Here is a 57,671-nt window from a genome sequence, read left to right as displayed (position 1 = left end):
CCAATAAAGAAGATGTTCAAACAGCATCAAATTTAGCACTACAACTCTGGCCAAATCATACGTTAGATGAATTTAACGAGGAAATGGCGCAACTAATAAATGCTGAAAACGCTACGATTTTCCTTGCATATGTGGATGATGAAGCAGTCGGTTTTGCACAATGTCAACTCCGAACAGATTATGTTGAAGGTACCCACTCAAGCCCAGTCGGCTATTTAGAAGGACTTTTCGTAAAAGAACAATATCGGCAGAAAGGCTTTGCAAAGCTTCTGATCGAGAGTTGTGAGCATTGGGCTAAACATAAAGGATGTCTACAATTCGCGAGTGATTGTGAAATACAAAATCTCGAAAGTCTAGCGGTCCATCTTAAATTAGGTTTCACCGAAGCAAACCGCATTATTTGTTTTACGAAGGAATTATAAAAATGAGGTGATTCAAGTATATAGTCAGTTAATAATGCAAAAAAGAAAAAAATCACAAGTGCTTTTTTACACACTTGTGATTAATATTTGTTCGATATATAAAGGAATTATAACAGGAACACAAACGTTAAAGTCCTTTTATTTTGGCTATTAAACGATATGTACTATTTATTAATTTAAATATGTATTGGCTGAAATGTTTCTTTCGCGCTCGTCCATTACTAGGTGGATAATAAATGCAAGTTGTTGCTCTATTCGCTCATTGTTAAGATACATAATGTTTGCAATTGCTTTTTTTTGTTTTTCTTCTAATCCTACCTTCTCAAGCAATAACATAATTTCTTCTTTCGAAAGCCCAAACATACTATTTTCACCTCCAATTAATGATTTATTATTTCATAATCATTATTCACTTTTTTCAAACGGCGAACTTACACAACCATTCCATGACCTATTTTCACTGATTATAGGATAACACATAGACTTAATTAATCCAAATTTTACTTTATTTTAATAAAATTCCAACCTCTATAAAAAATCATTATTATTCGATAATAACTTTCAGTGTAATGATTTTTAAAATTAATTAATTCTATTATAAAAATAACAACCCCATTTGTCGAATTTTAGTATTCTTCAGTACGGCTTATAAGTCTATATACGAAGGCATGTTTGAATGAATAAGGACAACAAATAAATTGCTCATTTTTTTAATACATTTTTATCTTTATTATACACCATCTGTCGTTTTATATTACTTTTAGCTCATAAAAAAAGTAATTTCAAAATAATTGAAACTACTTACCCTTCTATTGTATTAGGTTAATTTACACTGTTTTGTTACTATTATTATCCGGGGCATTTATGTTAAATTTTTGTAAATTTTCAGCTGATATTTGTAATTTTACATCCAATTTTTGGATACTTACTATTTCTGTTTGATTTAATATAACATTCTTTGTCTTGTCACTAGTATTGACTGGTAAATTAACTATTCTCGACGTTGTATCAGTCTTCCATATTGTCTTGTTAGTATACCCTTCGATGAATAATTGGCTCTTCCCCTGTACAATAGCTGGTATTTTTACAGCCGTTAGATCTGTATACACCATCTCAAGTAAAGATTGATTAGACATCGCTAAAAATGGTCGATCTGCTTTATCAATCGTACAATGGTCAATACGCCCGATTGATTTATCAGACCAAACTATGGCATATTGACCTTCATAACAGTTGTTAAATTTACTATTGGTAACTTCAAAAATAGCATCAATACAAGTAATCGCATTTCCGCTAATGTGTTCAAACGTACAATTATCTGTAAAGAGTCGAGCATTATTTATATAGATATGATGACTTTCTAGCTTTTGAATACTTGTATTGTGCAGCGTAATTTTGGCGTGATCATTGCCATAAATACCACCTGCCTGCCCAAATTGGATCTTACACTGATTGAGCTTTAACCCGCTTGAGTCAATAATAAAGTGAAATTGTGGGTGTTCTTGGAGATCACACTCTGTCATCGATACATCGGCTTCGTTGACAATCGTAACGCCTGTCGCCTTTCCCTTATTTATCCGACATGTACGAAACTCCGCTTTACTATTTTCAATTAACAACTGAGACTTCACATGACGCTGGATCTTACAATCATACATGATCGCCCTAGATTTCTCACCAACATATAGTCCGTTTCCTACTCCATCAGAAAAGATAGAATTTGTCACCATCAATTCACTTTGATGAACAACTAGTTGCGTGTCTTGATGATGCTTGATTTCACAGCCATCCATCGCTAGTTTCGAGCTATCAAATACTTGTACCCCTATATCTTTCCCTTGGTGAATAAGTGTATTGGTCATTGAAATTGAACTGCAGGCTGCTACAATTTGTGCCTTTTTATGTCCATGAATTTCACAATCCACTAGCTCCATTTTTACATCACGCATTGCATAAATGCCATTCATTTGCCCTTCTAACAGCATACAATTAGTTAAAGCGATTTCACTATTTTGCACATTAATTTGAGCTTTAACATGATGCTGGATCGTTGAATCCACTAGAATAACGCTTGAGCCATTATCAATACTTAAACCAATATGATTGATTGGACTTGCAAAAATATCGACATTTTTCATCATTAAACTACCGAAGCTTACGGTCACTTGTGTTTGCACCATTTGTTGCTCAATGACACAGTTTTCTAACTGTAAATCTCCCTTTACATAAATACCCTGCCCTTGAGTAAAACGCAAGTTTCGCATATTTACAAGTGTCTGATAGCGGATAAACACGCCACCTTTAATGGTCACATTCCCCACTCCATAAAGTGTCAGCCTTTTGGAAATTTCGAAGCTTTCTTCATATATCCCATCCCGGATTTCAATGAAATCCCCCGGCTCTGCCTCTTGAATCGCCTGCCCAATACTTTGGTATCGGTGCATAATACTTCTCTTTACAACAAGTGTCGCCATCTCTACACTCCTATGCCGCTTTTCTTTTATTTATATCCCCATTGAACTTCCTATTATTCAATTTTGTACAAATAATTTACAATCGATTCTGTTATAGAGCGTAGACTTTTTTCTATTTAATCCGCTAAAGCACACAATAAAAAACCAGCAATTAAACGATTTTCTCGTCATTGCTGGTTTAACGGATTTTAAATTTTCGATGCAGCTACTTGATTCTGTATTAAATGCAAGTCCACAATTAAACAGACATAATTACAATTTAAATTTCCTAACAAGGTCGTTTAAACTCTCTGCCATTTGTGCTAAATTGGCTGAACTATTATTGATTTCATCCATAGAGCTGGCTGCTTGTTCGATTGTTGCAGAAGTTTGCTGTATGCCTGCAGCGGATTGCTCCGAGACAGCGGCAATTTCGTCCACCGATTTATTAATATTGACAGTGCTTTGTACTACGTCTTCTAGCTTTGTCGTCATGCTGTCAATGTTTGCTGACATTGAGTAAACAGCTTCTGCAATGTGGCTGAATGTTTCATTTGTGGAAGCAATTTGAGTTGTGCCTTTTTCAACCTCTTCATAGCCATTTTCCAGTGAAGATGTCACCCTGTTTGAATCTTGTTGAATTTTTTGTACGATGCCTGTGATATCGTCAACCGAGACGGCTACTTGTTCGGCAAGTTTACGAACCTCATCTGCAACGACCGCAAATCCTTTACCATTTTCTCCAGCTCGAGCCGCTTCAATCGCGGCATTAAGTGCCAGTAAATTCGTTTGTGCAGCAATACCCTGTATCACTGCCACGATTTTGGAAATGTCCTGAGTTTGTTTACTTAGTTCGTCCACCTTATGAACTGCATCCTTCACAATATGATGAATGGATGTCATTTGTTCAGTAGATGCGTCCATTAAATTTTGGCCCTCTTTCGTTAAAGCCATAACATTTTGGGAATATTGCTGAACATCCGTACTGCTATTATTGACATCTGTTATCTTTAAGGTGAATTCTGTCATTGTTGTAGCTACATCTGATGCATTACTTGCCTGCACTTCTGTACCACTCGCGATTTCAGTGACTGTGTCAACAATTTGTGCCGTACCCGTTTTCACCTCTGTCGCTGATTGCATAAGCTCCTCACTATGTGCAGCAACATCATTAGACACAGTTTGAATTTGTTTTAATAAACGGTTCAAAATATCAGACATCGTATTCGTTGCTTCTGTAAGCCTTCCTACTTCATCTTTGGAATTCACCACAAGTGCAGGCTCACTTAAATCACCTTCCGTAATTCGTTGCATACGATTTGTCACAGCGATGATTGGTCTAGAAATGATTCGAGCACTTAATAATGCAATCACCATGGATACGATAACAATGACAATACCGACGATTATACCTGTAAGCTGCTTAGTCTCACCTGCACTGACAATGTCTGCACCAGTCGCATTAATCGATTGCTTACGATGCTCTGCTAACCCCTCAAAGCCTTCCCGTATTTCCGTTGCCTTATTACTCATAGTTGCTAAATTTTTCGTCGCTTGTTCAATTTGGCCTTGATCATAAACAGTAAATACTTCTTTTTCAACATAACGGCTCCATTCTTTTGCCATTTCCGCAAATTCGTTGAAATCACCTGTCTCTGATATTACTAAACGTTGCTTCTCATTCTCATCCGCACGCTTCACATTATCTTCAAAAATTTTCTTATACTTTTCATCACCAGAAAGTATATAGCCTCTAGCTGCGGCAATTCTTAGCCCTATCGTCTGAGCTTCCTCATAATCTGTAATTAGTAATTGCATTTCTTCATCAATAATTCGTTCTGTTGCGCTGTTGCTTTGGTGGACTGCGTAAAAATTGTAACCAATGTATAAAATTACTACCGCTACTACAATGCTGAAGGAAAAAACGATTCTTTTACTAATTGACTTAAAATTCATTTCAAATTCTCCTTACTTTCCAAATGCAATCTAATGTGCATTGTTATAATTTGCACATCATTAGTAATTTAACACTATTGATCCAGGTTTGGATTGATTTGGAATTTTACCTAGATTAAATGAAATAACTAGTGGAATTTCATGTAATTTTCAGCGGATAATAATTCCCATAATTTTCAGACATATAGACTATCTAAAAATCTACACAACAGGACTTTTGACACACAAAAGGAACAGCCTCAAAAGTAGACTGTTCCTTCTATTTAAATATTAATCCCAATAATTAAACATAACATCTCCGATTGTTTTACTATCAAACTGTGAAATGTATTTCCATTCCACCTCCGATAAACTGTGCAACTCCTTATCCTGCATCAACAATGTGTTTAGTGTATCAGCAGTAAGGCATTTACGCATCGGAAAATATTTGTGTAATTCAGCTTTTGTTAAAAATTGAAAGCTTAGCTCTTCATCAAATTTAGCAAATGCAATATAAGGCATTAGCCTATGATGAATTATCGTCAAACGCTCATCTCCCAGTTGAATTACCGCTTGCATATAAACAACATGAGGATGATCAATAAATTGTAAAGCTTTTGCTCGTTGTTCACTTGTAACTAAATGATAAACCATCGACTGGAAAGATCGCATATCCTGTTCAATAAGATGGTCTGCATCAAAACCTGAAATCCCTTTCGTTAATCGCAACGAATCACCCCTTTATAATTATGTCTATATGACCTTCTAGTAAAGATAGGGAGATTCCTTCAATAAAAATCTATTTTCTTGTTATTTGATAGTTAATTTCTAAAAAAGGTAGACCGAAAATACGCATCTTGTGCACAGCCGTTAGCGTTGTTTCATCTTGTGCCTTTATCTTAAAATGCTCCTGTAAAGGTAGTTGAAATAAAAAACGGTTAATGGCTAAATAAATCCCAGCATCTCCATCGTGATTACTCGTTAAATATAAAGCACCATTATCTTCATATACATATAACACCCCTATCATTGTTGAAAAAGGCAGTGGAAGTGCAATATTCATATAGGTGGTTTGTCCTGTTGTATGCTTTGAATAGATTGCGACAAAGGTTGTTTGTTTTTCTATTTTACGAATCCATGCGCGTGGAGCTGGACGTCCATCGTGCAGCTCATCTACTTTAACAACCTTTCCTGTCATCTCAATTTGCTTACTGGAGAAGGGTAAATTCAGCTGTTGCATGAAGCGACTTAAGCTTTGATAAATTAAAGCAAACGGTTTAAACCAGGTTTTCCACTTTATAGATGCCATTAAACGATACTGATTTGTTTCTTCATAAAAATGTGGAATGATGTGTGGCAGCTTTGTCGAATCCACAAAGTCACTTAGCGCATCGACTAAACCTGGGTGCGGGTCTTTTCGTTCTCGCAATTTCCCCCTAATTTGGCTTACTGGAAAATGGAATGGTTGAAATTTAGTTTCGGGAATAGCTATAGCCCAAGCTAGCACCCCTACACTACCGAAGAAAATACCATTTATAAATCCATGAAATGTGAGCATTTCTGGTATCCCTACATAGCCAAATGCATACATAAATGACCATATTATCGTGATACATAGTGCCCCATAGGAAATGCGTAACAGTAAACCTTGTCCACGAGGAAGTTTCGTTTTTAAAGCAAGGAAAAATAAACTGTAAATCGCAGCGATATAAAGGATCACTGAAATAATTTCAATTATTGTAGAGAACGTTATACCAATTGCTACAAGAAGTGGGCCTGTCAATAATATAACAACGACTGCATTGTACCATCTACTCTTATGTATTCGCCCAAAAAGACCTATAGAAATAGCTAATAAACAAGCTGAATAATGAAAATGGATGGCTGTTAACCACGTTATTAACGATGAAAAACCTGTATCAATGTTTGCGATAAAAGCAAAAAACAATAGTCCACCAACCAATATATAAATAAGCCCTACGTCAATTGATATCTCCGCCATGTTTGTAAAGCCTCGCTGTAAAAATCGCTTCACACCTTGTATAGCTAGAAACGCCGTATAAAAAACATAAATAAGTACGAGAACGATCGCTATCCAACCTTCAGACCACCAATGTAACAACGTAATAGCAAACATCATCGCGACAATAATAGCATCGCCGGCTTTGTTAAAGGACATGACCATTTTCACCATCGCTGGTACAAAAATCAGCTGTGCAACTGTGAGTAGCAACATATATTCAGGCTGCGGGCTAAACAAAAAACAAACGACCGACAGCATAAGCCCTAATAGTAGGACAGGACTACTTAGATTGTTGCGTAAATTCACCAGCATACATCATCAGCCTCCCTATTATTGGATTATGAATGGACACATGAATCGTAAACACATTCCTTTTGTCATCAAATCCTTCTTCGACGATCACACGCCCCTCTAATATTTTGGGTATTGAACATTCTATTTTGGAAACGACAAATCGTTGGACTCCGGAGCGAATGACCAATTTCCCCTCACCTGTCACTGCAAAATGTAAATCTGAATAAAAAAGAGCTGGTAATCCTAAGTAATCCTTGACTATTTTTCGGATTGGATCAATCGTCATTCTCGCATCAAAATGTCTAGTACTGTTTAAAAAATGGAAAGTACGCTCCCATAACACCTCGAGTTCCCCATTTGGTAATACACGACAAGTATTACAAATTGAGAACGGAACATCGTCGCCTGATTCAGGAAACAGGAATCTAGTTTTGGTTGCTATCGCATAAAAAGGACGCAGCCACTTTGCACCAGATTCAATTTTATGCATCACACCAGTAGCATAAAAAGGCTGATCTACAGGTAACATATAACGCTTCTGTAGCATTGGATGGAGTCGAGTGAAGTCCTCACCTAATAAAGTTTGATAAATCGTCATGCTATTCCTCCTCGCTTTCGTTTACAGCTTTTTGCACTCGGCATATCTTTACTTAAAATCAACCCGATAATGGACAATACCCACAATGCTACATTAAGTGTTACAGGATTAAATGGAGCAAAAGCAATCGTTTTATCTACTAGAACGGCACCCAATGTTAAAAATGGAAATAGCAATATTTGCACGCCAAACAATAAACGCTTTCCTCGAGGCAATAACCAACAAAGTGCAAAGATGATCTCTGCAAGTCCAACCCAGTTTACGATTTGGCTAATGTTCCTCTTAGGTGATCCTGCTAGTTTTTGAATATTTGTAGATTTGTTCGCTCCAACAGATCCGCTCGGCTCAACGCCCGATCCATTCAACTGACTATAATCCCCGTCTAGTAATTCCTCAATCATCATCACCTCAATAGGATGTTGTACGATAATTTTCGGTACAAGACCGTGGTACAACCACACAAAACAAAAAAGCACACTGATAAGCATTGTTAAAAAGAAGCGACGATACTGAGAAAAAGGATTTTCTCCTTTTTCAAGCCATCTTTTTAACACATCGAAACTAAGAGCTGTTGCCCAGCCCATTACGGGACGAAACACAGCATCAAATAATTTCCCTAGTTTCCCGTAGCGAACTTCATAATCATACTGAGTTAAAAATGTGAGCCCCTTGTCGTTAGGGATATATTTCCAGTACCCTTTCCCCTCTGCAATTGGAGATATTTTTTGGGGTGTGCCAAAATGTAACGAGGATGTTTTCGTGCCATCTTTTTTATGATGCTCTCCTTTACTCTCACCCCAGCCACTAACTGATATGCCCGGCATCACCTTCGTTTCATAGGTAAAACGCTGAGCTTCTTCAGGAGATTTTTTATCGATATATGTAATAGCAGTAAAACGTAAATCCCATTGCTCATGCAGCTTAGGGTTTTGGGTATAATTCCAAGCCTCATTGATGGGTGCTCGTATATCCACCTCCACATAAATAGGCTTTTTCTTCATCTTTATATCCTCCTTCAAACAAGCTTATTAGTTATTTTAGTTTACTTTCTATAATCCTCCATAACCACTACTCTATTAATGGTATTATAGCAATAAATTAATTTTTACCCATAAATTGGACTTTATCCATTTAATCGGAACAATACCATAACATAGGGTTGATTTGCGTTCCTCCTGGGTGCTTTTGCACAGATAAAACTTTGTTGCTGCTGCTACGTTAGCACTACACCTTTTGCACAGAAAACATCCGCTTCGCTCCAGGGTCTTGGGCTAACACAATGTTGGTTACTAAAGCGTTAGCACAGGTTTAGCCTTCGTTCCCCTATCGCTAATCGCCAAGGAGGCACCAAGTCGGAACGAAGATCAACTGATATGCATTGTATAGTCTTTAACAAAAGTAATATCCTGTTTTCGGAAATGGACCATTAAATTCCTATAAAATAAAAAAAGTTGAATCGAAATGATCGTTTGCCAAGTCTAATAGTCGGAAGGAGGCGTTTTTCATTACTACAAAGCAAGAATCATTAGTACAGTTAGCACAAAACGGAGATGAGCAAGCTTTTTATCAGCTTATTGAGCAGGAGCAACATAAGTTATATCGAATGGCTTATGTTTATGTCCAAAATGAAAATGACGCCGTAGAAGTTTTTCAACAGACAATTATCCGTGCATATGAGGGCTTACCTAAATTAAACGACCCTCAATATTTTTCTACCTGGTTAACGCGCATTATTATAAATTGCTGTAAAACCTATCTTGCCAAGAAAAACTCGGTACAGCTTGTTGAACCACATACATTAGAGGATCTCAATAGTACTTCACCTACATATATCGAAGAAGAACTTGATCTATGGCATTCTCTCTGCGAGCTAGAGGAAAAATACAAAACGGTTTTACTATTACGTTTTTATCAAGACTACTCGGTAAAAGATATTGCAGCGATTTTACAATGTCCTGAGGGCACTGTGAAAACGCATATTCGCCGAGGCTTACAAGCTTTACGACAACAATTAAAGGGGGCATATATAGATGAATGGGTTCAATCCGTTGAAAGGAGTTATTAATGCGATTCCGATCCCCGAAGGACGTTTAACCGAAGTGTTACGCATCGAAGGGATGTCAAAAATCTTTCAACAAAAGTATCATACGGTCAATGCTTTGAAAAATATCCATTGTACGGTTTATCAAGGTGAAATGGTGGCCATTATGGGGACGAGCGGTTCTGGTAAAAGTACACTGCTCAATATGATTAGCGCCATCGATGAACCGACTGAAGGAGCGTTATTCTTATTTGGAAAGGAAGCACATGATATTTATCAAGAGCCAAAAGCATCGAAATTCCGCAAAGAGAATATCGGCTTTATCTTCCAATCATTCCATCTGTTGAAGGATTTATCAGTTGAAGATAATATTGCGCTCCCTCTTATCCTCAATGATGTACCAAGTAAAGACATTAAAGGACGCGTACAGCAAATGATGGAAAAGCTAAATATTGCTGCCTGGGCAAAGCATCGACCAAATGAGCTTTCTGGTGGTCAAAAGCAACGTGTGGCCATAGCCCGCGCTATTATCGCAAACCCACCAATATTGCTGGCAGATGAGCCGACTGGTGCATTGGATGTGAATACGACTGATGAAATTTTAGGGCTGTTAGTAGACTTGCAAAAAACTATGAATCAAACCATATTACTCGTGACACATGACCCTTATGTTGCGACTTATGCAAATCGTGTATTATTTTTCCATGATGGTGCCATTGTGGATTCCTATCAAAATACGCAAACAGCGGAGGATTTAGATTGTATTTTAGCGAAGTTCAAGCTGATTACTAGAGGTGATGTGTAATGTTTACGATGCGTACCATTGCTCTGAAGCTATTTCGTGCAGCATGGGCCAATGTATTAACGAGTATTAGTATTATTACCATTTCCATTTGCCTTGTCATGACAATGAGTGTTTACATATGGAATGCCCATAGTCAAATGAAAGAAGACATACAAGCATTATATGGCGAAATGGATTTAATGGTCGGCTATAACCCCGATCAAAATAGGCTGTTAACTTCACAGCAAATCGAAAATTTCGAAGCAATACCTGGTGTTACAAAAGTTTCGAGTGTGTCACTAGCTCAAACTAATGTTGAAAATGAGAAAAATACATCATTTTATACAGTTGGTGTGGAAAACGACGACTTAGTGAAAAGCCGCTATCATTTTAATGCCGATCTTAGCCCGAACGAAGTTGTGATTACTGAAAATGTGGCACGTCTTTTCCAAAAAGAGGTCGGCGATACGCTAAACGTTACTTTCAATAAAACGATTGGAGATTCTGTTGAAGCAAATACAGGTAGCTTTACGATACAAGAAATCCTTTCACCCCTTAAAGGCACAGATAGTCCTAATTTTATCCTTATGCAAAATGATGAGTTGAAAACTTGGATGAATAATAGTAATGCACAAACGGCCGGTATGTTTGCACTCATTAAAACGGAAGATAATATGGCTACCTCAGTTGGTACAGATTTGAAACAACTTGATGAAACATTACGTGTAGATGTCATGAGTGACTATAATGAATTTAAGAGAAATTTACAAGCATTAATCATTTTTATGGTTGTACTTTCATTCTTTATATTACTTATTTCAAGTGTTTTACTGCTATCAACGTTCCAGCTATTATTTTACAAAATTAAAGAACAGCTTATGGTATTTCGTGCACTTGGCGCCTCTAACAAGCAAGTAGGACGTATTGTACAATTGCAATTATCTACAATCATTGGCGTAGGCGTATTGCTTGGGACAGCGGTCAGTTTATTGATAATAAAAAGTTGGTTACCACAGCTCATTAGTTTGATGAAAATGCCAGATGCAAAAACTGATTTACCGATGATCTTTGTATTGGCGATTGCTATTGTAAGTTTTTTATTGCTCCAGCTAATCACACAGTGGCAAGTTCATAAAAGCTCAAGTCTATTACCTTTACAAATCGCAACAGAGAATGAAAATTTAAGTTTACGATGGACAAAATGGAAAACGATTATTGTGAGTGGCGTTGCGTTCATGTCCCTATTCTTGTTTTTAAATGCTTATAAAGTCGGAAAAAATAGTGGACAAGGTGCACTTATGATTTTAATAGGCACATTACTCGTCAGTGGAATCTTCCTTTATCTGATGCCATACCTCTTTACAGCATTATTTAAATTTTCATTGAAGCCTATTCGTACTGTGCTCGGCAAAGAAGCATACTTAGCGTGTCAGCAGCTTATGCCACAAGTACGAAAAAATATGCCGATTATACTTAGCATTATCGGCTTAATGGTCATTTTAATTTTCGGCAGCTCTTTATTTAAATCAGTTCAGCAAAGCTCCTATGAGTATATTAACTCTCAATATGAAACATCGATTAAAATTGATAATGAATTAAATGACCCAACCATTACACCGGATCTAATAAAAGAAATTGAGGCATTGCCGAGTGTAGCCTATGCCTATGCACGAAGTGAAGCACCTTGGATCACGATTGAAGGCGAAAATGGCTGGGAAGAAGGTAGTAACTTCGAGGCCATTGATGTTGAAAAATACGTCCAATTAAAAAAGCTTGATGCTGTTAAAGGAGATTTGAAAAATGGAGTGATCATTACAGAAAGATTTGCTAGAAAACATCAATTAGCAGTTGGTGATCGTATAATGGCAGGGACGTTTGATGAAACACTTCAACAAAATGTGCCAATTGGTGAATTACTAGTAATTGATGTAGCACTTGATTCTTATAATAAATATATAGATTTATTTGTGGATTGGTCCTCTTTTATAGTATCTTCTGATTCAACTATCATTACAAACATAATGGTGGAAGCAGATAATACAGAGCAGGCATTAGCCGATCTCTCATACTTACAAGAACGTTGGCCAGCTTTAAAAATTACTGATAAAGAGACATTTATCAAGCAATACGATGAAATGACCTTCCAGCGCTGGAGCCTTTTTGTTGGAGTCTTTGTTATCTTAATTTCCGCAACTTGTCTCGGCGTATTGCAAACACTGCTTTACTCCATTTACTCAAAACGTGCCGATTATGCAATTCAGCGGCTTATAGGTCTTTCACCGCGAGGATTAATTAAGCTGATTTTGACGCAAGTGTTATCCTTTGTACTTTATGGACTGGCTGTTGGGTCATTTCTCGGACTTCTAGTTACAGAATTACTGTTCACGATTGACGGAGGATCTTTTGACTTCGTTACATTAGGTGTTACGAGTATTGTCTTTTTAGGCGCGACACTTATTGTCTTTACGCTACAAGGTTACTGGATGAGTCGTAGAAAATTAGCGAATGAAATGCTAGATATTTAAATGAAAGTAGCCCCTCTTAAGTAGCAGAGGGGCTGTTTTCATTTATCGAGCTATTTTATCGTTTTATCGCTTAATTTTTTCAGTTTATCGCCCAACTTTTTCATTTTATCGAACATTTTTTCAAATTTATCGACATCTTACGCTCCTACAAACAACACTGCTTGTCCGATTGCAATAAAAAATGCTTCATGCTGTATCGGGCTGTTGTCTTCAATTTGCAACGTAATCTCGAAATGAGTTTCGCAAAAGACAGCCTGCCAGCGTGCAATTGGTTGATCATCAAGAGAAAATACGGACCAGTCCTCCATTTCCTTGTTGAGTTTTATTGTTTGGATGCCGTCTGTGATGATTAAATCAGGGATCATAATTTGCCAGCCATCATAGGCAATCATATACTCTTTGCCAGTGACGAAATCCTTCCCAATAAAATGCACTCGACCACGACGCGACATCTTTTTACATGTGAAAAGAGGCTGTCCAGTGACATCACTAACATCAAAACGTACAAAATAGCGATAGTCCATCGTGCGGTCAAATGCCTTTTTCAGTCCATTCGAATAAACACGTTGAACAGTCGTCGATACTTCCCCCGCTTCATTTAAAATGGCTACTGATTCTGTTGACTCAATGGCCGCTGGTTGTTTGTATGTATAAATCTTCAATCCGTTCGCTCCTTCATTCAGTTGCTTTCTATAAACTAACATAAAATAAGCGCCAAATACAAAGGTTGTATTTGACGCCTTTAATGTTTATTTAGTTTGCTTAGGTACTTCGACTGTGAATGGTTGGAACTTCACTTCTTTTAGTGATGACTTATCGAATGGTATTTTTGTTTCTATGCCATCCTTATCCATTTGTACACCGCCCCCGTCTGAAGGAAGCATTAAATATGGAGTAATCGTTAATTTTTGAACATCGTTTGAAATCGGGTCAAAAGACTTGATGCTGCTAAAGTTCCATACACCATTTTCGAAATGACCTTCTCCTCCACCAGAATGCGAAGTAATCTCCTTGCCATTCTGATCGGTAATACGGAATTCTATAAACGATGCACCTACTTGTGAATTATCAATTGTCCCCTTTTCAGAGGCTTTATAGTCAAGTGCTATACCTGATGGGCTTAATGAAATTTTGCTCACATCAAGTTGAATGCCCTCTGCTTGTTGCTGATGATTAACTGGCACATCAATAATATTCGTAATCTTTTTAACAGGAACTGTAAATTCCCATTTCTCCCCTTCTTTCCCTTCTAACATTAAGCCCATTTCAAAGGAATCCGGCATCTTTCCCATCACAGCAAATCTTGCAAGACCTGTATGAACCGTTGGGCTTATTACCTTTTCATTAAAGCTTCCAGATGCCACTTCAGGATTTTTACCATTAATAGTAAAGTCCAGTCCTGCCCCAAAGTAATCCTTACTTAATGCCTTTTCAGAATCAGCTGTAAATCCTACTGTAATATTAGAATCATCATAAAGAACTTCATTTATCGTTACAGAAATACCATTAATTGTATGGTTTTCTCCAATAGTGCTTGTTAATCCTTGTTCACTAGCTTGTTTAAGCCCAGGTAAGCCTGAGTTACTGAATACCGACCCGACAATTGGTAGCTGTGATAATGTGCTCGCGAAAGTTGGCGATACATACGCGGCAGAACCTACCATAATACTAAATGCGGCTGCCGCACTTGCTACATACAATAATGGTTTTCGTTTGCTTTTTCTTCTAATTTGTACAGGTGTTTGAGTCATATTTTTTTGCTCCTCTGCTTGTTTTATGCCATTGGCAATCGCTGCTCGTACCTCATCTCTTGGGAATTCCGGAAGGGTACTGTTTTCATTAAATGGCTTTTTCATTAAACGTTGCACTCCTTTCTAATTCTCGTTTTAATTGTTTTTTTCCACGATGCAAATACGTTTTAATAGTGCTAACTGGCTTTTCCATTACCTCTGAAATTTCTTTAATCGGCAAATCATGATAATAAAATAAAATGATGGCCATTTGCTGAGAATGATTCAAAAGCTGTATAGCATCCGATAAATCAATTGGATTCGCCATAACATTTTCTTGCTCCTGTAAACGATGTAATAATTCACTTTCTTCATAAGGAATGATTTTCTGCCTTTTTTTTAGCAAACGATAGCATTCATGTATTAAAATCCGAAACAGCCATGTGGAGAAAAATTCCGGATGCTTTAGTTGGTGGACGGTTAGATAAGCTTTACAGGCTGCTTCTTGAATAGCGTCCAGTGCATCCTCTTTTTGGCCAACATAAGAAAGCGCAGTATAAAATAATTTTTCTTCCTCTAAAATGAGTAACTGCTCAAACGCTTCCTTATTTCCTGTTATAGCCTGTTTAACGATCGATAAGTCATGTTCCATGCTGTTTCCTCCTTTCAATACTTAGAGTAATTAACCCAATCAAAAGGTTTCACTTTGAAAAAATTCTTTTTATAAACTACTATCCAAGAGAGCGAGAATCACTGATTGAACGCGAAACATCGCTGATAACAGAGTCATAATCGCTGATAGAAAATTGAACATCGCTGATAAAAGAGCCATCATCGCTGATTGAACGCGGAACATCGCTGATAAGAGAGCCAATACCGCTGATAGAAATCGAACATCGCTGATAAAAGAGCCATCATCGCTGATTGAACGCGGAACATCGCTGATAAGAGAGCCATCATCGCTGATAGAAAACGGAACACCGCTGATAAGAGAGCCATCATCGCTGATAGAAAACGGAACATCGTTGGTTTTGGCTCTTCTTTCCATAACTTTCGCTCTTCTATTCACGATTCTGATTGTTCTATCCACGGTTTTGGCTCTTCTTTCCACGACTTTTACTCTTCTATCTATGACTTTGATTCTTCCATCCACGATTCTAACTCTTCTATCCACGACTTTGATTCTTCTATCCACGATTCTAGTTGTTCTATCCACGATTTTGGCTCTTCTATCCACGATTCTGATTGTTCTATCCATGACTTTAGCTCTTCTATCTATGACTTTGATTCTTCCATCCACGATTCTAACTCTTCTATCCACGACTTTGATTTTTCTATCCACGATTCTAGTTGTTCTATCCACGATTTTGATTCTTCCATCGTACACTTTACCGTTCTATCCATTACTTTTGTCATCTAGCCGTCACCTATGTTTCTACAAAAAAAGTAGACTACTCACTTAAAGTAGCCTACTAAACTTTTCTTTATTTCTCCAATTTGAAAGTAATGTCGCCTAATCCGATTTCTGAATTGACTTCGATTTTTACATCTGATTTGTCATATGCTTCATTTACATAAACCCCTTCTCCTTTTGAAATGAGGCCTTCAATATTTGATGTGCCGATGCCTTTTTCTGTCGTAAGCTTTACCCCAACTTTTGACGGTAAAGTGACAGTAGTGCTCCCAACACCTGTTTCAATATTCGTTTCGAAGCTTTTTTTCCAATCGCCGCCTAAATTTACTTTAAGATCGCCAACACCCGTGTTAATATCTAATTTTTCAAGCTGCAACCCTTGTAGATCTATTTCTGCATCCGATGCTCCCGTTTCGATTGAGAGATCCATTGGAATATCTTCATTTAGTTTAATATCCCATATATTTTTTATTTTCCCTAAACGCACGTTAGTCGAGCCCTTATGATCAATCGATATTTTTCCTGTCTTGCCACGTAGGTCATATTTTACTTTTGGAGCCAGTTTATCAATATTGTATTGAGCAGTACCTTCAATCCAATCCTTAGCACCTTTTTCTACTGTTATTTCTCCAATTCCAAGCTCTAATTCTACATCTAACTTTTCTGCTTTATCCTTTTCAACTAAGATCGTTTCATCTTTGGTTTTACCTGGTACGACTGAGTTGCACCCCGATAGCGCAATTAATGAGGCGCCTATTACCAAACCAAGTCCCATAAATTTTTTCAATGTAATTTCCTCCCGCTATATGATATTCCAATAAATTCATTATATAGGAATTTTCATTTATAAAAACGACCCTCCGCTTTAAAATCTTCTAAGACCTAAGACGTAGTGTGCACCCCTTCCATGGATCTCAAAAACCCCGTATGAAAACATCATATTCATACGGGGTAGCTGTTAATAGGTGAAAATACGTGAATCATTATAAAGAATAGAAGTATTTCCTTCGTGATCCAATGCATGTATCACCAATTGAGAAGTAGCTATTTCTGAATTTAGAGGCACTGATATTAATTGCGCATCATTGGAATCAACTGCTTTCTCAATGCGCTCGGTCCCAGTGTCTATTATTACTTTTTCAATGTTATGATCGTTAAGTAATGGAATAACAAGATAGTGAATGTCTTTCAAATAAATAGAATCCATAGTATCTTCTTCGCTCTGTATATAATGATCCAATGCATAGCCTTTGCCATCATGCTTGAAAATTGCAATACCTTGAAAGCGATTCTCTGAAAAATAACCCATTCTATACTGTTGTATCGTTATTGTACCATTCATTTTAACAGTATCCGGATGAAAAGGTCCAATTTTTACAGTATTTCGAATTTCTTCTTCATTTTGTACGTAAACGCGATAGCCAATTCGTTCAGACATATTCCCCAAAATGGCAATTATAATGATGATACTTAGTAGTGCTCGCCAAAACCATTTTTTCACGAGAGCAAATAATGTAAAAATAAACAAGAAGACTGTACTAACTAACCCTACTACCATCCATGGTCGTGTTAAGGCGCTATAGTCTTTCACCTTTCCAGACTTTTCTGGATAAAGATGTGAATCGATAATTGCCGACGTCGTGGATTGGATATCATGTTGAAAAAGCATCATCTTTAAGCCAATGATCAGACAAGCTGATACGACTGCTGTTACGATAATTGGCATTAACGGTGTTCGTTTCTTCGTTTTTTGATTGATTTTTTGAAATGTTTTTTCATGATTTTCATGCGAGAAGTTACCTTCTTTATACATTTCGTTGATGGCATTACGAATCCGATCCATATTCAAACCCCTCCTCTAATAGCGTGATGCCCACCATTTGACGCGCTCGCCTTAATCGTGTTTTGACCGTATTTTCTGGTAGCTTTAGCAATTCTGCAACGTCTTTTAAGGAAAACTCTGCAAAGTGAAATAGTAGTAGTACATCTTTGTATTTCGTCGGAAGTTTCTCAATCGATGCCACTAGCAATGCATCCGTCTCTCCCATCAATACTTCCTTTTCAGGATTATTGGAAAGGCTCTTGAATTTGCTCCAATAATCAATAACTTGTATTTTTTTATAACGCCAGCTTGAAAGATAACTGTGACAATTGTTAATCGCAATTCGATATAAATATGTTTTGATGGATGCTTCTTCACGAAATTGCTCCATTTTTTCATAGTATTTAACAAATGTGTCTTGTACCAAATCTTCAGCTACTGTCCAATCTTTAACATATGTAAAGCATACACGTAATAAATAATCCCCGTACATTGTCATGGCTCTAGATAAGTGAGCGTCCTTTTGTTCTTTTAACATCTGCTCGCCCCCTTTACTTTTACAAAAACATTTACAGTTAGACTGATGAACAATGAAAAAGTTTCATGGAAAAATCAAATTTCTCCATGAAACTTATATGTTAAAAGTTATCATTTCCTTCCACTAAAGCTTGTAAGTTAGCGAGAGAAGCCTCGTAGCCCTTCGTATTAAAAGTGACCTTGGTGCCATTTTTTTCTTCCTCTAAGACAATAGCGATCAGCGTTTCTTCTATACCTAAGTAAAACGAAAACTCTCGATTTGGCGTTACATGTTTAATCGTTAACACCATCGGTAATTTTTCCGCAAGCTGATTTTGTTCATTCGGCATAATCGTGAATATTATCTCTTCTCCTACCGCTAATTTTGGGATTTCCCAAGTTGAATCAGGAGCGTACCATTGCGTCAGCAGCTGTTCTTCTGTGACAGCCCGCCAAACTGTTGCAATACTTGCATCAATCCAAATCGAGCTTTTTTCTTGATCCATCATCGCATTCCTCCATTTGCTAAAATAGGCTTTTTCTATAACTTTATCCTATTATAGGAATAAATAACAGTTGCAATTTTAATTCTTTGTTTGCTACGCTTTTCTGAATTAACCCAAAATAAAAAGCGTGTTTGACAATTGCTTGTTGAAAACACACTCTTTAAGGACATTTCTTATGTTCTACGCATATAAGCACGAACGGTTAGTGGTGCAAAAATGATGACAACAATTGCAGCACCAATAAGTGAAGCTGATAAATCCCAGCCTATAGCTCCCGAATTTGTAAGTTCTCTGACGGCTGTGACGAGATGTGAAATCGGATTAATTTTCACAAACCACTGTAGGAAATTTGGCAAAGTCTCTGCCGGAACAAAAGCATTAGAAAGAAATGTCAGTGGAAATAGCACTAGCATGGAAATTCCTTGTACACTCGAAGCTGTACGTGCAATGACACCAAAGAAGGCAAAGATCCAGCTAATAGCCCAGGCACAGACAATAACTAAAAGTCCCGCAAGTACAACGTGACCCAATCCCCCTTCTGGTCGATACCCCATGATATATCCCATAGTAAAAGTAAGGACAGTTGCAATTGTATAACGAATCGTATCTGCCAATAGGGCTCCTGCCAGTGGAGCAATACGTGCAATAGGTAATGATTTAAATCGATCAAACACCCCTTTATCCATATCTTCCCGTAATTGGACTCCTGTAACGATTGAGGTAGTGATGACCGTTTGCACGAGAATTCCTGGAATGATGACTGGCAAATAGTTTTGCACATTGCCCGAAATGGCTCCCCCAAAAATATAGGTGAACATGAGGGTGAAAATAATCGGTTGAAGCGTTACATCAAATAATTGCTCTGGTGTACGTCGAATTTTTAATACGCCTCGATAGGCCATCGTTAACGAATTTTTTAAAGATTGATTGAAGCTCGGCTTCTTTAGCAATTGACTTTTCATACTCTTTCCCCCTCTACTTGCTCAGAGCATTTGATTTCTTGGGGAACATTTTCATCAGTAATGGTCAAAAACACTTCATCTAAGGTCGGTTTTTGTACACTAAACTCGTCAAGCTGAATTCCTTTTTGACGAAGTGCGATTAGTAAATCAGTAACAGCGTCAACATTTGCCATCGGGGCCGTAATCTTCCCAATGTCCTGTGTAACTGTTGTTTTTACTTTGAGTATTTGTTCGATGGTTTCACAGGCAACTATAGTTTCCTGATGATTTCGAATATTCAAATGTAAAGATGATGTACCTACAGATGCTTTTAGCTCATCGACTGTGCCCTCCGCAACAACCCGGCCATGATCAATAACGGCAAGTCGATCTGCCAGTTCATCAACCTCTTGCAAATACTGTGTCGTTAATAGGACGGTTGAACCTGTATCTACTAAACGGCGGATCGTATCCCACATTTGATTACGTGTTCGTGGGTCTAAGCCTGTAGTCGGCTCATCTAAGAAAATCAATGGTGGCTGTGCGATCAAACTAGCAGCCAAGTCCAAGCGACGGCGCATACCGCCAGAGAAATTTTTCAATGGACGTTTAGCGGCTTCAGATAAACCGAACTCTTCCAGTAATTCAGCTGCTTTATTCCGGGCCTCTTTACGTCCCAATCCTAACAAACGAGAGAAGATAATCAAATTTTCCGTTGCACTAAGTGACTCATCAACCGAAGCATACTGACCAGTGACCCCAATTAATTGACGTACAATGTGAGGCTCTTTCACTATGTCATAACCGAATATTCGCGCCGTCCCAGCATCTGCTCGTAGTAGGGTTGCTAGCATTCTGATAGTGGTAGTCTTCCCTGCTCCGTTAGGACCAAGTACACCATAGATAGTGCCAGCACGTACGTTTAGATCGACACCATCAACAGCACGATTTTCTCCAAAATGTTTCATAAGACCATGTGCTTCAATGGCCCACTCACTATTCGCTAGCGAGCTTTTCGTTCTACTCATTATATTTCCTCCTTCGCTTATTTCCATCGTTTCATTTTTCTTGAAACAGATGAAAATCACTTTTCTAAGTTTTTATAGATGTTGTCTATAAACGGATGATACAACAAATATATGAACTGAATGTGAACCGAATTTGGGTTTATTATTTTTACAATTCTACAACGTTTTTGAACTAATCTTCGTATTTTGGGTCACCCTATATAAGTTCATTGCACCGAGAGCAACAAATATCGCTACAATGTCCAATGCCAATTGATAGCTTGAAAAAAAAGTGACGATGAATCCAAATAACGAAGGGGCAATTACAATAAAAAACTGATTCAACGTCAATGCTGCACTTACAGTGAGACCAACATAATGTGGATTCGATTGCTCTGTTACACAAGCGATAAACAATGAATACCAGCCAAGTGCTACGAAGCCCAATAAGAAACAACCTAAGGGCATCAACATTTTCGCATGTAGCATAAGTGGCAATAGGACGATAAGAATAACTGCACTAGCCATTACGATCATTAATAACAATTCCCGCTTCTGCGCAAAAAATTGATCACTCATCCACGCAATGGCTACCCTTCCTATCATTCCACCGATTAATACAAGGCTTAAATATTGCCCCGCCGCTGTTAAGGAATAACCGCCTTCTTCATGTAAATAGCTCATAAAATGAGCAACGAGTATCATTTGTAAGGTCATCATCACAATTCCAACAATATAGATTGGATATAAATTTTTATTATTTTTAATAGCTTCGAGCTTTTCTTTAAAAGTGACAGAGGTTGCAGCTACTGCTACTCGATTTTTAGGCTCCTGATAAATCAATAAAAAAAGTAGTCCCCCAGCAATAGCTACTATGCCTTGCACAAGATGTACCGATGTTAGGCTATGGTGATAGTACATATATGTGAGAATGGCTGATGCTAAAGCTCCACCGATTGGAATGCCTGTTTGTCGAATGCCAATAGCTAGACCACGATGTTTGTCTGGAAACCATTTCACAATTGCAGTGCTGCCTCCTGTTTGTGCACTTCCATACCATATGCCCACAATTAATAATAAAAATAACAACACTGCATAATTATTGACCAACATAAGAAGTAGCGCTGAAAATCCTAGTAAAATGGAGCCCCACCCTATAATTTGTTTTTCCCCTCGTTTATCCATTAAATAACCGAACAAAATCATCGAAAAAATTGGCCCAATATTAACAGCAGAAACGATAAAACCAGTTTGAAGCGAGGATAATCCCCATTCAATTTGATAAAATGTGGCAATTGGCCCCATGCCGTAAGTTACAAAAGTTGCCGCAGTTTGAGACAGTGTAGCTACTAATACAATGATCCATTTATAATATGTATTCATAAAATTCCCTCCAATGCTGTTTCACTAATTCATTGACTTTACGTATTTGAGTTTACGCTTCCTCAATGAATGCGTAAAATGGAGGAAAATGATAGTAGCTATCAAAAAATTTTATAGGTGTGTGACTTCCAACATGAACATAGAAGAAATAGCATTAAAGATCGAAATTTTAGAGAGGCAAAATCTAAGTAAATCCGCTGAAATGACAAATTATACGCAATCTGCCTTAACCTCTAAAGTAAAGAAAATGGAGGCGGAAATTGGTCAGGAGGTGTTTAAACGTACACCGCAGGGGCTGAAGATTACAAATGTAGGGACACAATATTTAAAATTTCTAAAGCTTATGACACAGGAGTACGATGACTTTTTACAAGAGATTGGTTCTGGGCAAATGAAGTCCAAAATTATCCTTGGTACTTCCCATACAACGATTAAAATTTATGGCGCATCCATAATGAATGCATTGCAGACAAATAATATTCCTTTAGATGTAGATTTCACTGTGGAATCTAGCACTTCCTTGAATGAAAAAATACATAATGCCGAAATGGATTGTGCACTGACGAGTAATCCTATAAAACACTACCCTGATGTAAATTATGACATGATTGCATCAGAAACATTTGAAGTCATTTCGAACGATTCACATATTATTGATTTTGTGAAACGTTCGCCTGTCACACTTCTTGTGTTAAGTAGAGGCTGTATGTATACACGGGCGATGGCAGAGTGGTTAAAAATAAATCAAGTTCCATTTACGATGAAGGAAATAAAATCGGTCAGTAGTATCCTTGATTTCCTCCAAATAGACAATACAATTGCTGTATTAAATACAAAACTAATTGACCTTTATAACTATTCCAACATTCACTATTATGATTTGCCGAAGTTAAATAAAGTGATCGAGACTGTCTTTATTTACAAGAAGAGCGAGCGTCAACAATCTGCTATTTTTCAATTAAAACATGTGATTGAATCATTGTTGTTGGAAGACCCGATCGAACGAAGCTAGTTCGATAGGGTCTAAATTAATTTATCGGAATGATTTTATGAATTGTCGGAACAATTTTAGGATTTATCGGAACAATTCAAAGATTTGTCGCTCTAATTTTTAGGTTTATCGCCCACTTCCTAACAAAATCAAAGAACAGCTAATCCTTGTGATCCAAAATAATGAATCGTAAATACGGAGACCGTTCCCTGATTTCCGTTAAGGGTGTAAAAATGCTGTCCATCTTTACTCAAACCAACATCCATTGGCAGTCCTGGAGTTGTTCCTATCGGTGTACTAGTAAGCTGTCCAATTGTTGCAGTAACACCTAGCTTTTTTCGATGTAATAAAAAAACGCGGCAAGTGAAAAAGCCGCTATTTTTAGGTTGAAATAGAAAAACAAAATGATGTCCCTTCTTCGTTTGAATGGTGTGAATAGCTTACTTGAAGAATTCTAGCGATATCATCAATGATCTGCAAACCTAGACCCCCACTAACACGATTTTGTTCAAAGCCAATACCGTTATCCATTATGAAAATCTGATTATCTTTCATTGTTATCTCAAGCTTTGTAGCTTTTGAATGCTTCAAAGTGTTTTGGAACACATTATCGAACATTCGTTGTAACCATAGTTCATTACTTGTCCATGTTACATGGCTATCTTCTGGATGATAGATTAGTTCGATGTTGTGCATTCTATACAAATAGCTCCACTTTTTTAGCATCGTTTCTAACAATGTTGTGAGTTGCACTTCTTCCGTTACGATATACGAATTTTCAAGTGTGTCTAACGACTGCAAATTAAATTCATTCGTTAAGCTAGAGATATATTGAATTTGCTCATTCAAGGATTCGACCAATTTAGGTTGTTCCTTATAGTATTCTTCTAGATAAAATAATTGTAAGCGGATCGCTGTTAACGGTGTATTTATGTCGTGCCTTAGCTTTTGCAGTAGCTCTTTTTGTAGTTCCTGCTGTTGTTTAAGCTCTAATTCCCGATAAGTAGTTCGCTCAATTAGTATATTCACCGCTTGAATTAACTCTCCTATTTCATCCTCACTGCCAACCTCTAATGTACTCGGTGTGCTTTCATGACTCGCTAAGTCACGAATTGTTTTGTTTAGCATATTAATTTTCGTCAGCAATGAATTGATCGATTTCGAAAAGAAAAATGCTAGCAAACATAAGGATAGGAAGAATACAATCAGCATCGTTGGATAGGCGAAAGATTCATGGAATGGAGTGCCTTTATTTCTAGTTTTAAAAGCGAATTCGTAAAGAATAGACATCGACACACTAATCCCTAATAAGACGATTGGGACACTAACTATGGCCGTAAATAATAATAATCGATATTTTGTTTTTAATGTCATTTCTTTATGTAGGTATTTAATCGATACCCTTCTCCGTAAATATTTTGTAGGATGGTACCTGATGAATCATGAATTTTCGTTCTGATCTTTTTAATGTGAACATTGATGATATTTTGATTTCGATCTTCAAGTGGCCATAAATAGTCAAAAAAATGATCCTTCGTTAACACCCTATCCTTGTTGTCAACTAAATAAAAGAAGATCTTACGTTCGATTGCTGTTAATGAAATTTCATCATGTATATTATTTTTATATAATTTACGATGCTCGATATCAATCAAGAGATGTTGGATTTGCGTGAATGTTCCATATTGCTGCTCTAGCATTTTCTGCATTCTTAAAAGGAGCTCTCTCGGATCAAATGGTTTTGTCATATAGTCTTCCCCTACGGTTAACCCTTGAAGCTTGCTCTCTATATCATTACGCGCTGAAAGAAAAATAATGGGGATATTTAAGCCTAGGCTTTTAATGTTCTTTGTCAGCTGGTAGCCATCTTCTCCCGGAAGCATAATGTCCATTATGACTAAATCAATTTGATAGATTATAGTCGTAATTTCTCGTCCATCGGTTTTCCATACAACGTCGTAACCTTCACGTTGTAGTATTTTTTGCATCAAATCACCAATCATTTGGTCGTCTTCTACTATTAAAATCTTAAATCCTTTCATTACCTCTACCTTTCTTTGCTGCCAACTTTTGTCTCCATAAATTCTATCGCAAGATTATAAATCTCATCAGGCTTATATAAATAAATACTATGAGTACCACTTAATGCTTTCACTTCCGCTATGTTAATTTGCTCGGCAAATTCCGCACATTTCTGGCTATGGTACTTCGTAAAATTTGAATCTTTATTTTGTTCAGCAATAGCATCAATTATTATTATCGGTGTGTCTTTTGGTTTCGGAAGCGCTTCTGATTTTAAACTATTTTCGTACACATGCAATAGCTCATTTTTCATATCATCATTAAAAACCTGTTTATAGGATAGTGCCTTATATATTTCTTTTTCTTCCGCTGATAAAAATGATTGCTTCATTACTTCTGGATTATATACTTGCGAAGGTGTTAATCGATGTACGCCTAATTTCGTTAGTAAATTCATTCCCTTAACAGTCCATAAATCGATTACTCCCATTTTATGCTCCACATATTGACTTGGCAAACCTATATCAAGTGCAATAATTCCCTTAATTTCTTCCGGATATTTTTGAGCCCAATAAATAGCTTCAACACCTGAAATGGAATGCGGTACTAATATATAAGGTGGTTTATTTCCACTTTTTTGGAGCGCTTCTCTCGTCTGTGCTAATAGTGTATCAATATCTCGTTCATCCTTCGAGACATCGCTGTACCCATAGCCCGCTCTTTCAATTACAGCAATCTTATGTCCTCGAGAAAATTTACTGTACAGCCCTTTCATTTCATAAATCGGTGCCGCAACTCCTGAGCCTGCCATAAACACATAAGTTTCCTGACCATCCCCCTCAGTGTAAACATTGATTTTTTGATGATCGACCTCAACAAGTGTTCCGTTAGTATCTAAAAGTTTCGATTCCTTACTAAGCTGATAGCGATCATAGCTAAAGATCGCCATTAGTCCAATAAGTATAACTGCGATAAAGTAGATAGCTATTTTTTTAACTATTTTTCTCATGTAATTCCCCTTTCAGTTGATACTGTAACAATAAACAATAAAAATAAATATCTAATTAATTTTTGGCAGAAAATAAAAAAACTGTCTAATAAGCTTTTACATACTTAATAGACAGCCTTCTCTATGTTATTCCACTTGTTCCAGCAAAAGTTTTTGCTGGAGATTACTATAAATACCTTGTTTTTGCATGAGCTGCTCGTGATTGCCCCGCTCAACAACTTCACCTTGTTGAATAACAAGAATTTGGTCGGCATTTTCGATTGTTTTTAGACGGTGTGCAATAACAAAGCTTGTGCGCCCCTGCATTAAATGCTGGAGACCTTTTTGGATATCAACCTCTGTTTGCGTATCCACACTAGATGTAGCTTCATCTAAAATCAAAATATCCGAATTTTCTAAAATTTCCCGGGCAATAGCCAATAATTGTCGTTGACCTTGACTTAAGTTTGCCCCACCTGCTTGTACAGGTGTATCATATTGTGCCGGTAAATATTTAATAAAATTATGGGCATTCGCGATTTTCGCCGCTTCTTCCACCTCTTCATCTGTAGCATCAAGTTTACCGAAACGAATATTTTCACGAATCGTTCCAGAAAATAAATACGTATCCTGCAAGACAACACCCACTCGTTGACGGATCGTTGCCATTTTATAATCTTCAATATTATGACCATCAATCAAAATTTCCCCTGCATCGACATCATAAAAACGAGTTAACAAATTGATAATCGTCGTTTTCCCTGATCCGGTTGGGCCAACAAGTGCAATCGTTTCACCAGCCTTGGCATGGAAGCTAATATTTTTCAGTACTGGCTTCTCTGGCACATAACTGAAGGATACATGTTGGAATGACACATCCCCTTTTAAACTTTGACAATCAAGGGCCTGTTTTTTATCAGCTACTTCCGATCGTTCATCTAAAATTTCGAAAACTCGTTCCGCCCCAGCAATTGCTGACTGGAATGTATTCAAAAGGTTAGATAGCTGATTCAGTGGACGGAAAAATTGACGTGTATACGTGACAAATGCGGCAATAACCCCAACCGAAACAATGCCCTTTACCGATAAAAATGCTCCTGTGCCAATAACAACAGTTAAACCTAAGTTATTCATAAAGTTATTAATTGGGCCTAGTAAACCAGAAGTAATTTCTGCTCGTTGCGCCGAGTTACGGAGATTTTCGTTCTGTTTATGGAACGTTTCAATTGTTTGTTGTTCTGTTCCAAAAAGCGTCACAACCTCCGCCCCCGTAATCATTTCCTCAATAGTACCGTTCAGCTTCCCTAAATCATGTTGACGTGCCGTATAGTTTTTACTACTACGTTTAATAATCTGCTTCGTCGTAAAAACAATTAGAGGAATAATAATCAGCGTAACGATCGCTAGCTGCCAGCTAAGCGAGAACATAGCAATACTAACACCGATTACCGTTAGCACCGACGATACGATTTGTGTCACGCTTTGTGCTAGTGCCGTATTTAAATTATCAATATCATTTGTTACACGGCTCATTAAATCACCGAGTGCTCGCTGATCAAAAAATCTCAGTGTTAATGTTTGTAGCTTTTTAAATAGTTCTAGTCGCAATGCTCGAATTGTTTTCATCGCCACATGAATCATGACATATGTTTGTAGCCACGTAAAAATAGACGCTGCAGTATAAATAACTGCTAGCACAATACCTAGACGAATCGTACCAGCAATGTCCATTTTCATAATATATTCATCAACGATATGTCCGATTAAGTACGGCCCTGCTAAACTTAACAATGTAGAAGCTACTACAAAAAAGATAGAGAAATAAAGTCCTATTTTTTGTTGCTTCACATATTGCCATACACGATTAATCGTTGCTTTTTGATTTTTCGCCTTTTCAGTTGGACCAGCCATACGTGGTCCACGTCCGAAATTCATTTGCTTTGGTTGACTTTTACTCATTGTTGTACACCAGCCTTTTGCTGGGAAGCGTAAATTGCTTGGTACGGTTTATTATTCTGCAATAACTGTTGATGTGTACCTTCACCTACAATTTCGCCGTCCTCTACTACAAGAATTAGGTCCGCCTGTTGAATAGAAGCAATTTTAGACGCTACGATAAACGTCGTTGTATCTTTATATTGATTACCAATAGCTTGTTGGATATGTTTTTCAGAGGCGCTATCAAGAGCAGATGTTGTATCGTCCAACACTAAAATAGCTGGTTGTCTTACGAGTGCACGCGTTAACGCTAATCGCTGCTTTTGACCGCCAGAGAGATTGGTTGCCCCCTGTGAAAGCTCATATGCTAAGCCTTTATCCAGCCGGTCCACAAATTCAGTGGCACATGCTGCATCAAGAGCTTGCTGTAATTCCTCTGACGTTGCATCCTCTTTTCCAAGACGAATATTATTGTCAATTGCACCTGAGAACAGTAATGCTTTTTGAGAGGTAAAGCCGATATGTTTACGTAAAGTTGATATTGCATAATCTTTTAGCGGCTTTCCATCCAAGTGAATTTCTCCACCAGTCGGGTCAAATAAACGTGGTAATAGTTTCACTAATGTTGATTTTCCACTACCTGTTTTGCCGATAAGACCTACCATTTGCCCCGCTTTTACTGAAAATGTAATATTTTTCAGCACATCCTCCGCAGATTCATAATAACGATAGCTCACATTGTGAAAGTCAATCGCCCCTTGAATTGGCGAGGTAAGTGGATTTTCTGCTTCCTTTACTGCTACTTCTTTATTTAAAACATCCACGATACGCTCTCCTGAAGGAATAGCTCGTGCAATTTGCATTAGCACCATGCTAGAAGTCATCAATCCATTTAAAATAATCGTTAAATAGTTAATAAATGCGAGGATAACCCCAACCTGTAATGTACCGGCTTCTACTTTAATTGCACCAAGCCAAAGTGCTGCTACAATTGCTAGATTGACAACGAACATTGTAAACGGCACAAGTACACCAACAATTTGCTCTGCTGTAATAAAGCGCTTCGTCAGCGTATCATTTAGCCCGCTAAATTGTTCAATCTGTTGCGTTTCACGACGGAACGCCTTCACAACACGAATCCCCGCTAAATTTTCCTGAAGCTTCGTATTCACACCATCAATCGCTTCCTGCACTCTGCGGTATAGGACACCTGAGTACTTTGTGAAAAAGTACATCGCCATAATTAATATCGGTACAATAATAAGAAGTATAGAAAATAGCTCGCGTGCTGTCACAAAAACAATAATGACCGCTCCAATAAATAATAGAGGACCACGAACAAAAATACGCAATGTCATCATAAACGCACGCTGAACACTTTCCACATCACTCGTTAAAATCGTAATGAGCTTCCCTGTTGTAAAAGCGTCACGTTCCTTTGCCGAATACGTCATCATTTTTTCATACAGTGCTTGACGAACATCCGATGCAAAATGGATCGCTGCCTTTGAACTATAATAGGAGCAACCTATCCCTCCAACAAGTCCAAATACCGCACTCATTAGCATCCAAATGAACATTTTTAGCACATATGGATTGTCGCTATTAGCAATACCTGTATCGATCATATGCTGCATAATAGTCGGCTGTAGTAAATCCATCGTTACCTCTAGTACCATTAATAATGGCGCGATCAAGGTAAAAAATTTATAGGGTCCTAAAAACCCTCCTAACTGTTTTATTGCCTGCATTCTTTCGTCTCCGTTCTTTTCTTTCACACCTTAATTATAACTGAAAATCATTCTCAAGTGGTACTTAATTTTTCGAGTCTCGTAATATTCGAGACTCGATTGTTAATTTATGTAGGTTTTGGTCACTGTCGTAATTGTTCAGGCTATCACCTAATGAACATTTCCATTTATCAATATATTGAATTAAAGGAAGATTAGGACCAATGTTCATTTACCTATGCTAAAATGAAAGTTAGGATGAAGTAAATATTACCAATAATGTTATAAATCATAAGGGGGGACGAGAAATAGTGTTTCCAATCTTTTATTCCATTGCTATGCTTATCATTTTGCCTGCTAGCTTTATCATTTCATTATGGAAAGCTCCTTTTAAAAGTAAACTGGAATGGTTGTTGGACTTATTGGTGACGACAGCACTAATCGTTTGGCTATTTCAAGCAGGAAACTGGAGTTGGGTCGGCTATTATGTTCGATTTCTTTGGTTGGCGCTCTTAATTGTCACAATCATTTATTCTTGGAAAAAGGTAAGTAATTTACCGTTTACAATAAAATATTCAGTAAATCAAAAGTTTTCAATTGGTATTTATATTATCCTTATTTTGATTTTTGGTACGTATAATGCTTTGGTCTTAAAAAGCTATACAGTAGCCGAAAAAGGAATTGAGCTATCTTTCCCACTTAAAAATGGCACCTATTATGTCGGACAGGGTGGTAATCAAGTATTAATGAACTATCATCAAGCCTATCCAGGTCAAAAATACGCATTAGACATTTTAAAATTAAATACTTTTGGAACCCGTGCAAGTGGACTATATCCAGAAGAATTAAAAAACTATCAAATTTACGCAGATATTTTGTATAGTCCTTGTAACGGAAAAGTAGTCGACATCCAAAATGCTTTACCCGATCTGCCCCCTCCTAAATCTAATCCAGAAAACCCAGCGGGAAATCATGTCGCCCTAGCATGTGAGAACTATGATGCTACCATTATTTTAGCCCATATGCAAAAAGGAAGCGTGGCAGTGGCAAAAGGAGAAAAAGTAACAACGGGCCAAATACTTGGAAAAGTAGGAAACTCGGGCAATACAAGTGAACCACATTTACACATTCACGCCGAAAAGGATGGGAAAGGTGTACCGATAACATTTAATGATCGATTTTTAGTGCGAAATAGTTTAGTACGATAATCTTTAAAAAATGGTTAAATTCTCAAAAGAGGGTGGATAACGATTGTCTGAAAAAAATCAAACAAACAATAGTTCTGTCATTTCTTTAACGGTTGGAATTCTATCATTGCTAATACCTTTTATTGGTTTAATCTTAGGCATTATAGGAATAATATTTTCAAGTAAGGCTGTTAAAGAAATTCATACAACTAATGCAGGTAGTAGAGGATTAGCAACTGCAGGTTTAATTTGTAGTATAATAGGGGTTATTTTACAAATCCTTGCGATTTTGGGGTATATAGCTTTTTTCTCAATGACGGTGGTTAAATATTAACAGCTAAATAGAGCGTAATTTGCGCTCTTTTTTAATCTGAGGGAACTCGTTTGTTTGACCCGAGCAATTTTTTTCTTTTACGTAAGTGTCTCCCCCTGTCTCACAAAAAAATCCACCTCCATGTTTTTTCAACACGGAGGTGGACTTGGCATTACAAATCATCAAAGCCGTTATCTTCTACATTAACCTTTACATACTGGCGAGAACGCTGCTCGAAGAAATCTGTTTTCCCTAAATCAACATCCTCATACGCTTTAATCCACTTTAATGGATTTTTGCGATAGCCTTCAAATGGACGCTCCACACCAAGCTGATTACAGCGTACATTGGCATAGAAATGGACATAATCATGCACATCTTCTACATCGAGGCCTTCCACTTTATCGCCAATCACTTCATTGGCCCAATCAATTTCTAGCTGAACAGCTTCACGGAAGATCTCTTGTACACGAGCTGCTCGTAAAGGTGTATCGTATTCAGGATATTCCTCTAATAGCTCCTGATAAATCTTCACAAATAAATCGACATGTAGCTGTTCATCACGATTAATATAATTAATCATCGTTGACGTAGCCACCATTTTTTGATTGCGTGCTAAATGATAGAAGAACGCGAAGCCAGAATAGAAGAATAACCCTTCTAAAATGACATCATATACAATCGCTTCTAGCATATTTTCAACAGATGGCTCCTCGGAAAATGCATGGTAGCCTTTAATGACGAAGTCGTTGCGTCGCTCTAGCACAGGCTCTGTACGCCAAAAATCAAACGTACGATCCTGCTCATCTTTGTTCACTATACTTGATAGCACATAGGAATAAGAGTGATTATGGATTACCTCTTGTTGCGCTAAAATAATCATTAATGCATTTAAGCTTGAATCTGTTAAATAATCCGCTACTTTTCCGGCAAAATCAGTTTGTACACTGTCTAAAAGTGCTAGTAAGCCAATGATTTTTAAAAAGGATTCTTGTTCATCTGCTGATAATCCTGGAAACTGTTTGACATCGTTGCTCATATTAATTTCAAACGGTGTCCAGAAGTTACCTAGCATTTTTTTATACTTTGGATATGCCCAGCTAAAACGGACATCATCCCAGTTTAAAATGTTAGAAGAACGTCCGTTGACAATACCTGTTGAACGGTTCGGTGCATCCTTGTCCATAATTTGTCGTTTTGTAATAGTTGTCATTGTTATTTCCTCCTAGCTCGCGCAAGACTCACATTCTAGCAATTCTACAGACGTTGAGCGCACATAATAAGTCGTTTTTACACCGCTCGCCCAAGCATTCATATGCAATGCTAGTAAATCTTTCGCCTTAATCGTATTTTGAACATATAAATTAAGTGAAATGCCTTGGTCGATATGACGTGCTCGTGCAGCATTTTGCTTGATTGTCCAATTTTGATCGATGAAATAAGCAGATTTATAATACCAAGTCGTCACAGGTGATAAATCTGGTACTGTTACTGGAATTTTATAATCCTTCTTCTCCTCTGAATAACTCTTTTGGAAAATTGGATCAATCGTAGCCGTACTGCCCGCTAAAATGGATGTTGAAGAGTTCGGTGCAACTGCCATTACATAGCCGTTACGCATACCTTTTTCAGCAACCGCGGCGCGTAAAGCGTTCCATTTTTCACTGTCATAGCCACGTTTGTCAAAATACGCACCCGTATGCCAATCTGAGCCATTAAATAATGGGTAAGCTCCTTTTTCGCATGCCAAATCGTTAGAAGCACGAATTGTTAAATACGCAATTTCTTCATATAGCTTGTCCGCAAATTCTACAGCTTCGTCTGACTCCCATTGAATTTCTTTCAAAGCTAATAAATGGTGCCAGCCAAATGTGCCAAGCCCAATACCACGGTAGCGTAGGTTCGTACGCTCTGCTTGTTTTACTGGAATTGTATTTAGCGCAATAACGTTATCTAACATACGTACTTGCACTGGGATTAATCGTTCTAGAACACCGGCCGGTACTGCTCTTCCTAAATTGATAGATGATAAGTTACATACAACGAAATCTCCAGGCTTGCGACGTGTTACAATGACATCATCTTCTAGTGTAATAGATTCGAATTCAGTAGCTGACATATTCTGGAAGATTTCTGTGCACAGGTTCGAACTGTAAATCATTCCTTCATGCTTATTCGGATTCATGCGATTGACTTCATCACGATAGAACATAAACGGCACGCCTGTTTCTAGCTGTGAGCGCATAATACGCTTCATAATATCAATAGCTGGTACGACTTCACGACTTAACAATGGATTCGCGATACATTCCTCATATTTAGTACGGAAAGAACCGTCACCCTTTTTCTCATCGTAGAAATCCTCTAGTGAGTAGCCCATAACCTCTCGTACTTCATGTGGGTCAAATAAGTGCCACTCCCCACGTGCTTCAACAGTTTCCATAAATATATCCGGTAAGCATAGCCCTGTGAAAATATCATGGGCACGTAAACGTTCATCGCCATTGTTTAAGCGTAAATCTAAAAACGTAAAGACGTCTTTATGCCAAACATCTAGATAGACAGCAATAGCGCCTTGTCGTTGCCCAAGCTGATCGACTGATACCGCCGTATTATTAAGCTGTTTAATCCATGGTAAAACGCCACTTGATGCACCTTTAAAACCTTTAATAGATGAGCCTCGGCTACGAATTTTACCCATATAAACACCAATACCACCGCCGTATTTCGATAATGTTGCGACATCTGTATTCGTGTCATAAATGCTTTGTAAACTGTCATCTACTGTATCGATAAAACAACTTGATAGCTGTCCATGTGTTTTACCCGCATTCGATAATGTCGGTGTGGCAACAGTCATATATAAATTACTCATTGCCCAATAAGATTCACGGACTTTTTCTAAACGATTTTCTGTTTCATCCTGCATCAGAGTCATCGCAATAACCATCCAGCGTTCCTGCGGTAGCTCCACTGGTGTTTTCGTGTAATCACGGACTACATAGCGGTCCATTAATGTTTTTAAACCAATATACGTAAACAACTCATCTCGACTTGATTCTAGGTACGAAGCGAGTTCCTGAAGCTCCTGCTCACTATATTTTGTTGTTAAACTTTCATGATACAATCCAGCTTCTGTATAGTGTGCTAAATGTTCTGGGAAAACTTTATAAACATCTTTCACTGAGACACCACGACGCATTGCAAATTGATCATATAGTTTTTCTAAATATATTTGAGCTGCGATAAATGTCCAGTATGGCTCTTCCTCATCAATAAGGCTAAGCGTTTGTAAAATCATCGCATCTGCCCATGCTTCAAATGTCGCATTGTCGTTTTTTCGTAGCCATCGATCTGATAATCTTACAAAACTTTCAAGTTCATCCTCTGTGTAGTTTTTCTTGAGCTTAGCAATTTGTTGTTCGATTTGAATTGTCATGTAACATTCTCTCCCTTTCCTTCTCCAGCAACACAAAAAGCGATCACGCAACATTTATCGGTTACGTGATCGCTGTAAAATCGGAAATGGAAATGAAGGACATGCACACAAAGAAGTGAACAAATCTCTCGCCTCCACTTCTCAATCCCCGAAGAATGTGTTGCTGTCTTGAACAAATCGGCAGGTCTCCTGGCTCGTGCTTCCTCCAAATGATCACCTTCCCGTTCTTCACAGTGGCCAATTCATCATTTGTCAGCACTTACAGTTGCGGGGACAGCTTCGGCCTAAGATGACTCTCTTTCCGAATTCCCTTTTAAACCATATTGGTACCGCTCGTCCAAAATACTATATATAGTGTTTTAACTCCTAAACAAATCTAACATATTGTGTTTATTGTTGCAATAGGTGTTTTGCACCTTGCACGTTATAAAGTGCTACATTTTCTCGAAGCAAGCCCAATTACAATGCAGTTTTACGTAGTTTTTCAAAATTTCTAGGAAATTTTTTTTGTGCTAGCTGCTCTTTTTCTGGCTGAATTCCTAGCAAAACTACTGCACATGGACCAGCCGATTTCTCAATATCTAAAGAACTTTTGACCTGTTGCTCGCCAAAAAGTCGGGTAAATTCGACTTGTAGACCTTTTGATCCAACTGGCCATACTTGCTGCACTATTCCCTCTTTCCACGCCTCAAAAATAGGTTGGAGCTGCGCCACATCTTTAGGCTGTGCAAGGATTTCATTGCCTACAAGCGGTAATCCATAGGTGTACCAACTAAGCTGTTCATACTTAGTTGCTGTACGTGTTTGCTGCTCACCTAGCATCGTTATAGACAAACCAGATTGTAGAGTCGGCATATTGGACTCTGTACTACCGTCTATTTGTGGACAATTAAGACCCGTCTCAGCAAAAACCTGCTGAATGCCTGCAACGTAACGAGCCCATGCAGCATCCCCTGAAAAATTAGCGAGTATAATATGGCTTGGTAAAGCATTTGCAGCAAGCTGCTCTAAAAAAGTAACACGTGCCGTTAAATATGCCGTCAGTTTGTCTGAAGCAGACACAACATCTTGTGGTTTTTCGCCAATTGCTGCGGCATTATCAGATGTTGCAATCAACCCGCCTATTTGTATTGCATTTCTCAATGTACTCGACCTTCCTTACGCATAAACACTTTAGAGAGAATTGGCATCGCAATGGCAACAATCACTAGATTTATGAGTGTTGCCAATGGAAGACTAGTCAGTGATGCCCAGTAAAATGCAGGACTAATGATAAAGTAAAATGGTAAAGGTGCAACAACACCATTGAAAACAAGTGCCACAGGCCATTTCCAGAAACGCATTCCTTTTTTATGCATTACCCCAAAGACCCATACAACAATAAACATTTCTACTGCGATAATAATATGTAGTGGCCCATATGGAAAGCCAGTAGTTAAGGCTGAGATAAAATGCCCAATGACTCCCGCAACCCCTGCTAATACTGGAGATAAAAATACAACGCTCAACAATGCAGGTGTAGAGTCAAGCGCAGCAGTTGAAATAAATGTTGGAATTTTAATGACTGCACCAACTGCACAAATTGCCGCTACCATGGCAGTGAGCGTCAATTTCATCAATCTTTGTCGATCCATCCCATTTCCTCTTTCCTGTTATATTTGGCTCGTCATCCATAACGTAGGTCGATTTCTGTTCCCGTTGGACGCTTGGTCGCTGACGCGCAGAGCAAAGCGCTTTCAAGGGGTGCCAAGCCTCCACTCCGATCAACTTATTTACAAAGCATACGTCCTACCAATCTTATCCCTAAATGAACAGCCTATTAAATTTTTTAAAACTATATTATTTGATTCGTTCCCCGATACCGTACCAAATACGTACGACTTGTTCGGCTTCAGCGAATAATGCCTGGTACAAACGCCCACATGTATCACGCAACAATCGTGCCTGTTTTTCCATTGGCACAACTCCACGACCCATATCGGTCACTATTATATAGACTGCACATTTTTTTTCAAGAGTCTTTAATCTTGTCAAAATGGTTTTGACAAGGGGTTCATCATCCTCAAGATTTTGTGTCACGAGCCATTTCTCTATGTTTTTAATAATTAGTACATTACAGGCTGGGCTGGCATCAGGTAGATTGCCATCTACTAGCTCAACTTTTTGACCTGCAAGCAATTTCATGACATAGTCGGTTTTTCCACTATAGGCGCCTCCGATAAAGACATGCATCTCGCTCCCTCCTCCCAAGCCTTTCTTGTAAACGTTAAAGAAAACATTTTATCATGCGGTGTTTGATATGACCAAAAAGTTTGCTCAGTCGGTGCAAATTCTACAAGAAGTGCTCGAATAACTCCACCATGGACAACGAGATGATAAACACCTTCACCTTTTGGTAACTCAGTGAACCCTTCAATGACTCGCGCACAAAAAGCATCAAAGCCTTCCCCCCTTGGAGGCAGTGACTGTACAGGGTCATCTAACCATGCACAATAGCGACTATCTGTTTTCAAGTCCTCATATGTTCGTCCTTCAAATGCACCGAAGTTCGACTCTCGAAATCTTTTATCAGACACATATGTTGCATTCGGAAAATAATGGGCAGCGGTTTCCCTACAACGCAGCAAATCACTACCATACACCTTCGTGACTTCTGAATCTACTATAGTCAGCAAAGATGCATCAGCTAATGAAGAATCTGTCCAGCCAATATATCGCTTCTCCAAATTTTCCTTTGTTGGGGCATGTCTCATTAAGTGAACAATAACAACGTCACCCACAGTACAACCTCCATTCCTTCAATTGATGCACCGAGTAAATCTCCAGAAACACCACCAAAGTTGCGCACTGTAAATTGCCGGAAGACTAAAAAGGCAATCGCTAATACAGCTATCAACACTAGAGGAACAATTGAGAAACCTAAGACAAACAACAAGCTACTATACGCCACAACTAAAGTGATAAGCATAAAGGTAATGAGTATTCCCGGCTTAATATGTGTTTTAAAAAAGTAGGCAAGCCCCTTTTCTTTTGAGCATTTGAGCGACATAAAATAAAAGCTCATGCCTACTCTTGTTAATAACGGAATAAATACAGGCATCCATAGTGCAAATTTATGCTGTACGAATAACTCATGCAGTATCACAAATTTGCCAAGCACTAGAAATAGCACAGATAGTACTCCAAATGCGCCAACACGTGGATCATCTAAAATTTCTAGCCGCTTCTCACGATCTCGATACGAAAAATAAGCATCCCCCATATCAATAAAACCATCTAAATGCAAACCACCCGTAAATAAGGCAAATAATCCGACAATCACAAAAGTAAGCAAAATTTCACTGCTTGCCGTCCATTCTGTTAAACAATAGATCACCGCCGCCACTGTAGTACCCATGAGAGCCCCTATCCATGGTAAAAAAGCGAACATCCCGGTAATAGTTGCCTTTGTTAACGGAATTTCTTTATGTACCGGCAAAACTGTAAAAAATTGAAACGCAAGTTGTATACTATGCCAGAAATTTTTCATCGTCTTGCCTTCCTTCTTTTTATTTTCAAAGCGTCATTTATTATTTCCATTTCTTTACGACACCATAATTTATTTCATACGCCTCATCCGCTATAGAAACGAACCATTGATGTAATTTCCCAAGGGTTTGGCGGTATACTTCTACTTCCTCGCTAGAATATGGAGGCTCATCGAATAATTCGTTTGAGACGATAAAAAACGTCACCCTTTTCTCAAGTAACGTCTCTACCGCCCTTTTTAAAACATCAAGCTTTCGCTCTAAACAGCTAGGTTGTTCCACACAGGGAGTTCCCGTGTCAAAACCCTCGTAAAAAGCATTTGTCAGCCATGTCGTAACACAGTCCCATAACACAACATCTCCATCAGTCAGTTTATGCAATGTTTTTGCTATGTCATAAGGTGCTTCTATCGTCAACCATTCCATATTTTGTGCTTGTCTATCTGTTTGATGACGTACTATTCGCTTCTCCATCTCTTCGTCCAACGCTACTCCAGAAGCAATATAAATAAGTCGTCGTGCTTGGTTAAATTCTGTTTGATAGTGAGTAACAGCCGCTTTTTCAGCAAAGTGGGATTTACCACTACGTACTCCCCCTGTAATGAAAATTAGTGGCATCGTTAAGCCTCCTGTTGTAAATGTTGAATGTTCCCGATATCTTTTACGAGCCATTGTTGCTCGACTTTCTCAATAATCGTGACACTTGTACCATTTATAAATGGTTCTGCCCATAGCTGATTGATGCTTCGCCCTAAAATGGCGTTAATGACGCATTTAATCGTTACAGCATGGGACACAATTAAAACATTATTCTCGGGATATTGTTCTGCAATTTTCGATAACGTAAATAGGGCTCGTTCTGTTACCGTACCAAAGCTTTCCGTATGGGTTGCGACGAATTGTCCTGGATAATCGGTATATAATTCATAATCAAGGCGATGTGTAGTCATAATGTCCTCGACTGTTTTCCCTTGCCAATCGCCTAAAAAAATTTCCCGTAAATTATCCTCATAATAGATTGGAAGCTGGCGATTATCTAGAAGAATATGCAGCGTTTCCTTAGCACGGCCACTTGAACTACTATATGCCGCTGCAAAAGAGCATTTTTTCAAATGATCTCGAAGTTTTTCTGCATGTAAAATACCATCCTCGGATAATGGCGAATCTAACCATCCCTGTAGTCGATGCTCTTTATTCCACATCGTTTCGCCATGTCTTATTAAATAAAAAGTTGTCAACTTTCTCACCCCTAAATTTGCAATCAATTGTGCCCTTGCATAATTGTGTCCGGAATCGGCTTTGTGCTTGGACCTACATATGTTTTTTGCCCGAAAGCGCAGCGGCAGCGGCAGATATCTTTTGTGCGAAAGCGTAGCGGCAGCGGCAGATGTCTTTTTGTGCGAAAGCGCAGCGGCAGCGGCAGATGTCTTTTTGTGCGAAAGCGTAGCGGCAGCCACACCGATGCAGGGCAGTTAGCCGTTATCATGGATGCGATGATTTTAGGCTAACATCCCCTATCACACCTTTCCGATTTCGTGACACCCACCGGAGGCTTTAGGCCAATACGAGATTGGTTACTCAGTCGTTGCCACATAATTAGACTGAGTGCCTCTATTTCAGCGGATTTTTTTGTACCGAAAGCCTAGCGTCAGGTACAGATGATTGGACATCTGCAGAAAGGAGACTTAAAACCTTATTCATTTCACCACCTATAGAGGAAGGAGATTTCTGCTGAAAGAAGTTAAACCACGCCTGCAAACAATTTTGTAAATACGTCATAGCCGCAATATCTTTAATGCCAATTCGGAACCATTCTCCATTTAAGCCCAAAAAGTTTTTTGTATGGCGCAAGACGACACCCTTTGATAAACAGTATGTAAAAAATGTATCCGCTTGCTGATTTTTCGGTAATGTAAAACATACAAAATTTGTTACACTATTCGTCACCTGACAACCATGTTCTTGTAAATAGCTCTGTAGCGATTCCCGTTGATTTTTAGCATAGGCAATAGCTTGCTCACAATATTCGTGTTCATCTAAACAGCCAGTGCCTATCACAAGGGCAAAAGCATTTAAGTTCCAATGCGGTAGGATAGACTTTAGATCAGCAACAACTATTGGGCTGGCCACTAAATAGCCTAGACGTAATCCTGGAATCGCATACATTTTGGTCATCGAACGAACAATGATTAAATGAGGATTTTCCGTCACATATTGGATCAAAGAACAGGTCTCATCTACCCAGTCAATAAATGCCTCATCAAAAACCAGCTCACAATTGACCTTTGTACCGTGAGCGATTAATTCGAGAAGCTCCTCTTTCTTAGGAAGCACCCCCGTCGGATTGTTCGGTGTACAAATATATAATGCGTCTGCGTTCGCCATTTCACGCTTCAGATGCTCCATCGGCAATGTGTAATGGACAATATCCTCAACAATGACAGGCACAATTTCAGCGCCTACTGCTCGTAATGTTCGTTCATATTCTGAAAAAGTCGGATGTACGATAATAACACGCTTATTAGCGTAGCGTCTAACTAGAACACTAAAAAGCTCGGATGCACCGTTACCTAGTAATACAGAATCTTTCTGAACTCCATGAAAAGCTGCCACCTTTGATAAAAACGGCTCACCGTCCGGATCTGGATAACGTTGAATGAGCGGATAAAATGTCCGCCAACGCGCCTCAACAAACAGGGGTGGCCCTGCCGAATTAACATTTTCGCTAAAATCATACACCTCTTCGGGCATATTAAGTCCTAGCTGATGATAAACATTTTGCGGATTTGCTCCGTGATTAGGTAATTGCAAAAATTAACACCTCCACTGTTAACATAGCAAGCGTAAAGAGCAAGGTCGCGATACGCATATGAATCACAGACGTTGCAATATGCTCTTTAGTTAATGGAACTAATTTCTCGCCCATTATTGCTCGATAAGAAACGACACCCTTATATGTATTTTTTCCACCAAGCTGTACCCCTAATTGAACAGCTGTAGCTGCTTCTAAATAACCACTATTAGGACTTGGATGCTTTTTCGCATCCTGTGCCCAACGCTTTAAGCGCTTACCGAGAGATACATTCGTTTCATTTTTTGTACCTAGCACCATCAGTAGACCTGTTAATCGACTTGGAATAAAATTTAGTACATCGTCTAGCTTTGCAGCAAACATACCAAACTCTTTATATTGATCGTTTTTATAACCAATCATAGAGTCTAACGTATTGACGGCCTTATAGCCCCATAACCCGATTGCGCCAAATAAAAAGGCATAAAATAGTGGTGCGGTTACACCATCACTCGTATTTTCTGAGACCGTCTCAACAACACCTCGTACAATCTCATCTTCGTCTAACTTCTCCGTGTCACGTCCGACAATCCAAGAAAGCTTGACACGAGCTTCAGCAAAATCGCCTTTAACAAGCGGTTCATAGACTGCCATCGCCGCTTCCTTCAAGCTACGCTGTGCGAGTCCAATCCCAATTAATAATCCCTCAACCAATATGCCGAATAGTGGGCTAACATGATAGCTTAATAGCATAATGGCCGTTACAACAAACATCGTTGTGCCTACTACAGCGAGTGACATTACCATGCCACGGAACTTTCTCATTCTTCCTTTATTCCATAATTCTGTTTGAGATTGAATAAGCTTCCCAATCCAGCGAACTGGATGAGGCATTTTAGGAGGATCACCCACGATTAAATCAAAAACAAGCCCAATGATACAGGCAATCACTAGTGCCATCATAAAGGATTCTCCTCTTTGTCTTTTTTATATTTTTGAATAGCCTCACGCATCGTTTCATAAACACCATGGCCAATGACCTTTCCTAGCATCGTAATCGGTCCAGCATATTGATGGTAATCGCCTTCCTCTGTTGAAGCAATTAACAAACTATCCGTTGAGGTACCTGTAGCTTGTGTACCCGTTGTTGGATCAGTTATCCCCTCATCAATAAGTGCTTTGACCTTAGCCTCTGTCGTAGAAATCATTGCCTGAAATAAAGCTTCATCCGACAATCTTCCATTTATCAGTACCCACGTATTAATAGTCCCAGCATGATACTGCTCCTGACGATGAAAGGCACGTGTAATATCGACGGCATTACCAAGACCTGCCGTAATCATTATGACAAGATGAATTCCTTCATATGTAAACTCACGAATTGTCGCATAGCGGGCATAGACGGCCGTCATCATCGCAACTGTATTATCAATCGGAAAGCCTTCAGACTGCAAAAACCGTTGTAATTCTAACTGCGGTTTACGTTCATCATACGTATAAGGCACTGAACGATTCATCAAATGTGTATAAAAGCCAAAGCCAGGATTATGTACTGCAGAGGAAACGACCTTCATTGGTGAATCTGTTTGGATGGCAACATAATGGTCGGAAATATGAATATCTTCCTTACGTAGTACTGGCATTATCTCGCCCCCTATTCAATATATAACAAAAAATAAAAAAACAAATTCTTACAAAGAAGAATTTGTACTGTTTAGTCTTAAATTAAAAACTTATCCCAAATATAAACCTTTTGAATTTGCGTACAGATCACAACTTCATAATACTCGAATTATTTATTTTTTTGAAATTGTATCACAAATCCACATTTTATCACAATTCTATTTTGAGATATTCCGCTATTGCCTTTGTTTTAAAGTTTTAAAACGAATAATTGATCCCGCAATGATAAACACCCAGCCAATACCGATATAAACAATTTTCATTGTTTTTGTCGAAGACGGTAAAATATCCATGATCGTTAAACACACAAATAGTATACCAATCATTGATAGCAACATACCAATTGATAATTTTTTCAACAGAAAGACCTCCAATCAATGTACGCCCTTGATTTTACCGTATTCCCGTCAAAAAGAAAACACTAATCCAGTTTAAGGATTAGCGTTTACACCACATTTACGGGCAGTAATTGATCTGTACCGAAAGCGCAGTGGCAGGTACAAGACTCCACCCAAAACTTTAGCGAAAGCAAAAAGTTAGGTAGAACATTAGCTGCCCGTTACAGTGTGGCTGAAGAACCCCACTGATTAATACTTTTGTCCCTTATACTCTCACATGTGCAAAAAACTCCCCATAAAGTGCTTGTAAAATTTGATTTTCATATTCTTGTAGTACACCGAATACTAGACTAACTTCAGATGAGCCTTGATTAATCATCTCTATATTTGCACCTGTTTTTGAAATTGCAGTTGCAGCACGTGCCGCTAGACCCGTGTTATTTCGCATGCCTTCGCCTACAATAACAATCATAGAAAACCCATGACGCATTTGCACATCATCCGCATTCAACTCATTTTTTACACGAGCTAAAATTCTTTCTTCATTTTCAAGTGTAATTTGATTTGAACGCATAATAACAGAAATATCGTCCAAACCAGACGGTGTGTGTTCATATGAAATATTTTCATCTTCTAAAATTTGTAGAAGCTTACGGCCAAAGCCTACTTCCCTATTCATCAAATATTTCGACACATATAAAGTTGAAAAGCCACTGTCTGCCGAGATACCTGTAACCGGACGTCCTGTTACAGAACGTCTTGGGACAATACGAGTACCCGGAGCTGATGGATTATTTGTATTTTTTATGTTAACTGGCACCCCAATCTTGTACACAGGCATCAACGCTTCATCATGGAAAACCGAAAAGCCTGCATAGGATAATTCGCGCATTTCGCGATACGTAATTTCTTTAATTTCCACTGGATCATTCACAACTTTCGGATTCGCGGAGAACACACAGTCCACATCCGTAAAGTTTTCATATAGCTCTGCTTCAACAGCAGCTGCCAAAATAGAGCCTGTAATATCTGAGCCACCACGATCAAATGTACGTAGTATGCCAGCTTTAGTGTAACCAAAGAAACCCGGGAATACAATAATTTCCTTGGTATATTTTAGGGGGGCTAAATTTACATAAGCCTCTGGTAAAGCATACGTTCGTTCAGGTAAATCATTGACGACCAAACCGTCTTTTGGACTTACGTAGCGTGCCGGCAAACCGATTGAATTAAAATAAGCAGCGATTAGCTTCGCGTTATTGTCTTCCCCTGCCGCTTTGATGCTATCGATAAATAATTCCTTATTCGATTTATCACCTTGTACACGTTCACGTAAATCTTCAGCGATTACGTCACAAATTGTATGATCTAATTCCAAACCATCCGCAATCGCCATAAAGCGATTAACAACGATTTGTAATTTTTCTTCAATTTCTTCATTTTTTAATGCTGCCATTGCTAGGTTAATTAATAAGTCAGTTACCTTTATATCGTCACCAGAACGCTTCCCAGGTGCAGAAACGGCTACGATTTTACGTGCCGGATTAGATTTTACAATGTTTGCTACTTTTTGAATTTGCTCTGCGCTTGCTACAGATGTTCCACCAAATTTACATACGATCATAACCATCAAATCCTAACTTTTTAAATTAAGTGTATTCCTCCAAAAAACAATTGAATGTACACAGTGTACAAATTATCGTTCCCCACGTCAATACAATTTAAAAAATTCACGCAATTAATCGAAAGAAAATGGACAATTTTCACACTGTTTGATTTATTATACGGATTTCGTAGGAAATAGTTAAGGTTTTTACAAATTTTTTTCATAAAATTCCTATAATCGTACAAATATTCGTCTGAACTAGCTGAAATCATCAAATTTACAGAATTTTTCAACGTTAGATCTAGCATAAAAAAACAAACCACGGTCTTTTCGAAAATAAATGTGGTAGTATTTGCTTGTATAAAGATAAGATGTATCAATTCAACAGCAGAATGTGGGTCTTTATTACAACAACTACAAGCCGAAGCTCTTCGGACATGATCCCAAGATTAGCCTATCAAGGTTTCATGCCCCTCACACTTTGAGTCGTAATAAAACCAAATAACGAAACGTACACCATGCAAGAACTAGTTGTACATACTTAAATTAGCAAGTGTTTTTCAATAAACTTGAATTAATTATGCCTCGGCATAATTGTGTTCGGAATCGGTTTGTGATGCACAAAAAACCCCTTACGACTCGGTAATACGCCGGAGGCTTTAACTTCTTTCTTCGACACCCGATGAAAAAGTGACTTAAACCACATTCTTCCTACCAACTATAGGGTGGGCGATGAATACTGAAAGAAGTTAAATTGTAGTGTCTTTCTTCTATATTAATTGAAGAAAACGCTTTCCCCATTATGATATGCAGAAAAACTTGTGATGTTTGTGCTATTTCGAATGATGTCAAGTAATTCTTTTTTGGATTTTTTATCTATTTTAGGTGGGTATTGCTTTGATTTGCGTTGGTTTCAGCTTTTATTCTATGGAGGGCTGGCTTAATAGGAACCAGAGCAGTTTGTTGAGGGACTAATCACTTTTTTCTTGGTAAGTGAAGCATACAAAAAATAACTCATTTTCGTTTACTATGCCAAAGCAGATCATTTTATAGCAAAAGCCCTAACATAACGTTATGCTAGGGCTTTTGTATTGTATGTTAAATCAATCCAATTACATTTAAAAATACGATAATAATTGCAATTGGTGCTATATAGCGAAGTAAGAATAACCATAATACAAATAATTTATAGCCTTTATTTTTACTTACACCTAGTTCTTGCATTAACACATCTTTCTTCATTTTAAACGGTACGAAGATCGCCACTAATAGTACACCGAGTGGCATAAGAACATTACTTACTGCAAAGTCTGCTAAATCAAAGACTGTTTTTCCAAACAATTGCACATCGCTTAATACACCAAATGATAGCGCCGATGGAATCCCTACAACAAAGATTAGTAATCCGACCATCAATGCCATTTTTTCACGTTTCCCTTTACCTTTTGTTGTTAAAGAGGCAACGCTAATTTCTAACATGGAAATGGCTGATGTTATAGTTGCAAAGAAAAATAGTAATAAGAAAATAATGAAGAAAAATTTTCCGAATGCCATTTTACTGAAAATAGCTGGCAAGACAATAAATAATAGACCTGGTCCTTGTGATGGTTCCATTCCAAATGCGAAAACTACAGGGAAAATAGCAAGTCCTGCAAGCAATGTAATCACAAGCGTTAAACCGACGATAGAAAATGCGGAACGCGGTAAACTTTCTTCTTTCGGTAAGTATGAGCTATACGTAACCATTACTCCAACACCGACAGATAACGAGAAGAACGATTGCCCCATCGCATATAAAATAATTTCAGATGTTACATTTGAGAAATCAGGCTGTAAGAAGAAGCGAACCCCTTCTTCAGCTCCATCTAATGTAAGAGCACGAATAATTAAGACAAAGAATAAAACAAATAGTGCTGGCATGAAATATTTATTTACTTTTTCAACACCATTTTGCACTCCTTTACTAACGATAAATATAGTAATAAGGATAAATAATAGCTGTGACCCAACCGCTAAAAATGGATTGGCAATGATATCATTAAAAGTGGCTTCGTACGCGCCATTTCCTTCCCATAGTTTACCTGTAATTGCATTCCATAAATATAGTAAAATCCATCCTCCTACAACACTGTAAAATGAAAGCAATATGAAACATGTTACAATTCCTAATTTACCGACCCACGGCCATAGCGTCTTAGGAGCAATATTTCTATATGCATCAACAGCCTCTTTTTGTGTACTTCTTCCAACTACAAATTCCGCCAATAATAATGGTAAACCAATTAATAAAGTAAAACCGATGAAAATAAGGAAGAACGCACCGCCACCTCCAATACCGGCCATATACGGGAACTTCCAAATTGCGCCAAGACCGATTGCCGAGCCTGCTGCTGCTAAAATGAAACCTAATTTCGATGTCCATTGCTGCGATTCCATCTCTTAATCTCCTCTCTTTTTCTATTTCTTTTTTATTACAATTCGGTTCTTATTCATATTGGTCTATCGTAAGTCCTTTCAAATAAAAATCGCCTCAACGACAACGTAGGGATCATAAAAAAATCACGATACTACCCTAGTTATGAAGATACAACAAGAATAAAACCTTAACAAAAAACGCCCCTACGCAAATACGTAGGGACGATTAAATATCGCGGTACCACCCTAGTTATGAAGATATAACAAGAGTAAAGCCTTAATAAAAAACGTCCCTACGTTAATACGTAGGGACGATTAAATATCGCGGTACCACCCTAGTTATGAAAATACAACAAGAGGAAGACCTTAAAAAAAACGTCCCTACGTTAATACGTAGGGACGATATATATCGCGGTACCACCCTAGTTGTGAAAAAAATTCTTCACCACTTTATTTGATAACGGTATTCACTACCGTCTTCCACTTCCTCACATTTTGTGATTTATGAAAGATGCTCCAGGTCGAAATTCATGATAATCTATATACTGATTCGCACCAACCATCAGTTCTCTGAAATAGGGAGATTTTCACTACTTAATCCTATCATTGCCCAAATATTAATTTTCCGAATTGATACTATCATTTTTATCACACATTAAATACTGGCGTCAAGTCATTTCCCAAGATTCCATCCGTCACTTGGGCGTGTCTTCCGTCGCTCTGACGATTCTTTCCGTCACTTGAGCGGCTCCATCCGTCGTTCTGACGATTCTTTCCGTCGCTTCGATCGTTCCAAGTGTCAAGTCCTTAATATTGTGTAAAATTCTATACAAAGTTTTTCAACCTTGATTTTAGTTTTTTTAATTTTTACAGCTTACATTGGAATTCGCCGCTAAAACTTTGAGTTTCGCCGCCAACCACACAAAGAACGCCGCTAAACCATAAAGTTTCGCTGCTAACAAGCTTTTTCGCGGTTCTATCAGCGATGTTCGCGATTCTATCCGTCGCTCTGGCGATTCTTATTTCTATTCGCCAACCCTCTTCTCATCCCTCTAATAAATCCCTTGATATAAACTTCCTATATTTACATACAGATGTTCTAAGCTTTCTAAAAAATATAGATCTCCTTTAATCGGCACCGGCTATTATTTAACATCTTACATATTTTCGTTTGAAACCAAGTCTTCCTTTATCTACGTCCTTTTGAATACTTTCATAAGCGTGTAGGATACTACTTTTTTTATTATCCCGTCTAACTTCTACTGGACCTACTTCCTTTGCAATTTCGACAGCCTTTTCATGGAGCGGGAAATATGAAAGCCCAACAGTGTATAGAAAATTATTCATAGCAGATTTCGTTCGTTCTGGCGATTCGTGAATCTTATTTTTCACAATTTCAATCATGTTGGCAATTTTACTCTCGGAAAATTCATCGTCTGAGCGATTCCCTAAAAGCCAACAGTAGCAACTCCAACCTGCTGACATTCTCAGCTCTACACCGCTTGCGATCCATTTGTCAGCAACTTCTTGTGCAATATCTGCTTCTGCTAAAGTCACTGCAACCACATAATCAGATAGCATATAAAAATATGCCGCATCCATCCACCGATCAAAATCTGACATAGTCATCGCCTTTGGATCTGCAATAATGCCTGCAAAGTACATTGCATCGTAATTCCCTGTAGCATACAGTTCTTCAGCTAACGGTTGATTTATTTTTATTTTTTTAGCTATTGGCTTCATTGCACCTGTTGCCACGCCAAAAAGCGGCTCGTGCGCACCATTGGACATATACATTTTTTTAGTTCGTTCCTTGCCTAGAGCCTCAAGCTCCTGCATTACCATTTCTAGATTCATTTTTTGCACTTCCTTTTTGGAGTATTCCGTCTAAGATTTTGCCATAATCATTATCCTATAAACAATTAATGATGGAAAACTAAAATGCTTTCATTATTTTTTACAATATGTGTTAATATTTCAATGATAAGGGGTGGTACTTTGGTAAACTTTTTTAACAAATATTCAAAATACATAGCGTTACTCATTTTTATATTTGAAATAATTTATTTTGGAATTCCCGATTATGTAAAGCCTGTTTTTGTTTATGAATACTTGATATTTTTCGGTTTGTCTTATTTATTTGCTATTATTCAAGATTTTTTTAATCCAAGTGAAAAAACAGATATATTATTACGTGTTGTCATCATTATGAGCTCTCTCGTCATATTGCTTACCTCTATTTACTATAAAGCAACGTTTTCACTTATTTTTTCTATGATAATGTTTAGTGCGATTAGTTTCACTTTATATTTAGCAATCAAGCACAACAAAATGAATAAGCAGCAGGATTACTGACCTGAAATGAATATTATTTCATTCCACAGATTATCGATTGAACCTTACCATAATTGTGTATCGAGTAGCTTGATAGAGACGCCTATGATACGATTACACATAAGTAACTTCATTTGTTTTTTATGAACGTTAGTAAAATCTAGTGAACAACAATATTAAAGGATGGTAATCAATTGAGCAACGAGCAAAATAATAATAAATTTATATACACATATGTCCATCATGTTGACGAGTACGATCTATGTAGAATGGAGATGCGTTCATTTTTTAGCCTTGATTCCCAATCAAACTATATAATAAGCCCTATTAAAATTGATCCAAGCCGTAGCCCTTTTATACAGGACAGACTTGAAGTGCTATATGAAGATAATAGCGCAGAAAACATCATGACAATGGTGAAGGATATAAACATAAATGAAGCAACTTTTAAAGTAGTTTGTTTAAATAGTATGGCTATAGGTGAGACGAAGAAAATCCCTCAATCAGAGCGTCGATTGTTAGAACGTGAGATAGGATTATGTATTGATGGAGAACCAGACCTAAATCACCCTGACATTGTATTCGGTCTTATGTTAGTAGATGGGATCTGGTATTTTGGAAAGTATATGAAGAGTGAATCCATTTGGCGTAAACATTTACACAAACCAAATAGTTATTCAACGGCACTTAGTACAAGAGTAGCTCGTGCTGTTGCGAATATCGCAGTTCCTCAGCCTCAAAATATTCGTGCGATCGACCCTTGTTGTGGTATTGGGACAGTAGTAATTGAAGCCCTTTCCATGGGAATTAATATGGAAGGGCGAGATATATATTATAATGTTTGCAAAGGTTCCCGAGAAAATATCGCTTATTTTGGATTAACAGGCAAAATTACAGTAGGTCCCATCTCGGAAGTAACGGAACACTATGATGTTGCTATAATTGATCTACCTTATAACTTATTTACGCATTCATCACCAGAAGATCAATTTGATATTATAAAACATGCTCGCCGAATTGCCGATAAGGTTGTTGTCGTTACAATTGAAACAATTGATGACATGATAAAAGATGCAGGTTTGATAATAAAAGATCGATGCGTTGCTAAAAAACAATCGTTTTTACGTCAAATTCTATTATGTGAATAACTTAGTTTTTGGGTACAACATAAGCGGCAATTTACTGAATATCATTTCTATAAAAATCCGTTACATAAAACAGAGACCTGGACGATTATCTAGGTCTCTTTTTTTAAAAATGTCAAAGCTTCTTCGGATCCATTCACAGCCCTGTTTGGTAGTCTATGTCCCGTAATCCAAACCGCCACCCCAGTCCCTACAATATCAGAGCTGAGCAAAACCTCTTTCAATCTAATTCTAAAAGGCTAAAAGATACTGTCTCATCATCATTTGTTCTGTAGTTCATACATTGTACATTGTAGTTAATATAGGATACCTTTATCAGAAGAAATCAAAAATCGTCTATCAGGCTGATCTTACAGTTATCGCGACCCTATTAGAGAAATGAAATACAGTTTGATCAAAACACCCTCGCAAGCCTGCAATTTTCATTTAAATAAAAAGAATCCACTTTGAACAAAGATTGATCAAAATGGATGCTCCCTTAGCAGATTTAAGTTTGATATAAAAAATGAATCGCTTAAAAGATCATGAACAATCGCGCCCGATCGATATAAATATTATAAAATCGGTTTTTTCTTCGACATTTCTTTCCGAGAGATCCTATTTTACTAAGGATTCTGTTATTTTCGCATCTAGATTTTTCATCGCCAACATCGAATTATCCTGAATGATTCCTGTATCTACAAAATCAAACGAAGCATATAATTTTTTAGCTTTGATATTACTTGTTCGATAAAAGAGGGCTACATATTCTGCTTCCCCATATGGCATAGTTTCAATATCCATCAACATTTTTTCAAAGGCTAGTTTGCCATATCCTTTCCCCTGATAACTCTTTTCGATCATAATATGCCAAATAAAATAGCACTTCTTCCCGTAAAAAACTTCATTTTCAAATGATTCGTGATCCAACGTATCATAAATATACATCAAAAATCCAACGACAACTTCATCGGCATAAATAGCAAAAGGAGTCGCTGGTACCCCGTCTGCGTTCAACACGTGAGCGTCTGCAAAGCTTCTGAGGTTAGTAGTTTCTATAAAAACTTTCTGGTTTTCCCCAACTTCAAGCGCTATTACTTCATCTATGTTATCCCTGGTTATTTTTCGTAATTCAATCATTTTTTTATCTCCTCTCCTAAGACGAGCCACTTACACACATACCCTGTATATTTCTATAATTCCAAAATTGTATAATTATACCAAATGGTTTTGTAACCTTTAGTTCTAAGAAATACATAGGAGAAATAATAAACAAAACTCAAATTATTCATTAAAGGATAATTTGTTGTTTTCATTTATTTTCTCTACTTTCTTATTTTAAAATTGTTCAATTCCATATATTAAAACGATACATAGATACATTCAGTTTTTTATTATAAATTTCTCATCTCATAGATTTTTTGTAAGGTATTAAGGTGCAATGATTTATCTTCGGGCGATTTAGCGAATTTATACCACTCCACGAGCCTGTATCCGAACATAGCAAGAATTAGTTCATAGATACAATGATCGGATATATGGGACACATCCGCATATTCCGAAAAACCCCTGTAATATGCCGGAATGCATTTTTGGTAGTATTCAAGCATATGACTAATATCCGCTTCATCTGTTATTAAACTGGCGATATCCTCGCCCATGTACCCCCATCCGGCGGTATCCCAATCGATAAGTACGATTTTACTGTCCGAATAGAATATGTTGGCCACCCAAAAATCTCTGTGGCAAAGCACTACTGGTAGCTTTTCAATTCGACTGAATATTTCCCTCGCATTGTTATCTAAGTCTATGAGCATTTTACACAGGTGCTTCGGGATTTCACAGTCATCGGAGCGTATATAATCATACAAAACATTCCATGACCGATAATGCAGATAGTAGTTTTTCATATACTCAACCTTGCTTAAATTGGATAAATTTTGCAACAATTTTGGTCGTTCAGTGTACAACTTGCCTTGGAATCGCCCCAATTCCTCAGCTATATGTTCATACATTTCCGAAGTTAGATTTAAGCCTGACACACCATCAATATATTCCATCCACAGTTGAATCTCATCGCCATTTATTTCGGCGTGATAACACTCTGGCCAACGGAACGAGTCAAAGAAAATCTTTTTAAAATCTGATGTATAGAGGTCGTATTCCCTACGCCATGAATCCGGATCACCATAACGCTCAAATTTTTTCTGTGTTTTCCAAACTATCTTATACGGCACATGTTCACCTTCAGAAGTTTCAGCCATGCCTGTTACAAGCCGAACAATTCCTATTGTCCCACCTTGCAACTCTTTAAGTTGATAATCTGCGTGGATTATCGTCTTGTCGAGCATTTTATTCAAAACAAGCGTTAGTATTTCGGGCTTTACAAACTTTTCATTATTGTTGTTCATTTCTTGTATCCTCCTTTTTTATCCTTATGTCGCATAGCAATCGACTTTTGCCACGCCCGTTTATCTATGAGATACCCCGATTTATCATCCACAAATTTGTTTTCCCGCTTCTGTACAAGGTAACGCTCCCAATGCTCTGGTGCCAATGAACCATCAGCAAGGGCTGCAAGAACTGCGCAGTCTGGCTCCGTCTGGTGGCGGCAGTCATTGAAGCGACACTGTGTGAATAATTCCTCCACATCGTTAAATCCTGCGCTAATCCCGTCGTCCGCATCAAACAGCCCAAGTTCACGCATACCAGGTGTATCAATAACCATCGCACCGGAAGGGAGCATGAACAGCTGGCGATGCGTTGTTGTGTGCCGGCCTCGGCTGTCGGCCTCGCGGATAGCCTTGACAGTCATCACCTCCTGATTCATTAAAGCGTTTAGCAACGAAGATTTTCCCACACCAGACATACCGAGTAATACCACGGTTTTCTCTGGTTGCAGATATTCGTTTAACCCGTCTAAACCAGCCCCGGTATGGCTGGAAACTGCGTGTACCGGCACATCAGGAGCGGCTTTCTGAACTTCAGCTATCGATGCGCTTAAATCCGTGGCCAAGTCGGCTTTTGTTAAAATTACGACAGGCTGGCCGCTGCTCTGCCGTGCCTGTGTCAGGTAGCGCATGATGCGGCTGACCTTGAAATCCCAGTTTAAGGACGACATGATAAATACGTAATCAAAATTCGTTGCTACGACTTGCTCCAGTATGGTTTTGACATACCCTGCTGCGTGTCCCGAATAGTCAGCGCGGGAAAATTTCGAGCGGCGAGGCAGCAGTTTGGCAATGCGCGATGCACCGTTTTCGTTGTATTGCAGAAATACAAAATCGCCAACGCATGGAAAATCCTCCCGCGTCACCGCGGTGTGATAGAAAGTGCCCTTCAATACAGCCGTCACTTCTCCTCGTTCGGTGATGACGGTATATTGCTCTCGCTGTAATTCCGTAACCCTTCCAGGTATTAAACCTATCGGCGGCGATTCGACTTCAATATAGCCGAATTGTTTCAAATCAATCATTGAACCGATCCTCTCCTAACGTTGTTTTTGGGCATAAAAATACCGCGAACAAGCAGCCTCCTAAGAAGCTGCTGTTTCGCGGATAAAAGTCAAAAGTCGACTATAATCAAAAAGGAATACGACCTTGGATCGTATCCTGCTAACAGCAGTATTCATGAAAGGTTACTGTTTACGGCATAGCAAAAAACACGGGTAATCCACCCGGTTGCTCTCATTCCAAGTTCTAATTAAAGATTGGAATTTACTATGCCCGATTTTCGGTTAAGCTAAAACCACCAATACCATATAAGTTGTCATTACAAACATCTCCTTTCATAGAAAAAATTGGGATATAACCCCACTCATATATTGTGACATAACCCTTTGTGAAAAATCAACAGAATATTTGGTCATCAGCAAATTTTATCGATCAGCTGCCTCTCACCCCAATCCCCTAACTAGCGCATCTAAAATGAGAAAAGCTACCTTCATTCGTTGTTTATTTTTTAATGGACTATTATTGCTTTTTAAATTCACGAAATAACAAAACAGATGAATGCAAAAAACTCCATTTTGAAAAAATTTGATCAAAATGGAGTTTTATAAAAATGAGCCTTCTTCAACTATCTGTATTCATTTCAAAAGATAACCTTCCGTTTCTACCCTTTTTTATTTTCAACATCGAATTGGCATTTTCTTGAAATTCATATGAAACTTTCACTTCTTCAACTGTACAGTTATTGCCAGCAAGATAACTTAATATTTTGTCTAGATGCTGATACCTTTTTCCCTCTAAATCGACTAAAGGAAAAATACGAACTTCTTCTTTTGTAACCCTCAACAGCTCGTTTAGCGTTTCTAAGTGAAATTGATAATCTAACCTATCTGCGTACATAAATAAAAAATGTGCTGAGAGAAGAATCTCAAATTCATCATTCTTAAATGGCAAAGTAGGCAATTTAACAGGAACATATCTTTCACTCGATTTTTTCATATCATTATCAAAATCTTGTAAAGCCGTTAAACGAAATTTTCTAAGACATTCAATATCCTTGAAATAGTCCCATTTATAGTTAGTTTTAGCTTTTTCCATATGCTTCATTGCGTGTTCAATATCTCGAAGACCTTTATTTTTTAGGCCTTTACCAGAATGATAATAGGCAATGTCACAAGCGGTTACATCGAAACCTGATTTGTTGCCAATGGCAGTAAATGAACAAGCTCCTGCTGGACAATCAAGTATTTTCTTTCCTCGAAGTTCGTCTTCTGAAAGGGAGAACATATCCAAATATTCTTCAAAAGTTCTCCCAATGAAAATTATTCTCTCTAAATCTAACTTAGTACTATGCTTTATTTTACTCAGCTAAACTCACCCACCCTTCTAAAAGTACATTCATAATACCATAAAATAGTAATATTTACCTTTTTCAAAACACCCCGTTAGCCCTAGCATTCTATGGAATGAAATGAGCTCAATAAATGAAAATGAGCAGCGTAATATACTCAATGATTTTTAATCAACGCTGATTTCCTCAGCCAACTCCAAAATAATTCCCTCTGGACCACGAACGTAGCATAATTTATAACTTTCCTCATATTGCTGTATCTCACTAAAGATATCCGTACCCTTCTTTTTCAATTTGGCAACAACAGCTTCAATATCTTCAACAGTAAATGCAATATGTCGGAGACCCAATGTATTTGCAAAGGGTTGCTGAATATCTTTTTCATCTGACGGTGTATAAAATTTGATTAGCTCTATCCAAGTCTGACCGTCTGTCGTTCCCAATCCTACACATGCTACTTTAGCGTCATTCAGCCCAACTGCATATCCCATTAACTCTCCTTCCATTTCCCATTCCCCTTTCACTTCAAGTCCAAAATCGAGAAAAAACTCTTTAGCGGCAGCAAGATCATTTACGATTACACCCACATGATCTATTCTTTTAATCTTCATATTTCATACCTCCATACTGTTTCCTGTTATTTTGCAATATTCTTTATTCAAATTCTAGTATTAACAAAGGGACGATTACTATAATAAAAAGATACCAGCATTGCCAGTGGCTTTATTTCATGGCTTTAGCCATATTATAACCGTAAATCATTGTTCCACTTGATTTTAAAAACCTTCTGACAGAGTGAATCATACGTAACGGACAGGTTACACATTCCTTTGGCCTTGTGAATTTTAGTGTTCGGTACTTTTCATCGAAGCTGTCGTAACAGTAGCTGTGTTTACGTACACATGTCGGTCTGAAATGCTCATCAAATCCAAGATACTCTCCTTCGTTGCTGATATTCCGTCGCTCTAGCTCTTCTTTCCGTCACTTCGACTCTTCTTTCCGTCGTTCGGATTTCTTTCCGTCACTTCGACTCTTCTTTCCGTCGCTCTGGTTCTTCTTTCCGTCACTTCGCCTCTTCTTTCCGTCGCTTCGACTCTTCCTTCCGTCGCTCGGATTTCTTTCCGTCACTTCGACTCTTCTTTCCGTCACTTCGACTCTTCTTTCCGTCACTTCGCCTCTTCTTTCCGTCGCTTCGACTCTTCCTTCCGTCGCTCGGATTTCTTTCCGTCACTTCGCCTCTTCTTTCCGTCGCTTGGATTTCTTTCCGTCACTTCGCCTCTTCTTTCCGTCGCTCTGGCTCTTCTTTCCGTCGCTTTGACTCTTCCTTCCGTCGTTCGGATTTCTTTCCGTCGTTCGGATTTCTTTCCGTCACTTCGACTCTTCCTTCCGTCGCTCGGATTTCTTTCCGTCACTTCGACTCTTCTTTCCGTCGCTCTGGTTCTTCTTTCCGTCACTTCGCCTCTTCTTTCCGTCGCTTCGACTCTTCCTTCCGTCGCTCGGATTTCTTTCCGTCACTTCGACTCTGCTTTCCGTCGTTTTGACTCTTGTTTCCGTCGCTCGGATTTCTTTCCGTCGCTCTGGCTCTTCTTTCCGTCGCTTCGACTGTTCCTTCCGTCTCTCTAGCTCTAATTTCCGTCTTTGACCCTTCTTTCCGTCGCTTCGGCTCTTCTTTCCGTCGCTCTAGCCCTTCTTTCCGTCACTTCGACTCTTCTTTCCGTCGCTTGGATTTCTTTCCGTCACTTCGATTCTTCTTTCCGTCACTTCGACTCTTCCTTCCGTCGCTCGGATTTCTTTCCGTCGCCTCGACTCTTCCTTCCGTCGCCTCGACTCTTCCATCCGTCGCCTCGACTCTTCCTTCCGTCGCTCGAATCGCCAAAATAAAAAAGCATAGACTTCAAATAAAATAAAGTCTACGCTTATTTCTTATTTTGTTCCGCCGTAAATAATGGTTACATTTGGATGATTCAACAATTGGCTTGCTGGGAAATCTTCAGTGATAATACCACTTTTTAATTTTTCCATAGCCTCTAGCTTTTTTTCACCAAATGCAA

At 38.2% G+C, this 57,671-nt stretch carries 54 protein-coding genes, 3 pseudogenes, 1 riboswitch and 1 other annotated feature (1 of these 59 cut by a window edge); of the genes and pseudogenes, 9 read left to right on the top strand and 48 right to left on the bottom strand.

Annotated features, from left to right (window positions below; genetic code table 11):
• A protein-coding gene (gene aac(6'), locus MY533_RS09690; protein WP_248718944.1) for an aminoglycoside 6'-N-acetyltransferase crosses the window boundary here: on the top strand, positions 1-422 show its 3' portion. 13 nt of this gene lie to the left of the window's left edge; only the last 422 of its 435 coding nucleotides appear in the window; the start codon falls outside the window, past its left edge; it ends in the stop codon at positions 420-422.
• A gap of 171 nt (positions 423-593) precedes the next feature.
• Here the strand turns inward: aac(6') and MY533_RS09685 are convergent, their stop codons facing one another.
• The 7 genes from MY533_RS09685 to MY533_RS09655 form a co-directional block, all read right to left on the bottom strand.
• Positions 594-785 (bottom strand): hypothetical protein, encoded by a 192-nt coding sequence (locus tag MY533_RS09685; RefSeq protein ID WP_132358405.1) that lies wholly within the window; start codon positions 783-785, stop codon positions 594-596.
• Positions 786-1,249: 464 nt separating this feature from the next.
• Positions 1,250-2,896 carry a right-handed parallel beta-helix repeat-containing protein gene (locus tag MY533_RS09680; protein WP_248718943.1) on the bottom strand — a complete coding sequence of 549 codons (1,647 nt, stop codon included), beginning with the start codon at positions 2,894-2,896 and terminating at the stop codon, positions 1,250-1,252.
• Between the two features lie 252 nt (positions 2,897-3,148).
• The gene (locus MY533_RS09675) at positions 3,149-4,831 is read right to left on the bottom strand and encodes a methyl-accepting chemotaxis protein (protein ID WP_132358409.1); all 1,683 of its coding nucleotides are present in this window, start codon (positions 4,829-4,831) and stop codon (positions 3,149-3,151) included.
• Positions 4,832-5,101: 270 nt separating this feature from the next.
• Positions 5,102-5,539 carry a hypothetical protein gene (locus tag MY533_RS09670; RefSeq protein WP_248718942.1) on the bottom strand — a complete coding sequence of 146 codons (438 nt, stop codon included), beginning with the start codon at positions 5,537-5,539 and terminating at the stop codon, positions 5,102-5,104.
• Positions 5,540-5,609: 70 nt separating this feature from the next.
• Positions 5,610-7,145 carry a YndJ family protein gene (locus tag MY533_RS09665; RefSeq protein ID WP_248718941.1) on the bottom strand — a complete coding sequence of 512 codons (1,536 nt, stop codon included), beginning with the start codon at positions 7,143-7,145 and terminating at the stop codon, positions 5,610-5,612.
• On the bottom strand, positions 7,114-7,725 hold the full coding sequence (locus tag MY533_RS09660) for a DUF4166 domain-containing protein (RefSeq protein ID WP_248718940.1): 612 nt from the start codon (positions 7,723-7,725) through the stop codon (positions 7,114-7,116). Before MY533_RS09660 ends, MY533_RS09665 begins: the two co-directional genes overlap by 32 nt.
• The gene (locus tag MY533_RS09655; protein WP_248718939.1) at positions 7,722-8,726 is read right to left on the bottom strand and encodes a DoxX-like family protein; all 1,005 of its coding nucleotides are present in this window, start codon (positions 8,724-8,726) and stop codon (positions 7,722-7,724) included. The genes MY533_RS09660 and MY533_RS09655 overlap by 4 nt, the downstream gene beginning before the upstream one ends.
• Positions 8,727-9,229: 503 nt before the next feature.
• On the opposite strand from MY533_RS09655, the gene MY533_RS09650 reads away from it, so the two are divergent.
• From MY533_RS09650 to MY533_RS09640, 3 genes are read left to right on the top strand one after another with little or no spacing between them, the layout of a single operon-like run.
• On the top strand, positions 9,230-9,790 hold the full coding sequence (locus tag MY533_RS09650; protein WP_248719189.1) for a sigma-70 family RNA polymerase sigma factor: 561 nt from the start codon (positions 9,230-9,232) through the stop codon (positions 9,788-9,790).
• 52 nt (positions 9,791-9,842) lie between these two features.
• On the top strand, positions 9,843-10,571 hold the full coding sequence (locus MY533_RS09645) for an ABC transporter ATP-binding protein (protein WP_371873343.1): 729 nt from the start codon (positions 9,843-9,845) through the stop codon (positions 10,569-10,571).
• Positions 10,571-13,075, top strand: a complete 2,505-nt coding sequence (locus tag MY533_RS09640; RefSeq protein WP_248718937.1) for an ABC transporter permease — start codon at positions 10,571-10,573, stop codon at positions 13,073-13,075. Before MY533_RS09645 ends, MY533_RS09640 begins: the two co-directional genes overlap by 1 nt.
• A 137-nt stretch (positions 13,076-13,212) precedes the next feature.
• On the opposite strand, the gene MY533_RS09635 is transcribed toward MY533_RS09640, so the two are convergent.
• From MY533_RS09635 to MY533_RS09580, 12 genes are all read right to left on the bottom strand, one after another.
• Positions 13,213-13,737 (bottom strand): tubby C-terminal domain-like protein, encoded by a 525-nt coding sequence (locus tag MY533_RS09635; protein WP_248718936.1) that lies wholly within the window; start codon positions 13,735-13,737, stop codon positions 13,213-13,215.
• An 87-nt stretch (positions 13,738-13,824) separates the two neighbouring features.
• Positions 13,825-14,931 (bottom strand): DUF4179 domain-containing protein, encoded by a 1,107-nt coding sequence (locus MY533_RS09630; RefSeq protein ID WP_248718935.1) that lies wholly within the window; start codon positions 14,929-14,931, stop codon positions 13,825-13,827.
• On the bottom strand, positions 14,915-15,457 hold the full coding sequence (locus tag MY533_RS09625) for a sigma-70 family RNA polymerase sigma factor (protein WP_248718934.1): 543 nt from the start codon (positions 15,455-15,457) through the stop codon (positions 14,915-14,917). The genes MY533_RS09630 and MY533_RS09625 overlap by 17 nt, the downstream gene beginning before the upstream one ends.
• Before the next feature lie 69 nt (positions 15,458-15,526).
• Positions 15,527-16,063 (bottom strand): hypothetical protein, encoded by a 537-nt coding sequence (locus tag MY533_RS09620; protein ID WP_248718933.1) that lies wholly within the window; start codon positions 16,061-16,063, stop codon positions 15,527-15,529.
• 17 nt (positions 16,064-16,080) lie between these two features.
• The gene (locus MY533_RS09615) at positions 16,081-16,221 is read right to left on the bottom strand and encodes a hypothetical protein (RefSeq protein ID WP_248718932.1); all 141 of its coding nucleotides are present in this window, start codon (positions 16,219-16,221) and stop codon (positions 16,081-16,083) included.
• A gap of 68 nt (positions 16,222-16,289) precedes the next feature.
• On the bottom strand, positions 16,290-17,006 hold the full coding sequence (locus MY533_RS09610) for a toast rack family protein (RefSeq protein WP_248718931.1): 717 nt from the start codon (positions 17,004-17,006) through the stop codon (positions 16,290-16,292).
• Between the two features lie 171 nt (positions 17,007-17,177).
• A complete protein-coding gene (locus MY533_RS09605) occupies positions 17,178-18,062 on the bottom strand; it encodes a hypothetical protein (protein ID WP_248718930.1) in 885 nt (294 codons plus the stop codon).
• Complete coding sequence (locus MY533_RS09600; RefSeq protein ID WP_248718929.1) at positions 18,046-18,579, bottom strand: sigma-70 family RNA polymerase sigma factor; 534 nt, start codon at positions 18,577-18,579, stop codon at positions 18,046-18,048. The genes MY533_RS09605 and MY533_RS09600 overlap by 17 nt, the downstream gene beginning before the upstream one ends.
• A 100-nt stretch (positions 18,580-18,679) precedes the next feature.
• A complete protein-coding gene (locus MY533_RS09595) occupies positions 18,680-19,066 on the bottom strand; it encodes an SRPBCC family protein (protein WP_248718928.1) in 387 nt (128 codons plus the stop codon).
• Between the two features lie 170 nt (positions 19,067-19,236).
• Positions 19,237-20,025 carry an ABC transporter permease gene (locus tag MY533_RS09590; protein ID WP_248718927.1) on the bottom strand — a complete coding sequence of 263 codons (789 nt, stop codon included), beginning with the start codon at positions 20,023-20,025 and terminating at the stop codon, positions 19,237-19,239.
• A complete protein-coding gene (locus MY533_RS09585; protein WP_248718926.1) occupies positions 20,022-21,032 on the bottom strand; it encodes an ATP-binding cassette domain-containing protein in 1,011 nt (336 codons plus the stop codon). The genes MY533_RS09590 and MY533_RS09585 overlap by 4 nt, the downstream gene beginning before the upstream one ends.
• A gap of 156 nt (positions 21,033-21,188) precedes the next feature.
• Positions 21,189-22,409 (bottom strand): MFS transporter, encoded by a 1,221-nt coding sequence (locus MY533_RS09580; RefSeq protein WP_337993598.1) that lies wholly within the window; start codon positions 22,407-22,409, stop codon positions 21,189-21,191.
• Between the two features lie 118 nt (positions 22,410-22,527).
• On the opposite strand from MY533_RS09580, the gene MY533_RS09575 reads away from it, so the two are divergent.
• The gene (locus tag MY533_RS09575) at positions 22,528-23,406 is read left to right on the top strand and encodes a LysR family transcriptional regulator (RefSeq protein ID WP_248718925.1); all 879 of its coding nucleotides are present in this window, start codon (positions 22,528-22,530) and stop codon (positions 23,404-23,406) included.
• Positions 23,407-23,534: 128 nt separating this feature from the next.
• Here MY533_RS09575 and MY533_RS22285 read toward each other — a convergent pair.
• The 6 genes and pseudogenes from MY533_RS22285 to MY533_RS09550 all read right to left on the bottom strand — a co-directional run.
• Positions 23,535-23,714, bottom strand: a pseudogene (locus tag MY533_RS22285) (3-carboxymuconate cyclase); the annotation flags it as partial.
• A gap of 52 nt (positions 23,715-23,766) precedes the next feature.
• Positions 23,767-24,759 (bottom strand): sensor histidine kinase, encoded by a 993-nt coding sequence (locus tag MY533_RS09570; protein WP_248718924.1) that lies wholly within the window; start codon positions 24,757-24,759, stop codon positions 23,767-23,769.
• Entirely contained in the window at positions 24,756-25,427 is a 672-nt protein-coding gene (locus MY533_RS09565; protein ID WP_248718923.1) for a response regulator transcription factor, read from the bottom strand. The genes MY533_RS09570 and MY533_RS09565 overlap by 4 nt, the downstream gene beginning before the upstream one ends.
• A gap of 5 nt (positions 25,428-25,432) precedes the next feature.
• The gene (locus MY533_RS09560; RefSeq protein WP_248718922.1) at positions 25,433-26,416 is read right to left on the bottom strand and encodes an alpha/beta fold hydrolase; all 984 of its coding nucleotides are present in this window, start codon (positions 26,414-26,416) and stop codon (positions 25,433-25,435) included.
• 126 nt (positions 26,417-26,542) lie between these two features.
• A complete protein-coding gene (locus tag MY533_RS09555) occupies positions 26,543-28,354 on the bottom strand; it encodes an ABC transporter ATP-binding protein (RefSeq protein WP_248718921.1) in 1,812 nt (603 codons plus the stop codon).
• On the bottom strand, positions 28,351-30,084 hold the full coding sequence (locus MY533_RS09550) for an ABC transporter ATP-binding protein (protein WP_248718920.1): 1,734 nt from the start codon (positions 30,082-30,084) through the stop codon (positions 28,351-28,353). Before MY533_RS09550 ends, MY533_RS09555 begins: the two co-directional genes overlap by 4 nt.
• Before the next feature lie 290 nt (positions 30,085-30,374).
• On the opposite strand from MY533_RS09550, the gene MY533_RS09545 reads away from it, so the two are divergent.
• Entirely contained in the window at positions 30,375-31,271 is an 897-nt protein-coding gene (locus MY533_RS09545) for a M23 family metallopeptidase (RefSeq protein WP_248718919.1), read from the top strand.
• A gap of 43 nt (positions 31,272-31,314) precedes the next feature.
• Positions 31,315-31,584: a DUF4190 domain-containing protein gene (locus MY533_RS09540; protein WP_248718918.1), complete on the top strand. Its 270-nt coding sequence runs from the start codon at positions 31,315-31,317 to the stop codon at positions 31,582-31,584.
• A 151-nt stretch (positions 31,585-31,735) separates the two neighbouring features.
• On the opposite strand, the gene MY533_RS09535 is transcribed toward MY533_RS09540, so the two are convergent.
• From MY533_RS09535 to MY533_RS09460, 16 genes are all read right to left on the bottom strand, one after another.
• Complete coding sequence (locus tag MY533_RS09535) at positions 31,736-32,776, bottom strand: ribonucleotide-diphosphate reductase subunit beta (RefSeq protein ID WP_248718917.1); 1,041 nt, start codon at positions 32,774-32,776, stop codon at positions 31,736-31,738.
• A 12-nt stretch (positions 32,777-32,788) separates the two neighbouring features.
• The gene (locus MY533_RS09530) at positions 32,789-35,002 is read right to left on the bottom strand and encodes a ribonucleoside-diphosphate reductase subunit alpha (protein ID WP_248718916.1); all 2,214 of its coding nucleotides are present in this window, start codon (positions 35,000-35,002) and stop codon (positions 32,789-32,791) included.
• A gap of 161 nt (positions 35,003-35,163) precedes the next feature.
• Positions 35,164-35,351: riboswitch (cobalamin riboswitch) on the bottom strand.
• Between the two features lie 110 nt (positions 35,352-35,461).
• A complete protein-coding gene (locus tag MY533_RS09525; protein ID WP_248718915.1) occupies positions 35,462-36,145 on the bottom strand; it encodes a hypothetical protein in 684 nt (227 codons plus the stop codon).
• Positions 36,142-36,636, bottom strand: a complete 495-nt coding sequence (locus MY533_RS09520; RefSeq protein ID WP_248718914.1) for an ECF transporter S component — start codon at positions 36,634-36,636, stop codon at positions 36,142-36,144. The genes MY533_RS09525 and MY533_RS09520 overlap by 4 nt, the downstream gene beginning before the upstream one ends.
• 205 nt (positions 36,637-36,841) lie before the next feature.
• Entirely contained in the window at positions 36,842-37,234 is a 393-nt protein-coding gene (locus MY533_RS09515; RefSeq protein ID WP_248718913.1) for a bifunctional adenosylcobinamide kinase/adenosylcobinamide-phosphate guanylyltransferase, read from the bottom strand.
• Positions 37,183-37,782, bottom strand: coding sequence for a histidine phosphatase family protein (locus MY533_RS09510; protein WP_248718912.1), 600 nt, complete (start codon positions 37,780-37,782; stop codon positions 37,183-37,185). The genes MY533_RS09515 and MY533_RS09510 overlap by 52 nt, the downstream gene beginning before the upstream one ends.
• Positions 37,755-38,531 (bottom strand): adenosylcobinamide-GDP ribazoletransferase, encoded by a 777-nt coding sequence (cobS, locus tag MY533_RS09505; protein WP_248718911.1) that lies wholly within the window; start codon positions 38,529-38,531, stop codon positions 37,755-37,757. The genes MY533_RS09510 and cobS overlap by 28 nt, the downstream gene beginning before the upstream one ends.
• Before the next feature lie 40 nt (positions 38,532-38,571).
• Positions 38,572-39,147 carry a bifunctional adenosylcobinamide kinase/adenosylcobinamide-phosphate guanylyltransferase gene (locus MY533_RS09500; protein ID WP_248718910.1) on the bottom strand — a complete coding sequence of 192 codons (576 nt, stop codon included), beginning with the start codon at positions 39,145-39,147 and terminating at the stop codon, positions 38,572-38,574.
• A 2-nt stretch (positions 39,148-39,149) separates the two neighbouring features.
• Positions 39,150-39,767, bottom strand: a complete 618-nt coding sequence (locus tag MY533_RS09495) for a histidine phosphatase family protein (protein ID WP_132358482.1) — start codon at positions 39,765-39,767, stop codon at positions 39,150-39,152.
• A gap of 373 nt (positions 39,768-40,140) precedes the next feature.
• The gene (locus MY533_RS09490) at positions 40,141-41,340 is read right to left on the bottom strand and encodes a pyridoxal phosphate-dependent aminotransferase (protein ID WP_248718909.1); all 1,200 of its coding nucleotides are present in this window, start codon (positions 41,338-41,340) and stop codon (positions 40,141-40,143) included.
• The gene (cbiB, locus tag MY533_RS09485; RefSeq protein WP_248718908.1) at positions 41,327-42,283 is read right to left on the bottom strand and encodes an adenosylcobinamide-phosphate synthase CbiB; all 957 of its coding nucleotides are present in this window, start codon (positions 42,281-42,283) and stop codon (positions 41,327-41,329) included. The genes MY533_RS09490 and cbiB overlap by 14 nt, the downstream gene beginning before the upstream one ends.
• Positions 42,280-42,963, bottom strand: a complete 684-nt coding sequence (locus MY533_RS09480) for an adenosylcobinamide amidohydrolase (RefSeq protein ID WP_248718907.1) — start codon at positions 42,961-42,963, stop codon at positions 42,280-42,282. Before MY533_RS09480 ends, cbiB begins: the two co-directional genes overlap by 4 nt.
• A gap of 216 nt (positions 42,964-43,179) precedes the next feature.
• Positions 43,180-43,362 (bottom strand): hypothetical protein, encoded by a 183-nt coding sequence (locus MY533_RS09475; protein WP_132358490.1) that lies wholly within the window; start codon positions 43,360-43,362, stop codon positions 43,180-43,182.
• 244 nt (positions 43,363-43,606) lie between these two features.
• Positions 43,607-44,965, bottom strand: a complete 1,359-nt coding sequence (locus tag MY533_RS09470; RefSeq protein ID WP_248718906.1) for an aspartate kinase — start codon at positions 44,963-44,965, stop codon at positions 43,607-43,609.
• Positions 44,966-46,045: 1,080 nt separating this feature from the next.
• On the bottom strand, positions 46,046-47,383 hold the full coding sequence (locus MY533_RS09465) for a sodium-dependent transporter (RefSeq protein WP_248718905.1): 1,338 nt from the start codon (positions 47,381-47,383) through the stop codon (positions 46,046-46,048).
• 371 nt (positions 47,384-47,754) lie between these two features.
• Positions 47,755-47,978 (bottom strand) — a binding site (T-box leader).
• Positions 47,979-48,511: 533 nt separating this feature from the next.
• Positions 48,512-49,219, bottom strand: a complete 708-nt coding sequence (locus MY533_RS09460; protein ID WP_248718904.1) for a DNA alkylation repair protein — start codon at positions 49,217-49,219, stop codon at positions 48,512-48,514.
• A 141-nt stretch (positions 49,220-49,360) separates the two neighbouring features.
• Between MY533_RS09460 and MY533_RS09455 the strand changes: the two genes are divergently transcribed.
• A complete protein-coding gene (locus MY533_RS09455; protein WP_248718903.1) occupies positions 49,361-49,717 on the top strand; it encodes a hypothetical protein in 357 nt (118 codons plus the stop codon).
• A 173-nt stretch (positions 49,718-49,890) separates the two neighbouring features.
• On the top strand, positions 49,891-50,844 hold the full coding sequence (locus MY533_RS09450; protein ID WP_248718902.1) for a TRM11 family SAM-dependent methyltransferase: 954 nt from the start codon (positions 49,891-49,893) through the stop codon (positions 50,842-50,844).
• A gap of 594 nt (positions 50,845-51,438) precedes the next feature.
• On the opposite strand, the gene MY533_RS09445 is transcribed toward MY533_RS09450, so the two are convergent.
• The 7 genes and pseudogenes from MY533_RS09445 to MY533_RS09415 form a co-directional block, all read right to left on the bottom strand.
• Complete coding sequence (locus tag MY533_RS09445) at positions 51,439-51,960, bottom strand: GNAT family N-acetyltransferase (RefSeq protein ID WP_248718901.1); 522 nt, start codon at positions 51,958-51,960, stop codon at positions 51,439-51,441.
• 254 nt (positions 51,961-52,214) lie between these two features.
• Positions 52,215-53,231: an aminoglycoside phosphotransferase family protein gene (locus tag MY533_RS09440; RefSeq protein WP_248718900.1), complete on the bottom strand. Its 1,017-nt coding sequence runs from the start codon at positions 53,229-53,231 to the stop codon at positions 52,215-52,217.
• Positions 53,228-54,295, bottom strand: a complete 1,068-nt coding sequence (gene rsgA / locus MY533_RS09435; protein ID WP_248718899.1) for a ribosome small subunit-dependent GTPase A — start codon at positions 54,293-54,295, stop codon at positions 53,228-53,230. The genes MY533_RS09440 and rsgA overlap by 4 nt, the downstream gene beginning before the upstream one ends.
• 598 nt (positions 54,296-54,893) lie before the next feature.
• On the bottom strand, positions 54,894-55,637 hold the full coding sequence (locus MY533_RS09430; RefSeq protein WP_248719188.1) for an SAM-dependent methyltransferase: 744 nt from the start codon (positions 55,635-55,637) through the stop codon (positions 54,894-54,896).
• Positions 55,638-55,787: 150 nt separating this feature from the next.
• The gene (locus MY533_RS09425) at positions 55,788-56,231 is read right to left on the bottom strand and encodes a VOC family protein (RefSeq protein WP_248718898.1); all 444 of its coding nucleotides are present in this window, start codon (positions 56,229-56,231) and stop codon (positions 55,788-55,790) included.
• A 140-nt stretch (positions 56,232-56,371) separates the two neighbouring features.
• Positions 56,372-56,577, bottom strand: a pseudogene (locus MY533_RS09420) (IS5/IS1182 family transposase); the annotation flags it as partial.
• Positions 56,578-57,543: 966 nt separating this feature from the next.
• Positions 57,544-57,671, bottom strand: a pseudogene (locus tag MY533_RS09415) (glucosamine-6-phosphate deaminase); the annotation flags it as partial.

Origin of the sequence: Lysinibacillus sp. Ag94, assembly GCF_023242215.1 — a bacterium.
Lineage (GTDB): Bacteria > Bacillota > Bacilli > Bacillales_A > Planococcaceae > Lysinibacillus.
The sequence above is the reverse complement of the archived record's forward strand: the minus strand, read 5'-3'. Positions and strand labels throughout refer to the sequence as shown.

Coding starts and splice junctions, on each gene's coding strand:
- MY533_RS09685 (WP_132358405.1), bottom strand. CDS start 785: ATGTTTGGGCTTTCGAAAGAAGAAATTATGTTATTGCTTGAGAAGGTA.
- MY533_RS09680 (WP_248718943.1), bottom strand. CDS start 2,896: ATGGCGACACTTGTTGTAAAGAGAAGTATTATGCACCGATACCAAAGT.
- MY533_RS09675 (WP_132358409.1), bottom strand. CDS start 4,831: ATGAATTTTAAGTCAATTAGTAAAAGAATCGTTTTTTCCTTCAGCATT.
- MY533_RS09665 (WP_248718941.1), bottom strand. CDS start 7,145: ATGCTGGTGAATTTACGCAACAATCTAAGTAGTCCTGTCCTACTATTA.
- MY533_RS09660 (WP_248718940.1), bottom strand. CDS start 7,725: ATGACGATTTATCAAACTTTATTAGGTGAGGACTTCACTCGACTCCAT.
- MY533_RS09655 (WP_248718939.1), bottom strand. CDS start 8,726: ATGAAGAAAAAGCCTATTTATGTGGAGGTGGATATACGAGCACCCATC.
- MY533_RS09645 (WP_371873343.1), top strand. CDS start 9,843: ATGTCAAAAATCTTTCAACAAAAGTATCATACGGTCAATGCTTTGAAA.
- MY533_RS09640 (WP_248718937.1), top strand. CDS start 10,571: ATGTTTACGATGCGTACCATTGCTCTGAAGCTATTTCGTGCAGCATGG.
- MY533_RS09630 (WP_248718935.1), bottom strand. CDS start 14,931: ATGAAAAAGCCATTTAATGAAAACAGTACCCTTCCGGAATTCCCAAGA.
- MY533_RS09625 (WP_248718934.1), bottom strand. CDS start 15,457: ATGGAACATGACTTATCGATCGTTAAACAGGCTATAACAGGAAATAAG.
- MY533_RS09620 (WP_248718933.1), bottom strand. CDS start 16,063: ATGGATAGAACAATCAGAATCGTGGATAGAAGAGCCAAAATCGTGGAT.
- MY533_RS09615 (WP_248718932.1), bottom strand. CDS start 16,221: ATGACAAAAGTAATGGATAGAACGGTAAAGTGTACGATGGAAGAATCA.
- MY533_RS09605 (WP_248718930.1), bottom strand. CDS start 18,062: ATGGATCGGATTCGTAATGCCATCAACGAAATGTATAAAGAAGGTAAC.
- MY533_RS09600 (WP_248718929.1), bottom strand. CDS start 18,579: ATGTTAAAAGAACAAAAGGACGCTCACTTATCTAGAGCCATGACAATG.
- MY533_RS09595 (WP_248718928.1), bottom strand. CDS start 19,066: ATGATGGATCAAGAAAAAAGCTCGATTTGGATTGATGCAAGTATTGCA.
- MY533_RS09590 (WP_248718927.1), bottom strand. CDS start 20,025: ATGAAAAGTCAATTGCTAAAGAAGCCGAGCTTCAATCAATCTTTAAAA.
- MY533_RS09585 (WP_248718926.1), bottom strand. CDS start 21,032: ATGAGTAGAACGAAAAGCTCGCTAGCGAATAGTGAGTGGGCCATTGAA.
- MY533_RS09575 (WP_248718925.1), top strand. CDS start 22,528: ATGAACATAGAAGAAATAGCATTAAAGATCGAAATTTTAGAGAGGCAA.
- MY533_RS09570 (WP_248718924.1), bottom strand. CDS start 24,759: ATGACATTAAAAACAAAATATCGATTATTATTATTTACGGCCATAGTT.
- MY533_RS09565 (WP_248718923.1), bottom strand. CDS start 25,427: ATGAAAGGATTTAAGATTTTAATAGTAGAAGACGACCAAATGATTGGT.
- MY533_RS09560 (WP_248718922.1), bottom strand. CDS start 26,416: ATGAGAAAAATAGTTAAAAAAATAGCTATCTACTTTATCGCAGTTATA.
- MY533_RS09555 (WP_248718921.1), bottom strand. CDS start 28,354: ATGAGTAAAAGTCAACCAAAGCAAATGAATTTCGGACGTGGACCACGT.
- MY533_RS09550 (WP_248718920.1), bottom strand. CDS start 30,084: ATGCAGGCAATAAAACAGTTAGGAGGGTTTTTAGGACCCTATAAATTT.
- MY533_RS09535 (WP_248718917.1), bottom strand. CDS start 32,776: ATGACAACTATTACAAAACGACAAATTATGGACAAGGATGCACCGAAC.
- MY533_RS09530 (WP_248718916.1), bottom strand. CDS start 35,002: ATGACAATTCAAATCGAACAACAAATTGCTAAGCTCAAGAAAAACTAC.
- MY533_RS09520 (WP_248718914.1), bottom strand. CDS start 36,636: ATGGATCGACAAAGATTGATGAAATTGACGCTCACTGCCATGGTAGCG.
- MY533_RS09515 (WP_248718913.1), bottom strand. CDS start 37,234: ATGCATGTCTTTATCGGAGGCGCCTATAGTGGAAAAACCGACTATGTC.
- cobS (WP_248718911.1), bottom strand. CDS start 38,531: ATGAAAAATTTCTGGCATAGTATACAACTTGCGTTTCAATTTTTTACA.
- MY533_RS09500 (WP_248718910.1), bottom strand. CDS start 39,147: ATGCCACTAATTTTCATTACAGGGGGAGTACGTAGTGGTAAATCCCAC.
- cbiB (WP_248718908.1), bottom strand. CDS start 42,283: ATGATGGCACTAGTGATTGCCTGTATCATTGGGCTTGTTTTTGATTTA.
- MY533_RS09480 (WP_248718907.1), bottom strand. CDS start 42,963: ATGCCAGTACTACGTAAGGAAGATATTCATATTTCCGACCATTATGTT.
- MY533_RS09470 (WP_248718906.1), bottom strand. CDS start 44,965: ATGATCGTATGTAAATTTGGTGGAACATCTGTAGCAAGCGCAGAGCAA.
- MY533_RS09465 (WP_248718905.1), bottom strand. CDS start 47,383: ATGGAATCGCAGCAATGGACATCGAAATTAGGTTTCATTTTAGCAGCA.
- MY533_RS09460 (WP_248718904.1), bottom strand. CDS start 49,219: ATGAATCTAGAAATGGTAATGCAGGAGCTTGAGGCTCTAGGCAAGGAA.
- MY533_RS09445 (WP_248718901.1), bottom strand. CDS start 51,960: ATGATTGAATTACGAAAAATAACCAGGGATAACATAGATGAAGTAATA.
- MY533_RS09440 (WP_248718900.1), bottom strand. CDS start 53,231: ATGAACAACAATAATGAAAAGTTTGTAAAGCCCGAAATACTAACGCTT.
- rsgA (WP_248718899.1), bottom strand. CDS start 54,295: ATGATTGATTTGAAACAATTCGGCTATATTGAAGTCGAATCGCCGCCG.
- MY533_RS09425 (WP_248718898.1), bottom strand. CDS start 56,231: ATGAAGATTAAAAGAATAGATCATGTGGGTGTAATCGTAAATGATCTT.